This is a genomic window from Luteitalea sp. (assembly GCA_009377605.1).
GTDB lineage: Bacteria > Acidobacteriota > Vicinamibacteria > Vicinamibacterales > Vicinamibacteraceae > WHTT01.
Map to the genome: position 1 here is coordinate 57,672 of WHTT01000003.1, position 57,671 is coordinate 115,342.

Genomic DNA, 57,671 nt, shown 5'->3' on the forward strand with positions numbered 1-57,671 from the left:
GGTCAAGTTTCGGTGCGATGGTAGGGCGCGTCAGCCTCCCGCGCCGTCACGGCCGCCTCGGCGAGGCGGCCCTACCGACAACCGGTCGCACGCGTGTTTCAAGCCACCTGGTTGATCAACGTACCGATGGGCTCAATCGTGATCCGGATCTCGTCGCCGCGCTGCAGCGTGAAGTCACTCGGCGGGACGATGCCCGTGCCTGTCATCAGCAGACAGCCGGTGGGAAAGCTCAGTTCTCGGTAGAGATACTCCACCAACTCATCGAGCGGCCGGCGGATCTGGTTGACCGTCGTTGCCGCGCGGAAAGTCTCGACGCCGTCACGTTCGATTTCCAGGACGATACTCGTGTCGCCCGGAAGTGGCTTGGAGGCGACGAGTACGCACGGCCCGATCGCGCAGCTTCCGTTGTACACCTTGGCTTGCGGCAGGTAGAGCGGATTTTCACCCTCGATGTCGCGCGAGCTCATATCGTTGCCGATCGTGTAGCCGACGATCTTGCCGCGTGAGCTCAGGACGAGTGTCAGCTCTGGCTCTGGCACGCTCCAAGCGGCATCGCGCCGAATCCGGACGGCACCACCCGGCCCGATGACATGGTGTGCGTTGGCTTTGAAGAAGAGCTCGGGCCGCGCTGCGTCGTAGACACGCGCGTAGAAGTCGCCGCCACCAGCGTCGTGCGCCTCCTCCATGCGCGCGTCGCGGCTGCGATAGTACGTAACCCCGGCAGCCCAGACTTCCTGCGTGCCAATGGGCGCGATCAGCTCATCGGCGGCATGCGGGGGGCAGGGTGTTGCCGAGCTCACGAACGCAGCCACATCGTCGGCGTTGACGAGGGCATCCCAGTCACCGCCTGGTACGGATCTGAAGGCACCATCAGATTCAACGATGAGTCCCTGGAGGGTTCGATAGACGCGCATGGTTGCGCGGCCATGATAGCGGAAAAAGGAACCGGGTACATTTTCGCTCCCGAAAAGGTACCCGGTTCCTTTTCCATTTTCATTCCGCTTCCCAGAAGCGTTCGCTCAGGTACTTGTCGCCGCTGTCCGGAAAAATGGTGACGATGACGCCCTGGTCGAGGGAGCTCGCGAGGCGCAGGGCACACGCCAGTGCAGCACCAGACGAGATGCCGACGAGCAAGCCCTCCTCGCGAGCCAGCCGGCGCACCATCGCGTACGTCTCCTCCGTCGAGACGGCAAGATCGTTGTCTGCGATGGTCGGGTCGTAGATGCCCGGCACGATGGCGCTGGCCATGTGCTTGAGGCCCTCGAGGCCATGAAAGGGGTCGTCTGGCTGGAACGAGATCGCGCGGATGGCGGGGTTGAGCTCCTTGAGGCGGCGAGTGACGCCCGTGAACGTTCCGCTGGTGCCCAGGCCCGCCACGAAGTGCGTAACTCGACCCTCAGTCTGCTCCCAGATCTCCTCTGCCGTGGTTTCGTAGTGCGCGCGCCAGTTCGCCGGATTGTTGTACTGGTCCAAGTAGACGTAGCGTTCTGGATCGTCGGCGTACAGCCGGCGCGCCTCGCGAATGGCGCCGTCGGATGACTGCAGCGGGTCGGTCAAGACGAGGTCGACACCGTAAGCCGCTAGAATGCGCTTGCGCTCGTGGGTGACATTGGCGGGCACGCATAACTTCACGCGGTAGCCCAAGATGGCGCCAATCATCGCGTAGGCGATGCCCGTGTTCCCTGAGGTGGCGTCGAGAATCGTCCGGCCTGGACGCAGCATGCCGTGTCGCTCGGCGTCGCGAATCATGGCAAGGGCGGCGCGGTCCTTCACGGAGCCGCCTGGGTTCCACCACTCGGCTTTGGCGTGGATTGCCACATGAGCATTCGCCGGCCGCAGGCGCTGCAAGGCAAGGAGCGGCGTGTTACCGATGAGGTCTAGCGGCGAGGAGCTGGTGGGCGCCGCTCGAGGAGCGGCGCTCACGTCCTCTCTGCTGGCCAAGGTCGTATGCATGTCGAGCATCCTGCCGTCGGACGCGCACGGCTCACGCTGGACACCGCGCCGTCAACGCTGCCCCTTCGCCGCGCTGAGGCGTCCAGCCCGTCGAGAGGCGTTATCAGCTGAAGAATGAATAACTTGGAGGCGCCGCGGAAGGGCGCGGCCGTTACGACCGCGTTACCGCGGCAAGCGACACGCGCATCGACAGCGACACGCAGAGTCGCGGTGGGAGGCAAGCACGAACGGCTGACGTGACATCTTTCGCATAGCCGGAGCGTACGAACCTTATTCTACCCGGACTTGGCTGCTCCTGCCAAACGACGGGAAAAGGGGCCTGTGTCTCCCCCTTCCTCCATACGGAGCGCCTCCTCGGGCGTCTGACAGCTCACCACCGCGGCGCCGCGCGTCCGCTGCTCGTCATCGCGCGACACCAGCGTGGTGCCGTATCTGCGGGCGACCGCGACATACGTGGCGTCAGCGGCTCGCAGTCGATGGGTTGCGGCCAGCTCGGCCGCCTGTTTTGCCAGTAGCGTTGTGAGGGGCACGACCGTCACATGGGGGAGCGCAGCGCTCGCGTTTGCGTACTCTAGAGCACCAGTGCGGTCATCACTGGCCCGCGCTACCGCCGCGGCGATCTCCGGAACGAGCAACGTCGGCACGATGACCGGGTCTCCACGGTCCTGGATCTCGGAGAGGAGGAGAAGGCTTTCTGTGTGGCCCTCCTCATGCGGATTGAACGCGTTCACGAAGACGCTCGCGTCAACCGTGTACCTAGGATTCTTAGACCTGCTCGCCCGCCTCGACGAACGGCCAACGGGTTTGGCAGGGGCCATTGCTAGTGAGACACCACACTAGCGTCGCATCGACGAGAGGAGCTGAACCCCGCTCACGCCCGGGCGGAAGCGGCGCTCGAGGCGGCGGCCAGCCCGCAGGAATGCGTTCCACGCCGCCGTGGCGTCTGGATCCTCCGCGGTCTGCGCGGCCTCCTCCGCTGAGTCGACGGGCAGAATGACACCAACAGCGCGGCCCCGATGCGTCACGACGTACGACGCCTGCGCCTCTCGCACTTGGCGCACGATGTGCGCGGCGTGCGTCTTCAGCTCGCGAACGCCAACCGTCCTCCCCGATCGTTTCGGGTGAGCCGGGCGCTTAATGTAGTCGCTCATGTGGTCACATTATCACTCAGCGCGGCCGAGGGTCAACATCTATCCTGCTAACGAGATTACGGGAGCGCTTTGATCTGCACATTGCGGTATTCGACGGGATCGTTGTGGCCGGCGAAGCCGAAGTACCCCGATCGGCGATCCTTGCCGGGGTGCGGCTTGCCGCCCGCGAAATCGGTCACCGTCGCAAGGTCGGCGTCGAGGATGCGTGTCCCATTGAGCTCCACTTGAATGTGCGAGCCCTGCACGGTCACCTGCTGGAAGTTCCACGTGCCGACCGGACGCTGATAGCCACGGTGGGCAGCAACCATGCCGTATGCGGACCCATGGAACTGGCGCGGGTCGAGCTCGGCGTACTTCTCCGCGGTGTCATCGAGCACTTGCAGCTCGCACATCCCCTCGTAGGCCGTGTCCCCCTGGCCCGGGTATCGGATGGCGAGGCCGTTGTTGCCGCCTGCCGGCAGCGTGAGCTCGAGGCGTGCCGTGAAGTCGCCGTACTCGCGCTTCGTGTGAATCGTCCCCCCTTCGCCGGGCTTGCAGCGGATCGTTCCGTCGGGCGTGATTTCATAGCTATCCAGCGGACCGGTCCATCCCGCCCACGTCTTGCCGTCGAAGATCGATTCGAACGCCTTCGCGTCCCGCTCGGCGAGATACCGGTTGGCTTCGTCGACGGGAATCGTGCGAACGAAGATGTGACGCCACCGAATCTCGCCCCCATGGGTTTGGAGTTGAATCGGTCCCTTGGGCCAGAGGGGTGCCTCACGATCCCAGAAGTTCTCCATGCGTGCGTGATCGACCACGAGCTCGTCGTTCAGCCACACGGTCGTGATCTCGCCAACCTGTATGATGCGGAGCAGGTTCCACTCACCAAATGGCTTGTCGGCGGCGACGAGCGGATCCTTGCCCGCGGCCCCTGGGCTGTTGTTCCACAGCCCGCCTGAGCCCTTCTCGGCGCCGAGGTTCGATTTGCCGCCCTGTTGGGTGTAATCCCAGATCTGCACCTGAGGGTTTCCACGTAGATAGATCCCGCTGTCGGCCTTGGGAACGGTCTTGTATTCGATCCGCAGCTCGATGTCGCCATACTCCTCGTCGGTCGTGGCGTACGGACCCTCGCCGTCGTTCACGAGCTCACCGTTCTCCACACGCCAGTGCCGTTCGAACTCCGCCCGTTGCAACTCGAGGTACGCCGCCCGCTCGTCGGGCGACATCGCCCACAGCTTCCGCGGGTCCAGGTGCGGCATGCCGTGCCAGCCTGCCATGTCCTTGCCGTTGAACAGTGCCGTGAAGCCTGGCGGCGGCGCCGACTGCGCGAGAGCCGGTACGGCGCAACCGAGCAGTACGCCCAGTGCCACGAGCGGGAAAATGGCGAGCGATCGATGACGAAGCGACATCCGGCGCACGATTACCTCCGAGGAAATGAAATGAAACCGGGTACCTTTTTTCATCCCGAAAGGGTACCCGGTCTACTTGTGACGGCGTGGGTGATCTCGTCCAGCGCCTCAGGGTTGGCCATCGCCTCCAGGTTTGGCACTTGTCCGCCATTGATCAGGCGTGCGACGGCGATTTCCATGGCCTTGCCGCTGCGCGTCCGCGGGAGCTGGCTCACCTGGAAGACGTGCTTGGGCACGTGACGCGGGCTGGCCTTCGTTCGAATGGCAGCACGGATCCGCTCCGTCAGCTGCGAATCGAGCGTCGCGGCAGGCTGCAACACGACAAAGAGCCAGACGACCTCATCATCGGCTTCCTTCTTCCCGACGGCGAGCGCCTCCACGACTTGCGAGATGCCCTCGAGCGGGCGATAGATCTCGGCAGTGCCCATCCTCACACCACCTGGGTTCAACGTCGCGTCGCTCCGGCCGTAGACGATGATGCCGTTCTCGCCGGTCATCTCGATGAGATCGCCGTGCCGCCAGACACCCGGGAACCGCTCGAAGTACGCGGCTCTGTATCGCGCGAAGCTGGGGTCGTTCCAGAACATCAGCGGCATGGATGGAGACGGTTGCCGACACACGAGCTCTCCCGGCTGTCCCACCACCGGCCGGCCGGCTTCGTCATAGCACGCGAGATCAATCGCGAGAGCTGGCCCCTGAATCTGACCGGCGTAGACCGGCTCGGTGGGGACGCCCAGCATGAAGCACCCGACGATGTCGGTGCCGCCGGAGACACTTGCGAGATGGACGTCTCGCTTGACCGCCTCGTAGACCCACTCGAAGCCTGATGTGGACAGCGGTGAGCCGGTAGACAGAACCGTGCGCACGGTGTCGAGCCGCGCGACGCCGGCCGGACGCAGCTCGGCCGCCTTACAGGCGTGAATGTACCGCGCGCTCGTGCCGAAGTGCGTGATGCCTATCCGATCGGCCAGCCGCCAGAGCGGCTCGAGGGAGGGGTAGGACGGCGATCCTTCGAACAGCACAATCGTCGCCCCCTGCGCAAGCGCCGAGACGAGCCAATTCCACATCATCCAGCCGCACGTCGTGAAATAAAAGAGCACGTCGCCTGGCTTGATGTCGCTATGTAGGCGGAGCTCCTTGTCGTGCGTCAGGAGCACACCTCCCGTGCGGTGGACGAGGGCCTTGGGGAGGCCCGTCGTGCCGGAGGAGTACAGCACGCAGAGGGGATGATCGAAGGGAAGCGGCTCGAAGGCTGGTACGCGGGAATCCCGCGGCAGCCAATCCTCCCAAGAGTGCCAGCCTGGGCGCGGCCGTTCAGTCGGTCGCGGGACGAGCACGATGCCCCGCGACGGGCGAACACGCGCGCCCAGCTCTCGCACGACCGGCAAGGTCTCGTGAGACGTGCCGCCGTACACGTACCCGTCGGAGGCGACGATCAGCTTTGGCTCGATCTGATGGAATCGCGTGAAGGCGGCGTCGATGCCAAAGTCCGGTGAGCAGGAGCTGAAGACGGCGCCAATCGAGGCGCACGCCAACAGAAGGATGACGGCTTCAGGGACGTTCGAGATGTAGGCCGCGACGCGATCGCCGCGACCGATGCCTTCGCGACGGAGCGCGGCCGCCGAGCGTGCCACCTCCTGCCGCAAGTCGGCCCACGCAAGCCGCCGCTCGTAGCCCGTCTCGTCGGCCGCCACGATCGCGGTGGCGGAGGCGGATGGCTGGCTTGCGGGCTCGAGCAGCGCCTGCGCGTAGTTGAGCGTCGCCCCTTCGAACCACCGCGTGTGCGGCATTGGGTCGTCGCTCGTGATCCGCTGCGGGGGGGTTGCGAAGCGGATCGCGGCAAAGGCGGCGTACTCGTGCCAGAAGCGCGCGATATCCTGAATGGACCAAGCGTGCAGCGCCGCGTAGGTTGGGAGCGATCTGCCATGGCGTTGCTCCACGAACCGGCGGAAGCGGGTCATCTCTGCTTGCTCGATCCGTTCGGGCGACGGCGTCCAGAGCGGTGCAGTCATACGGGCTGTCGCGTGCTATCTTTGCTGAGCCAATTGTACTCGTGCGGTCCGCACCTGACAGCCCGATGACAACGATGAGCCAAGCGCGGGCACTGCCCTTCGAAGATTCTGCCAGCGGGGCGCTCGGCGAGGCCTTGCGACGTTTCGACTGGCGCGGCGCACCAACCGTGGTCGAGGCGGTCTCGATTGCCGCCAGCGGTCGTGCCATTCAGATTGACGCGTTCCTCAACGAGTTCTGGACGGCGCGGCAGCGAGCAGCGCACAGCTTGCACGAGGTGTCGTATCGCGCCTGCTTCAAGCCGCAGCTGCCGCGGTTCTTCATCGAGCGCCTGACCCAGCAGGGCGATGCGGTGTATGACCCCTTCATGGGGCGAGGGACGACGCTCGTGGAAGCTGCGCTCCTGGGACGCCGCGCCTATGGATGCGACATCAATCCTCTGAGCCGTGTGCTCTGCGAGCCCAGATTGACTCCGCCCACACTCGCTGAAGTCGAGCGTGCGCTCGCGGACGTAGATTTGGAGCCCGCTGACCTCGGTGCGATACACGCAGGCGGCGCCGTCGAGCCGCTGGCGAGCGACGTCGAAGCACCTGTGCTGAGCGACGTCGAAGCATGCCCGGAACGGCTGTTGGTCTTCTACCACCCACATACCCTCCGCCAGATCTGCGCGCTGCGCCAACATCTACTTGCAAAGGAGCGCGCCGGAACGCTCACTCGCGCGGATCGCTGGATCCGCATGGTGGCGGTGAATCGGCTCACCGGACACTCTCCAGGATTCTTCTCAGTCTACACGCTGCCTCCGAACCAGGCGGTCTCACCGAAATCGCAGGCGAAGATCAACGCTCGTCGTGGCCAGGTGCCTCCCGAGCGCGACGTCCGCAAGATTATCCTTCGCAAGAGTCGGGCGCTGCTTCGCGACTGCAGCGCCGAAGTGGGGGCGCTCGTCGACCGAGCGACGCCGCACCATCGCCTCATCGTGGGCAGGGCGTCCGACACCCCGCAGCTCGACGCAAATTCCGTTGCGCTCGTCGTGACGTCACCACCGTTTCTCGACGTTGTCGACTACAAGACCGACAACTGGCTGCGCTGTTGGTTCTGCGGTATCGACGCCTCGGCTGTTCCAGTCACCCTCTCGAGGCAGGTGGCTGCGTGGCAGCAGTTCGTGACCGAGGTGCTGCGGGAGGTGAGGCGCGTGCTGCGTCCCGGAGGCCATGTCGCCTTCGAGGTTGGCGAAGTCAGAGGGGGAGCCGTGCGATTGGAGGATGCGGTCGTTCCTGCCGGAATCGCTGCCGGCCTCGAGCCGGTGCTCCTGCTCATCAACACGCAGCGATTCACGAAGACTGCTAATTGTTGGGGGGTCACGAACAACAGCAAAGGCACCAACACCAACAGGGTCGTCGTCTTCAGGAAGCACTGATGAGCGTCACGGTGAGTCGAAGAGCGCACTGACCGATTCGCCGAGATGAATGCGGCGCATGGCTTCGGCGAGGGCGGAGGCAATCGACAGCACCTCGAGCTTCGGCCGCCGTTTCGCCGCCGGAATCGGCACCGTGTTCGTACAGACAATCTCGAGCACGTCGGGCTGATCGTGGATCCGATCGAGGGCGTCCGCGGCGAAGAGGCCATGCGTGCACGCGACGCGGATGGAGGCGGCCTTCTCCTCCCTCAAGCGGTTCAGCAGCTCGATAACGGTCGTCCCTTTCGCGATCTCATCGTCCAGGACGATCACATCGCGACCGGCGACATCTCCGATGATGGAGGTGATGCTGACGCGTTCGTCAGTGAATCGCTGCTTGGCGCCGGCGGCGACCGAGACATTCAGCAGCCGAGCAAAAGCCGCCGCCTGCTTGGCGTTGCCGAGGTCAGGGGAAACGGCCACGGTGTTTGCGAGGTCGTATCGGCGGAAGTGATCCGCGAGCTCGCGGAGCGCGTGGAGGTGATCGACCGGGATGCTGAAGAAGCCGTGCACCTGCGGCGCGTGCAGGGTCATCGTGAGGACACGATTGGCCCCGGCCGTGACCAGGAGGTCGGCGACGAGCCGCCCGCCGATCGAGACGCGCGGCGCATCTTTCTTGTCGGAGCGCGCATACGCGTAGTGTGGCATCACGGCCGTCGTGCGGCCGGCGGATGCGCCACGCGCGGCGTCGAGCATCAACAGCAGCTCCACCAGGTGCTCCTGGACCGGCGGGACCAGCGGTTGGATCAGGAAGACGTCGCGATCCCGGCAATTGGCCTGGAGCTGGACCTCGAGGCAATCGTTGGCGAACCGCTGGACGCGCACGGGCAGCAGCGGGGTGTCGAGATGAGCACAGATCTCACGCGCCAGCTCCGGATGCGCGCTCCCACTGAAGACCGCCAGCTCTCGCACAATGCCTCCTTCGGTGTGAACGGGTGCCGTTGACATACGCGATTGGCCTGTAGCTTCGCGCCCATTATTTGCTACCCTATGCAGCCATGCCAACGCGCCGACGTGGAAGAGGTTTCGCATGACGACCCTCGACTGGTTGATTATCCTCGCGTACTTTGGCGGACTGATGGCGCTCGCGTGGTGGGTCATCGGGAAGGCCAGGGACACCGCGGACGACTACTTCCTCGCGGGCCGCAACCTGGGCTGGTTCGTCATTGGCGCCTCGATCTTCGCGTCGAACATCGGCTCGGAGCATGTGGTTGGCCTTGCCGGGTCGGGTGCCACCAGCGGCGTGGCGCTCGCACATTATGAGCTGCACGCCTGGTGTCTGCTCGTCCTCGGATGGGTCTTCGTGCCTTTTTACATGCGCTCGAAGGTCTACACCATGCCGGAGTTCCTCGAGCGCCGATTTTCGCCCGCCTCGCGCTGGGTATTGTCACTGATCTCGCTCGTCGCGTACGTGATCACGAAGATCGCGGTCGGCATCTTTGCTGGCGGTGTCGTGTTTGGCACGCTCCTACCCGGCCTGCAAATCTCGATCGGCGGCATGGTCTTGAACAGCTTTTGGATTGGCTCCGTGCTGGTGGTGGTGCTCACGGGCACCTACACGGTGCTCGGTGGCCTGCGCGCGGTGGCGTACACCGAGGCGGTCCAGACGGTCGTCCTCGTGGTGGGCTCGGGGCTGCTCACTATTTATGGTCTCGCGGCGCTCGGAGGGTGGGGCGAGTTCCGGGCGGCGCTCGAGCCAGACCTGTTCAACCTGTGGAAGCCCCTGATCCCGGCCGGCATGGAGGGCACCTGGTTGCCCGTGAAGGAGCCGGGTCGCATCGCCTGGTATTTCAATACCGACTATCCATGGGTGGGCATGCTCTTTTGCGCGCCCATCATCGGCTTGTGGTATTGGTGCACCGACCAGTACATCGTCCAACGCGCGCTTGGCGCGCCGGACCAAACCGCCGCGCGTCGCGGCACGATCTTCGCGGCGTGTCTCAAGCTGCTGCCGGTCTTCATCTTCATCATTCCAGGGATGATCGCGCTGGCGCTTGCAAAGACGGGCCGCGCCGACCTGCTCGGAACGATCGTGGACGCCGAGGGCCGCGCAATTCCGGAAGCCGCCCAAGGTGCATTTCCGCTCATGGTGCAGGCGGTGCTGCCGGCTGGCGTCCGCGGCTTGGTCGTCGCAGGTTTGCTGGCGGCGCTCATGAGCTCGCTCGCTGGTGTCTTCAATGCCTGCTCGACCCTCTTCACGATGGACTTCTACCGCAAGCTGCATCCAAGCGCGTCGCAGCATCAGCTCGTGTGGATTGGCCGCGTGGCGACAACGGTGATGGTGCTCGTGGGCTTGTTGTGGATTCCAGTGATTCAGGGCGCGAGGGGGCTCTACGAGTATCTACAAGGTGTGCAGGGCTATCTGGGGCCGCCCATCTTTGCGGTGTTCTTTCTCGGCGTGTTCATGAAGCGGCTCAATGGACAGGGATGCCTTGCCGCGCTCGTTCTCGGGTTCCTCCTAGGAGTGTTCCGGCTGGCCGTCGATACACCGGTCAGCCTGGGGCTTGCAGGCTTCGAGAGCGGCTATCCGGAAGGGTCGCTGCTCTGGATTGTGAACAACACGTACTTCCAATATTACAGCCTGTTCATCTTCCTCGTGTCGGCAGCAACGATGATCATCGTGAGCTACGCGACGGCGGCGCCCGCCGAGGCGCAGATTCGCGAGCTCACGTACGCCACCGTGACCGAGGCGCAGCGGCAGGAGACGCGGAGCAGCTGGGATCGGCAGGACGTGCTCGGCTCGGTGACTGTGGTCCTGCTCATCCTGGCGGCGTATCTGTACTTCAACGGCTAGCTGGCCTCTAAACCACGAAGAACACGAAGGTCACGAAGAAAGAAGGACACGAAGAAGAAGATCAATTGTTTCTTCGTGTTCTTCGTGACCTTCGTGGTTGAATTCTTCATGTCCTTCGTGGTTTGGCGAAAGGGCGCGAAAAGGTACCCAGTTCCTTTTAGCGCGCGAACAGCGACCGCGCGACGAACCACACGTTGGCGGGTCGTTCGGCGAGCCGGCGCATGTACCAGGGAAACCAATACTCTCCGTAGCTGATGAGCACGCGGACACGATATCCCTGGGCGGCAAGCTGCATCTGCTCCGTGCGCTGAACGCCGAAGAGCAGGGCGAACTCGAAGGCGTCCCGCGCGACATCGGCTGTGGAAGCATGCGCTTGGATGGCCTGAATGATCCGCTCGTCATGCGTGCCGAAAACGGCACACAGTCCTGCTGCTCGCGCCTCCGGCGCGATCATCTGTTTGGCCAGGGTCAGGTAGTTCTGGTCCACGTCAGCCTTGTGCGGGTACGCGATCGACGGCGACTCACGATAGGCACCCTTGACCAACCGAATGCCGCCACCGAGCGGGATGAGACTGGCCAGGTCGCTGGCGGTCCGATAGAGATAGGCTTGCAGGCACACGCCGACGTTGGGGAGCTTGGCGAGTGCTTGCCGGTACAGCTCCAGTGTGACATCGACGTACGTGTGCTGCTCCATGTCGATCCAGACGCGCCTGCGCTGCAGGCTGGCCGATTCGACGAGGGTCAGGAGATTCGCCAGGCAGGTGTCCTTGTCGACGTCGAGGCCGAGCTGCGTCAGCTTGACGGAGATCTGTGAGTCCAAGTCGGTTGCCCTGATCCGTCTCAGCACGTCCGCGTAGTGCTGCGTCACACGCGCAGCTTCCTCGATGTCGGCAATGTTCTCTCCGAGGTAGGTGAGCAGGGTGGCGATATCGTGCTGTCGGAGCGCTGCGGCGGCGTTCAGCGCATCGGTGGCCTGCTCGCCCGGCATGAAGCGCGAAACGGCCTTCTTGACGAAGCCGAGGCGCGGCGCTTGGTGACGGAGCCAACGACTCTCGGAGCCGGCCAGCAACACACTTCGCATCATTCCCATAGAGTGGTCCTCGTCACCGTGCCGCGCTCGGTTCATTGCTGCGGCGACTCAGCTCCACGCCCTCCGTCGTGACGTAGTACTTCGCCAGCATGTTGGCCTTCTCCCACGCCGGGACTGTCTCTGGAGCGCGGACGTACTCCAGGAATTGACGCGTCACCTCGGCGAAGTGAGACTCGTGTCCCGTCCGATATTTGTCCGGCACGGAGATGTGAATGCGGTCGTCCATCTCTTCGACGGCCACACCGGGATAGCGTGACTGAAGCTGGGCGATTCGGTTTTTCACGGCAGAGACGATGGCACCGCGCTCGGCATCGTTGACCGGCAGGACGTAGAGCTCCGGACGGTACTTTTCCTCGGCGCCTTGCCGGACCTCGATGTGTGCTTTGCTGCCGCGCACACCCGCCAGGTGCGTGTCCCCCGCGCCGGGTGGCGCTTCGAAGTTCCACGCCACCTTCACCCCAACGTGAATGCCGCGCAACACATAGGAAACCTCTGTGTTCGAGAAGTACTGCAGCTCGCCCTCGCTGATGTCCTGCGCAAGAAACGACGGGAAGTCGTCTTCACCTGTCACGCGGCGAAAGTCGGCCAGGGAGATCGTCGTCGGCCAACGCTTTGCGGAATCCAGTTGGATGTCCTTGCGATACTCGATCCCCTGTTCGGGAAAGAGCATCCAGGGCACGAGGTCCACGAGGTGGGTGCCCACGTCGGAAAGACCTTCCCCTTGCTGCTTCGTATCGAAGAACCACGCAGGGCGAAGGTTGGGCACGCCGGCCACCGTTTTCATCAAGTGGTGCACGCTCTCGAGATGGACCGCCGGTTCCGCCACGGTTCCCGCAACGACCTCACCGATGACCGCCTCGTCTTGCACGAGCTCCCGCTGCACAATCGTCGTGATCTCGTATCGCTCGGTCATCACGTCGTACGCAACGACATCGTTCTCCTCGGCGGCATCGAGGCTCGCTTCGAGCTTCGAGAAGTCGCTCGCCGAGATGATCCACGGCTTGTCCGCGAGCACGTGGAGCCCTGCCTTCGCCGAGGCCAGGATGCGATCGATCTTGCCCCGATTGCGGCCAGAGAGCACGACGACGTTCCCCGGACGCTCGTCGAGCATGCGCTCCAACGGCTCTGGCGTCGTGTGGATCTCGAGCTGCCAGCGAGTCGGGTTCTCCTCGCGACTGTTGAACTGTGCAATGCGATTCAGGTGTCCGACGAGATCGGGGCCGAGCGGCGCGTAGACGTGCACGACATCTGCGACACCAGGATACATCTCTTGCTGGATCAATGCGGCGTGGAAGTGACCGGGATCCAGCGTCATGAGCTCGACCGATGCGTCGGTTGATCTGAGAGACACGCCTTCTTGCTGTGTCATGGCCTCACCCTTCGGCCGGGACTGGGCAAGGCCGACCAATGCGAGCGTTCCAACCAATGCCGGAAGCAGCCAGAGCCGTCTCATCATTTGCCTCGGTTCCAAGAGCGGGGAAGAAGGGCCTGTCCCGTTTCCCTCGGCGTGAGGCATCCTAACAAACCCTCTCACTCTTGCCCAGTCCGATTACAATCGATTGGCATGGAAACGCGACGGCTTGGACGAAGTGATCTTCGCATTACACCGATTGGATTCGGCGCCTGGGCCGTCGGTGGGGGAGGCTGGCAGTTCGCTTGGGGACCCCAAGACGATGAGGCGTCGGTTCGAGCAATTCATCGGGCCATCGGTCTCGGCGTCAACTGGATCGACACGGCAGCCGCCTATGGGCTCGGACACTCCGAAGAGGTCGTCGGCCAGGCGGTGGCTCAGCTCCAAGCGGGAAGCAGGCCGTACATCTTCACGAAATGCAGCTTAGTGTGGGATAACAACAGGAATCTCTCGCACAGCCTGCATGCCGAGTCGATCCGCCGCGAAGCGGAGAGCAGCCTCCGGCGTCTCGGCGTCGATTGCATCGATCTGCTGCAGATTCACTGGCCGCGCTGGCACGGAGCGCCACCCGGTGCCAATGTTGACGCTCTCGACGAGGCCTGGACGACGCTCGCTGCGCTCGTGCAGGAAGGGAAGGTTCGCTACATCGGCAGCTCGAACTTCACCGTGGCAGATCTCGAGCGTGTGGAGGCGATTGCACCGGTGACGAGCAACCAACCACCGTATTCCATCGTGCGTCGCTCCATCGAGGAAGAGCTGCTACCCTGGTGTCAGGCACACCAGGTCGGCGTCATCGTCTATTCGCCGATGCAGTCCGGCTTGCTCTCTGGTCGCATGACGAAAGAGCGCGTGGCGAGCTTGGCGCCGGATGACTGGCGTCGCGGAAGCGTCGAGTTCCAGGAGCCGAAGCTGACACAGAATCTTCGGATCGCCGGCAAGCTCGGGGAGATCGGCCAGAGGCACGGCCGAAGCGCTGGCGAGACGGCCATCGCCTGGACGCTCCGTCACCCCGCCGTGACCGCGGCAATCGTGGGCGCGCGCAGCCCGGAGCAAGTGGACGGCGTCATCGGCGCGGCGACGTTCAGGCTGAGCGCCGCCGAAATCGATGAGATCGAGCAGCTCTAGGTAGGGCCGCCTCGCCGAGGCGGCCGTCATCTCGCCGAGGCGTCCGCGACACCCGCCCGTGCGGTAAACGTCACAAAAGTTGAATAGTATTGGAAGACATGGAGGACTCGATGTCCGGCCGCCTGCCTCGCCGCGCCTTTTTGACGCGGGCCCTTGCGGCGCCGAGTGCGCTCGTCGTGGGCTTCGATCCGGACAGGCGCTCATGGGTTATGAATGGATCCGCCGCGCGCCCGCTCGAGCGGTTGCCACGGCTCGCGGGCAAGCTGTCGTTCGACGAGGCAGCGCTCGATGCCGTGACGCTCGACAACGGCAACATCGTTCATCGCAAACCTCGCGCTGTCCTGCAGCCTACCTCGGTCGAGGATGTCGTCGCGATGGTTCGTTACGCGAACCAGCACGGTCTTCATATCGCCATGCGCGGTCAGGGCCACTCGGTGTATGGCCAGTCGCAAGCCGAAGCCGGGATCGTCGTCGATTCGAGCACGCTCGGTGGTGTTGTGAAGATTGGTGAGGATTTCGTCGATGCGCAAGCCGGTGCAACCTGGGAGGCGGTGACTCGCGCGACGCTCGAGAAAGGTCTCACACCCGGTGTGATGCCAGACACGATGTCGCTCTCGGTCGGCGGTGGTGTCAGCGTGGGCACGTGGGGACACACCAGCCATCGTTTCGGCGGCCTCGTGGATATGGTGACCGAGCTCGACGTGGTGAGCGGAGAGGGACGGCTCACGACCTGTTCTGCCGACCGTGAGCCTGAGCTCTTCGAGATGGTGCTCGCCGGTCTGGGCCAATGCGGCCTGATCGTCAGAGCGCGGATTGGGCTCATCCCAGCCCCTGACCAAGTGGTGCGCCAGAACCTCCTCTACGACGATCTCGATCGCTTTTATGCCGATCAGCAGCGCCTGGTCGAAGACGGCCGTTTCGAGCACCTCGAAGGGAGGTTCATCAAGGATTCGGCGGGCCGCTGGAGGCCGCGGATCGAAGTGGGAAGCTTCTCGGCCTCCAGCGATGCCGAGCTGACGAAGCGACAAGATGGCCTCCGCTTCACGAGTCGCGAGGCCACCGTGCACCTGCCTTACTGGAAGTATCTGACGACGAAGTCGTTCGTCCCGATACCAACCGAGCAGCCGGAGCGAGACGAGATGCGGGTGTCCCGGCGTAACCCGTCGGTTGTTACCTGGTTGCCCTGGTCCCGCGGCCAATCGTTCATCCAAGAGCACGTACTGAACGGTGCAGCGACTGTTGGCGACACCTGGGTGTTCGCATCATCTGTCATGGACACGGCGCGCTTCACGCGACCGCTGTTCAAGATGCCGAGCGAGCGTCTGGCGGTCTCCGCTTGGTTGTTTCGCAGCGCGCCGGTCGACGAGCCGCGCCTGTTCGAGGAGTTGCTGACCTCAGGCGCAGAGCTAATCGACGAGATGCGAGCTGCTGGCGGAAAGCGATACGCGCCGTACGGCCTCGTGCGGGAGCAATCCGAGTGGCAAGAGCACTACGGTCCAGAGGTCTGGTCGCGATTCGTGAAAGCGAAGCGGCAGTTCGATCCCAACAACGTGCTCACCCCCGGTCCAGGAATCTTCACCTCACCGCCGGACCTGAGCGAGTAACCACGTAAGGTAGGGCCGCCTCGCCGAGGCGGCCGTTATCTCACCGAGGCGTCCTGACGGCGCGTTCACGCCTTCGCGCTCCGCGCTACGGCGGACGAGTCGGCGAACGCGCCCTACTGGTCTTGATCAGTGCGTCGCTGCTTCGCCCCACAACGCCTTCAATCGCCTGTCGCGGCCGCAACTGAACCGATAGTATTTGTAACGTAGGGGATTCGTCTGGTAGTAGTCCTGGTGATAGTCCTCTGCGCGATAGAACGCCCCTTGGTCGACGATCTCGGTCACGATCTTGCCTTGGAGACGGCCCGAGGATTGTAGCGCCGCCTTGGATTTCTCTGCCGCTGCCCGCTGCTCGGCATTGTGCACGAAGATCGCGGTACGGTACTCAGAGCCGCGATCGCAAAACTGTCCGCCATTGTCGAGGGGGTCGACATTGCGCCAGAAGACGTCGAGCAGCTGCTCGTAGCTGATCTTCGCCGGGTCGTAGACGATTTCCACGGCCTCCGCGTGCCCCGTTCCGCCTGCCGAGACATCCTCGTAGGTAGGGTTCCGGGTGCGGCCGCCGGTGTAGCCAGAAGTCGTCGACACGACGCCGTCGATCTCGTCGTAGGGCTGCTCCATGCACCAGAAGCACCCTCCGGCGAAGATCGCCTTCGCCAGCCCTTTCTCAGCGGGGGGCGCCTTGTCTGGCTGGCCGATCGCCGACCTCTCGACCATCGAAGGGCTCGAGGCGCCGGACGCCACAACCGAAGCGAGCAGGAGGACACCGGCAACTGACAGTAGCGCGCGTGCCATCAGGGGACTCCTTGAGTTGGTCCAGGCGAAGTCCGAGGCGCTGGGCTCGAAACGATGAGTCTACATCTTAAGACGCGGTCCCGGCCAAAAGGTGTCACAGAATCAGGAATCCGGAACCTGCGAGAATTTTCGCCTACTCCTCTTGGGCAGCCTGACACCCATCCCCGGCCTTCGGCGTCATATCATGGTAAGACTATAGATGTCCCAGCCTTGCTAGAGAGGTGAGTTATGCGGCGCCGCCATTTCCTTACGGTATCGGCTGGAACCCTGGGCGCCGCCCTCGCGGGCGGAGGCTGGTCCCGCTTGAGCGGCTCGTCCGGAGGCACGCAGGAGACGAAGGCCATGTTGACCAAGTCGAAGGCGGAGTGGCGAAAGCTCCTTCCCGAAGGCGCGTACCGGGTGCTGTTCGAGGAAGGGACCGAGCGCTCGTTCTCGAGCCCGCTGGACAACGAGAAGCGTGAAGGGACCTTCGTCTGTGCCGCCTGCTTTCTCCCCCTCTTCGAATCTGACACCAAGTTCGATAGTCGCACGGGTTGGCCCAGCTTCGTCAGGCCGATAGACGGCAGCGTCGAGACCAAGAGCGACTACAAGCTGATCTTCAGACGTACCGAATATCACTGCACGCGCTGCGGTGGTCACCAGGGACACGTGTTCGACGATGGCCCGCCGCCGACAGGACAGCGGTGGTGCAACAACGGCGTCGCGCTGAAATTCGTGCCGAAGGGAGAGCCGTTACCAGCACTGCGCAAGTAAGGACCTGTCAGGGAATAAGTGCACCATTCTGGCTGCCGATGCATCCCGTCTGGCAGCGTTGCTCGTCGCTTACATACTCCCGGTATGCGTACTCCTCGCGCCTTGCCAGACGGGCGCCTCGACACCCAGAACGGCACACTTATTCCCTGACAGGCCCTAAGCGGGGCGTTCGGTTCCACTGGCGAACAAGTGACGGGTGGTCACGGCACCGTAGCGTGTGCCGCCACCGAATCTGCCTGGCGTTCCGCCGTTCGTTGCTGCAACCGGCTGGCTTTGACTTCTGCGCTCACGCGGCGTCCCACGTCGAAGGCGCGGTCCGTTTCGTAGTTGTCTCGACCCACCCGCAGCACCCCACTTCCGCGGACTTCGGCCAAGTGGCGTAGCTCGAGCCCCTCCACCTGCTCCAGCACGTGTTCCAGCTCGTGAGCCACGACCTCGACCACGTTCCCAGGAAGGTAGAAGACGACGTTGGCGATCATCGCGCCAGCCTCGTACTTCCGAATCTCCGCGCGAGCGGCGTATAGCCGATCGCCACGCAAGCCACCAGCGAGAAAACGAACGAAGACCGACGGCGTACGGGCCAGATTGTGGCACTGCGCGCGAAGGGTGGGCGAGCTGCGCAACGCCTCTTCGACGTGCGGCTGCAAGAATGGAGGCACCACGACATTGGGCGGCAACTGTGTCGTGCAGGAATCGGCGACTTCACGGGACACCGGCCGCAACGGTACCATGGGAGGTTCGCTCTTGCGGCGAACGGGCATCGCACAGTTGACAGCCAGTAACAGTGGAAGCAAAAGGAGAACGGGGCGGCCGCGACGCGCATGCGACGTGCGGGTCGACCTTGCTGTCCATCTGCCAGAAGCACAGAGTGAAAAAGCACGATGAATCATGCCCCATCCAACAGCAAGGGGCGATCCAGAGCGCGGCCGTTAGTGCGCTGATTACCGAAAGTCCTTGAGAATGCGGCAAATCGCCGAACATCTGCTGACGCTCCCTTTGAGATGATCACGACACGGAGGTCGGACCGATACCACACCGGCCACGACGGTGTCGGCTGCCGGGCGAACGAACCGCGCGTGACCCGTTGGAGCTGCGTGGCGGGTTATCAGCGCGGTGGGCGACAACGCAACGGGAGCGACGCGACGGTTGGAGACACGTTGCAATAACGACGATGTATCATCGTCTCGGAGCCCCGAAACTTGACTCAAACGCGTCAAGCTTCGCGCTCACAAGGGTTCAAAGGGTTGGGCAACAAATGAATGACGTTTCCCAAGATGCGCGCGCTTGACACGTCAAGATTAATGGTGAGAGCACGCTTCGTTTCGATCGCGCTGCCCACGCTGCTGGGGGCCTGGCTGCTCGGCACTGGCCTCCACTCGACCGCGTTGCTTGAGGACGCCGGTGCCGCCGGAGCGTGGCAGCAGCTCCTGAAGCTCACGACGACGGCGAGCGTCCTGCACACCACGGCGCATCCGGACGATGAGCATGGCGGTCTCTTGGCCATGCTGGGCCGGAAGCAAGGCGTGCGTGTGGGCCTGCTGACGCTGAACCGCGGCGAGGGGGGCGACAACGCAATCGGTCCAGAATTGTTCGATGCCTTGGGCTTGATTCGCACCGAGGAGCTGCTCGTTGCAGGCCGGTACTACGGCGTTGACGATCAGTACTTCACGACCGTCGTCGACTATGGGTTCTCGAAGCGTCTAGACGAGGCGCTCGAGAAGTGGGGCCGCGAGCACGTCCTTCGCGATATGGTGCGCGTCATCCGCATGAATCGGCCGCTCGTCATCGTCTCTCGCTTCCAGGGCAACGACCGTGACGGCCACGGAAACCACCAGGCCGCCGGCTTGCTCACGCGGGAAGCCTACGAAGCCGCAGCGGATCCGACGGCGTTTCCCGAACAGGTAGCGGAGGGGCTACGTCCATGGCCAGCGCTGAAGCTGTATGTAGGCGGCGTGCAGGAGGGCGAGAACTGGAGCGTTCGCCTGAATACGGGCGAGTACAGCCCCTGGCTGGGAGATTCGTACGCCAATTTCGGCCGTCTTGGACTGAGCTTCCAACGGTCACAGGTCAGCGGTCGATTCCGCCGCGTGGTGGGTGCCTCCTATAGCTACTACCGAAGAATTGACAGCAAGGTACCAGCTTCGGACCAAGAAGGAGATCTCTTCGATGGCATCGACACGACTCTGGCTGGGCTCTTCGGCCTGTTTCGGAAAACCGCGCCGGAGGGAGTGGAGACGGCCCTCGCGACAATCGACGCGGCGGTCGAGAAGGCCATGAAGACGTTTTCTCCGACCGATCCGTCGGCGAGTGTTCCAGCGCTGGTCGAAGGTCTACAGGCTACTCGCGCAGCGCTGCGAGCCGCGGCGGCCGAGCCAGACGCGCGGTTCATCCTGGAGATCAAGGAAGCGCAATTCATGCAGGCCATCAACGCCGCGCTCGGTCTCGACTTCACGGCGATGGCGCAGCCGGCTGGCATCCCCGAGTCGACCGCTTCGTCGGCTCCATTCACACCGCAGCCCACGATGCCTCCTGTCGTTCCAGGGCAGCGCTTCGACGTGCTTACGACGCTCACCAACCGCGGACGTCTATCGATTTCACCGACCGAGATCACGTTGACCACTGCGCCGGGCTGGAACGTGACGAACGGACCGGCGAAGCTTGGCTCGCTGGGAATGAACGAGACGGCATCACAGGGCCTCTCCGTGAGGCTGTCAGATGATGCGGCTATCACGAGCCGGCCATACTTCAGCCGCGAATCTATTGCAGAATCGCGTTACACCATTTCGGAGCGGGAGCAGTTCGGTCGGCCGGCCGGAGCGCCTGCGGCCATCGCCCTTGCGCGCTACACGGTGAACGGCGTCGCCGTTGAGGCACACGACGTCGTTCGTCGGCGAGAAGCGAACCTCCCGTACGGTGACGAGCTGCGCGAGCTGCAGGTCGTTCCGCCTCTGGCCCTCACGGTATCACCTACAAATGCCATCATCCCGGTCGCCGCTCCGAAGAAGGAGATCCCGCTGCAGGTGGAGCTGCTCAACAACGTCGAAGGCCGGTCCGCTGGGGAGCTCTCGCTCATCCTGCCCGCGGGCTGGTCGTCCAGACCCTCGGCGATGCCTTTTGCTTTCTCGAGCGCCGGAGAGCGTGCTGTCTACCGCTTCACGGTATTCGCCGATTCGATCGACGACCGGGAGTACGAGGTGCAGGCCGTTGCGCGCACCAACGGTGGAGAGTATCGCGACGGCTACGAGACCGTCGCACAGCGAGACCTCGAGACGCGCTATCTCTATCGTCCCGCCACGAGCCATGTGCGCGGCGTAGATGTCGACGTCGCGCCTGGCTTGAGCGTGGGCTATGTGATGGGGGTCGGTGATCAGGTGCCCGCCGCCATCGCCCAGCTGGGCGCTCGCGTGACGCTCCTCGACGCCGAGGAGCTCTCCACCGGCGACTTGAGCCGCTTTGACGCCATCATGACCGGCACGCGTGCCTACGCGGTGCGCGAAGACCTCCGCACGCACAACCAGCGTCTGCTCGACTATGTCCGCGAAGGTGGCAACCTCATCGTGCTCTACAACACGCAGGAATTCGTGCCGGAGAAATGGGCGCCGTTTCCAGCCGCGCTCCCACGCGAAGCCGAAGAGGTGTCAGAAGAGGATTCGCCGGTCGAGATCCTTGCGGCGGATCATCAGGTGTTCACCTGGCCCAATCGGATCACGAACGATGACTTCGACGGCTGGGTCGAGCAGCGTGGGTCGAAGTTCTTCACGACGTGGGATCCGGCGTACACGCCGATGATTGCCGCACACGACCAAGGCCAGGACCCACAGCGCGGCGGCTGGGTCTGGGCCAGGCACGGTCGCGGTCACTACACTTACTTCGCCTACGCGTTTCATCGCCAGCTGCCTTACGGTGTTCCTGGTGCGTACCGCCTGCTCGCCAATCTGCTCGCGCTGAGCCAGCCTTCGCCGCCCTTTCGGGCGGCTTCGGCTAGGCAAGCCCGCGAAGGCTGTCTCGCCGAAGCACGCGAAGCGTGCGGAGGCGGAGACCATAGAGAAGGGATTCTTATTACTCGGAGCGCAGAGCGACGAGCGGATCGACAGTGGCAGCACGCCGTGCCGGAACGTAGCTTGCGGCCAACGCGACCAGCAGCAGCACGGCCGGGGCGACGAGAAACGCGGTTGGATCGAGCGCACGAACACCGAAGAGCAGACTCGAGACGGTGGTGGCGGCGAGCGTCCCGGCCAACAGACCGACGAGCGCTCCCGCTGCCGCGAGCCGCATCCCCTGGCTGACCACGTGGCAGACGATCCGCCGGGGCGACGCACCTAGTGCCAGGCGGACGCCGAGCTCTGATGTGCGCTGAGCGACCAGGTACGACAGCACGGCGTACAACCCAATCACGGCAAGCGTGAGCGCCAGGGCGGCAAACGATGCCAGCAGCAGCATGGTGAAGCGTCGCGCTGCAAGCGAAGCCGCGACGATCTCGTCGAGGCGCCGTACGTCGAACACCGGCAGCCCAGGATCCACCGAGGAAATGATCTTTCGCACGTCGGGTCCCAGCCTGGTCACATCAGTCGCTGCCCGAACCACGAAGACAGCATTCCTCGTCGCGCCACTTTCGATCTGGTACACGGAGTTGTAGACAGTCGGTGTGACGGCTCCATCCAGGCCTTGCAGCCGCACGTCGCCGGCGATGCCGACAATCGTCAGCGTGCGGCCAGCCCACAGAATGCGCTTGCCAATCGGGTCGTCTCCCGGCCAGAAGGTGTGCGCCATCGTTTGGTTCACGACGGCGACCATAGGAGCTTCGGGGGAATCGGCGTCCGTGAAGGTTCGCCCGCGGACGAGCCGGATCCCCATCGCGCTGAAGTAATTGCCGCTCACAAGGGTGTTGTTGGCCCAGTAGAAATCGTGTGGATCGCTGCCTTCGAGCGCAAAGCCAATGGAGCGGTCATCGGCGAGCGGCAAGTGCGTCGTGATGGCCACCTCCGTCACACCTGGGAGGGAGCGTAGGCGCTCTGCGATTGCTCGCTCGACCAGCCTTCGCCTCGGGGAGTCGGGATAGCGCTCGCGATTGAACGACGTCCGCGCTACCAGGACGCCCTCAGGATTGAAGCCCGGCGACACCTGAAGGACCTCGACAAAACTGCGGATCAGCAAAGCAGCGCATACCAGCAGCACCACGGCACTCGCGGTCTCGAAGATCACGAGGGCGGCACGGGCGCGCTGAGCGCTCCGGCCGAGATCGCCGCCTTGGCGGCTGGCACTCTTGAGAGTCTCGCCGATGTTCGGCCGCGACGAGTGAATGGCCGGCGCGAGCCCGCAGACGAGGCCGGTCATCAAAGAGACGGCTACGGTGAAGCCCAGCACCCGGAGGTCGATAGCGGCGCTTTGGAGTCCCGGCGCCTGCTCCGGTCCGACACGCGTGGCCACGCTCGTGATGAGGTGCGCGAGCAGGCACCCGAGGACGCCGCCGGTACCGGCCAGTAGGAGGCTCTCGGTCAGGAGCTGGCGAATCAACCGTCCGGCGCTCGCTCCCAGGGCGCTGCGCAGCGCGATCTCGCGCCGGCGGGCAGCCGCCCGTCCCAACAACAAGTTGGCGACGTTGCTACACGCAATCAACAGCACGAACGCGACAGCGGCCGCGAAGGTCAGCAACACCGGTCGCGCGCGAGCAGCTCCTTCGGCGGCGAGCGGTTCCAGAATCGTCTCCGGCCTGATCCTGACGCCTTTGATTCGCTGCGCTTCGCGCCCATCGGTGGCATCGAGCGCCACTGTTTCGTAGGCTGCTGTCGAGGCGAACGCCCGGTTGCGATCGCGGTAGTCGCGGTACTCGGCTGGGGAAACGCCGAGACGCACCATCCCAGCTTCCGGCAGGTTCTGCCACAGATCCACCAGCCGAGACGGCTCGTGATATGGCGGCTGGTAAAGCAGCGTCGCGTTGATGAGGCTGAAGACCGCCGTATTCGCGCCGATGCCCAGCGCTATCGTCAACACCGCGACGGCAGTGAAGCCGGGATGCTGGCGAAGCTGGCGGCCGGCGTGCCTGACATCGCTCACCAGGCGCTCGAGCAACATCCAGCTCCAAGTCGCGCGCGTATCCTCCTTGATCAGGGGCACGTTGCCGAGCGCTCGCCGAGCGGCATAGGCGGCGTCCAGCTCGGTAAGACCGGACTCGCGTTGTTCTTCCGCTTCCAGGTCCAGGTGAGCGCGGAGCTCGCGATTCAGATCTTCCTCGCGAGCGTGTTGCCGGACGCCTGCTCCCCATTTCACGATCGAGTGCCACCAGCTCATGTCGCGTTGTCCGAGGGTAGAGATTCTACCATCACTCTGAACGGACGCGCCGACGACAGAGATGGTTAGGAAGAGAGAACCAGATCGGTCTGCGTCAAGTTTCGGGTTCTCAAGTGTTCTGGGTACGGCCGCCTCGCCGAGGCGGCCGTTACCTGGCCGAGGCGGGTCGCAGTCCTAGGCTTTCGCTAATGTTTCGCCTATACTAGGCATTATGCCTGACGAGCGGCGGGCGATTCGCGGGCGGGGCACGGCCGTCAACCCGCCGAACAGGTACGAGCGCCTGGCCTACGTGGAGGATCTGGAGCCGTCCGACGAACAAGACGAGGAGCGCCTCCCTCGAACAGAGCTCCTCCGCGACTCTTCCAGGACGATCATTGCGAGAAACGACAGTCCGGATGTTGGCTTCGAGGCCAGCATCAACCCATATCGCGGTTGCGAGCACGGTTGCGCCTACTGTTATGCTCGTCCCTCTCACGAGCAGCTAGGCTTTTCATCCGGCTTGGATTTCGAGACGAAGATCCTCGTCAAGGAGAACGCGCCGGAGCTCCTGCGCCATGAGCTCGCATCGCCGCGCTGGAAGCCGCAACCGATTGCGCTGTCGGGCGTCACAGATCCTTACCAGCCGATCGAGCGACGACTCCAGATCACACGCCGCTGTGTCGAGGTGCTCGCCGACTTTCGAAATCCGGTGGCCGTGGTGACCAAGAACTACCTGGTTACTCGAGACGTGGACTATCTCGCCGAGCTCGCACGGTACGACGCCGCGCTCGTCTTTGTCTCGGTCACCACGCTCGATGCGGCGCTCCAAGGCAAGCTGGAGCCTCGCGCCTCCACGCCTGCGCGACGGCTCGCGGCAATCGAGGCGCTCGCCCGTGCCGGCGTGCCGGTGGGCGTCATGGTGGCCCCAATCATTCCCGCGGTCAACGACCACGAGATTCCCGCCATCCTCACCGCGGCGGCACGCGCAGGTGCGACGGCGGCTGGCCACGTCATGCTGCGCCTCCCGTATGCCGTCAAGGAGCTGTTCGAGCGCTGGTTGGAGGCCCATCTCCCCGATCGCAAAGACAAGGTCCTCAGCCGGGTGCGTGAGCTGCGCGGCGGTCAACTGAACGATCCGCAGTTCGGCTCGCGCATGCGCGGCACCGGGCCATACGCCTCCAGCGTCAACGCGCTGTTCGCCGCGGCCTGCCGTCGTGTTGGGCTCAACCAGCGGCGCCGACTGCTTTCCACGGCCGCCTTCCGCCGCCCGGAAGGATCTCAGCTCAGCCTCTTTCGCTAATTGTCTGGTTGGTCGTTGGGGGAGGGCGGGCTTCTGCCTTCGCGCTACGGCAGACCGCCGTAGCCTTGGCGAAGGCGGCTGCCCCCCACTGGAGGGTCGTCGTTTGTAGCCGATCCAGCCGTGATCCTGTGCCTTGTGACACCAGGAGCGCTTGACACTAAGTCGTCTTACGACGTATCGTGATACGATAGAGTGTGAAAGAAGAGTGCACACTAATGGCTCACAAGCAAGATCCGGAAGCATTCCTACCGCTCACGCCGGCGCTCTTCCACGTCCTGGTGGCGCTCGCGGCTGGCGACAAGCACGGCTACGCCATCCTCCGAGACGTCGAGCAGCGTACTGAGGGCCGGGTGCTGCTCAGCACTGGAACCCTCTACGGAATCATCAAGCGACTGCTGGCGGACGACTTGATTGCCGAGGCGCGCACGCGACCCGCGGCCAGCATGGACGACCAGCGTCGCAGGTACTACCGCCTGACCGCGTTTGGCCGCGACGTGGCACTGGCCGAAACGGCGCGCCTGGAGCAGGCGAGTGCCATGGCTCGAGCGACGAGAGGGCTACGGCTCGCGCGGGGTAAGGCCTGAGCTGCGCTGGATCCGATCATGCGCTTGTTTCGGTGGCTCCTGCGGCTGCTTCCCACCGACTTCCGGTCCGACTTTGCCACGGAGATGGAAGAGGTGTTCGACGAGCAGCGTACGGATGCGCGACGTCGCGGGGGCCGGACCGCTCTCGTGCGGCTGTGGGCGAGAACCTTGCTGGACATCGGACGCGCCGTGCGACGTGAGCACCTGGACGACCTGCGGCGAGATGCGTCGTACGCGTTGCGCATGATGCGCCGGAGCCCAGGCTTCGTCGTCACCGCTGTGCTGTCGCTTGGCCTTGGCATTGGCGCCAATAGTGCGGTCTTCAGCCTGATCGACGCTGTGTGGCTCCGCACGTTGCCCGTGGGATCTCCCGAAGAGCTGGTCTTGGTTCGCCGAAGCGGCGGCCAGACGATCAAGCCGAACAGCAATATCACACGTCCGCAGTACGACCACCTGCGCGACAACAGCGCCTTGCTTCAGGACATCTGCTTCTTTTCGAACAGCGTGCCGGTCAGCGTCACGGTTCACGGGGTGTCCGAGCGCGTCGAGGCGCAGCAGGTATCCGGCACGTTCTTCGAAACACTCGCGGTCGGCGCGTGGCTCGGCAGAACACTGACTCGAGACGATGACCTCGTTACCGGTGCGAGCCCGGTGGCTGTGATCAGCGAGGCCTACTGGCGCCGACGATTCGCACGGGATCCGGCGGTCGTTGGGCGAGCGGTCGTGATCAATGCCACAACCTTCACGATCGTAGGTGTGATGCCGCCCGGATTCTCCGGCGTGATCCTGGGTGCCCGCCCTGACCTCTTCGTGCCCTGGGCCACGCGTGGAGCGATGCCGTTCGGTCGCGAGGGTAATTCGGGAGACGGCCCGTTGCCGTCCATTCTCGCCCGCCTTCAATCAGGCGTGAGCACGCAGCGTGCGGCCGCGGAGCTCACCAACCTGTTGCAGCGGGCAGTTGCTACCGAGAACACGTCACCGGTCGCGCCGGAGCAGCGCGCCAGACTGATGGATCGACGCGTCGAGCTATCCTCGGCCAGCCACGGGATCACCAGGCTCAGGTCGGAGCTGTCGACGCCGCTTGGCATGCTGATGGCCGTCGTGGCGCTCGTGCTCTTGGTCGCCTGTGGGAACGTCGCCGGCCTGTTGCTCGCTCGCGCTTCAGCGCGTGCACCAGAGCTCGCGCTCCGGCTCGCGCAGGGTGCGACGCGTCAGCGTGTTGTACGGCAACTGCTGACCGAGAGTCTCTTTCTGGCGCTCGCCGGCGGACTATTCGGTGTGTGCCTGGCGAGCTGGAGCTTGACGTTTCTCGAAGCGCTGACGGCAAGCGGGAATAGGCCCCTCCAGCTCGATGTTCGTCTCGACGCTCACCTCATCATGTTCGCCGGTGCTGTGTCGGTTGCGTCGGCGCTCCTCTTTGGCCTGGTCCCAGCGCTGCAGGCCTCGTCTAGCGATCTTACAGCGTTGATGAAACGCCACCCGGGCCGGGGTGGAGGAACAGGGCTCCTTCGATGGGGCAACACACTTGTCGTGGCACAAGTAGCCTTGTCGATGACGCTGCTCGTCGTCGCCGGCCTGTTCCTCCGCACCTTTCAGGAGCTCGGCCGTGTGGACACTGGGTTTGCGCGCGACCGTATCGTGCTCGTTTCAACCGATCCTCGACTCGTGGGCTACGACAGAGAGCGCATTCCAGCGATCTATGAGGAGCTCCTTCGTCGACTGCGGCAACTGCCCGGCATCGCTTCCGTCAGTCTGGGCCGCCAGGGCCTGGTGAGCGGGGGTGGTACATCGGGCAGCGTGTACATCGAGGGTCGCGCACCGCTCCAAGGCGAGCATGACCTCGTCAACGGCAGCAAGGGTCTCGAGCTGAATGCGCCGGTTTTCAGCGAGGTGAGTGCTGACTATTTCAAGACGTTGGAGATACCGATTCTGCGTGGGCGCGGGTTCCAGCCCACAGATGACGCCCGCGCGCCCCGCGTTGCCGTGGTCAACGAGACGTTCGCTCGGTACTACTTCGGCGATCAGAATCCAATCGGGCACCGCTTCGGTGGCAGCGTCGAGGGGAGCAACACGATTGAGATCGTCGGCGTTGCCAGAGACATCAAGTATCACAGCATGCGCGAGCCAGTGCCGCGCGCGTATTATCGACCGTACCTCCAGGATCCTGGGGCCTGGCGGGAGACGACCTTCCAAATACGAACCGCGGCCGAGGCAACTGAGCTAGTCGCCAGCGTGCGACGTGCGATCGCTTCCGTCGACCCGAGGTTGCCCGTCTATAACGTGACGTCGCTCTCCGACCAGATCGAGGCTTCGCTGCACCAGGAACAAACGACCGCCACGTTGACCAGCTTATTTGGCATACTCGCCCTGGTCCTGGCCAGTGTCGGACTCTATGGCTTGCTGTCGTACGCGGTCTCCCAGCGGACCGGTGAGATCGGCGTACGAATGGCGCTCGGCGCCGCGGCAGCAGACGTCCTGCGTCTGGTGATCGGACGCGGGATGTGGCTCGTCGCGCTCGGCATCTCCGCTGGCGTCTTGCTCGCCTTGCTGGCGACTCGCCTCCTGGTTAGCCAGCTCTACGGAGTGACACCCACGGATCCGGCCACCTTCATGATCGTCGCGCTCATCCTGCTCTCCGTGGCGCTTACTGCTTGCGTCCTCCCCGCGCGCCGCGCGGCGCGGATCGACCCCGTGCGAGCACTTCGCGCCGAGTGACGCACAGGTCGGAAACGGGATACGCTACCGACGATGGCCGCACGGAGAACGACATCCCACCGAAAGGCACGCGTCCGACCCCGGTCGGCCAATGATCAGGCCCGCCGGCCCCGGCGACGCCTCCTCTGGAGTGTCGCCATCCTGGCGCCGTTCCTCGCTCTGGCCGCGCTTCTGCTGCGACCCGCCTGGTCCGACAGCCCCTCCTCTGCCTCCGAGCCCCCTCGGGCGACGACCTCGACCGGAGCTCGGTCGGCGGCACGCCTTCGCGTCGACGTGGTCGAGAGTTATCCGCACGACCCGGCGGCCTTCACGCAAGGCCTTCTGTTGGAAGACGGCGTCCTGTACGAGAGCACCGGCCTTTCCGGGCAGTCGAGTCTCCGAGAGGTCGAGCTCGAAACCGGTCGCGTGCTCCGGCGTCTCGATATCCCGGCACCGGAGTTCGCTGAGGGGCTGGCGCTCGTCGGCCAGCGTCTCGTTCAGCTCACCTACACGAGCGGGCGAGCCTTCGAGTATGAGCTGGACACCTTCGAGCGCCAGGGTGAGCTGACTTACTCGGGAGAAGGGTGGGGGCTCTGCTACGACGGCAGCTCTCTCGTGATGAGCAACGGCAGCGATCGGCTCACCTATCGCGATCCAGAATCGTTTGCCGTGCAACGCGAGCTCAGCGTGACACGGGACGAGTCGCCGCTGGTCAACATCAACGAGCTCGAGTGTGTAGGAGACAGCGTGTACGCCAACGTGTGGAACAGCGAGACGATCGTGAGGATCGAAGGATCTACGGGCCGCGTAACGGAGCAGATCGATGCTTCCGGACTGCTTTCCCCCGACGCGCGGCGCAGCACGGATGTCTTGAACGGCATCGCGTACGACGGCTCCACCAAGACGTTCTTGATTACCGGCAAGCTCTGGCCGCGCCTCTTCCGCGTGCGCTTCGTTCCTACTCGTCAGAGCTGAGACCATTGTGATTTACACTCCGGACAGCTCGTCGAGAACCGGCGAACGAATCGGGACTCATCTTGCTGGAGGAGCAGGTGCAACTCAAGTGGCGAAGCATATTGATACTCGCGATCGCGGGCGTCGCGCTGCCATCGCTGGGCAGCGGACGAGCGATCGCGCCACCCCGAGCTGAGAGCGGAGGAGCGTCACGAGTACGTGCGCACATGGAGTTCCTCGCAAACGATCTGCTCGAAGGTCGCGAGGCCGGAACACGCGGTTACGATGTAGCTGCCAAGTACGTGGCGTCCGTGCTGCAAACCTACGGCTATGAGCCAGCCGGGGCCTCCGGGACGTTCTTCCAATCCGTTCCGCTGCTCGAGAGTCGCCTCACGAAGGGCGAGCTGACCTTCGCACCCAAGAGCGGTCAAGCTGTCGGGCTCGATCTGCCGATTGATGCCGTTGTCGCACCCAGTCACGTGCGTCCCTCGTTCGACGTCACCGGGCCGCTCGTGTACGTCGGGTTCGGCGTCACGGCTCCAGAGCTGAAGTACGACGACTACGCCGGGATCGACGTGCGGGGCAAGATTGTGCTGCTGCTGAGGAATGCGCCGGCACAGTTTCCCAGCGAGCCGCGAGCGCACTACTCGGCCTTGGACCAAAAGCTCAAGAACGCGGCGGATCGTGGTGCGGTAGGCGTACTCATTGCGGCGCTTCCGTCCGACCTGAAGCGATTCTCGTGGGAACGCACCGCACAGATTGCGAGCGGACCACTGATGACCTGGATCGATGCGCAGGGCCAGCCGGCCAACCAGCATCCGGAGTTGCAGGGCGGCGCCCTACTCGGTCCAACCGGTGCGACGAAGCTGTTCGCACACTCGCCCACGCCGCTCGACGACGTGTACGCCGCCGGCGAGTCCGGCAAGCCCGAGAGCTTCGAGCTTCCTGTCACCGTGACCATCAAAGGCACCACCGCGCACGAGAAGAAGTCGAGCCCGAACGTCGTCGGCGTCCTGACCGGACGCGACCCTGCGCTGGCGAAATCGTACGTCGTCCTCACGGCGCACCTCGATCACGCGGGCATTGGCCCGGCCGTGAGCGGTGACACCATCTACAACGGTGCCTACGACAACGCTGCAGGATCTGCCATTCTGCTGGAGGTCGCGCGCGCGATCGCGGAGGCGCCAGAGCGGCCCCGACGATCGGTGCTCATCACATTCGTCACCGCGGAGGAGAAAGGACTGCTCGGCTCCGACTACTTCGCGCGCAACCCGACGGTTCCGCCCGACGCGCTCGTTGCCAACGTCAATCTCGACATGCCCGTGCTGCAGTGGCCGCTGGCAGATGTCGTGGCCTTCGGGGCCGAGAACTCATCGCTTGGCACGGTGGTCGCGCAGGCGGTGAAGAGCGCCGGCTTGAAGCTCTCGCCGGATCCGCTGCCCGACGAGAACCTGTTCGTCCGCAGCGACCAATACTCTCTCGTCAAGCAGGGTGTGCCTGCCGTCTATCTGATGCCGGGGTTCACGTCGAGCGATCCCGAGAAGGATGGCGGGAAGATACTCGGGGCCTTCTTGGCCAGCCACTATCATCAGCCGAGCGACGACCTGTCGTTACCGATGGACCTCTCGGCCGTCCAGACCTTCACACACGCAAACTATCTCATCGCGGTTGCCATCGCGAACGATCCCCAAGCGCCGACGTGGAAGCCAGGAAACTTCTTCGGGGAACGGTTCGGCCGTCGGTAATTGGCCCGTAATCAGACGAGCAACAGTCTTCAATGTGATCGACGTCACCCAGCCGTGCTCATCTCAGAGCTTGAGTGTCCTGCCGGCAGTTGGCCTCGCCCCGATGCTGCCACGGAGGCATCGGATGCAGTGTGCGCCAGAGCCCCTTCTTCTTCACGCGCGCCATCGTCTCGGCGCGTTGTAGGTCGCGATTCCCGCTGTGCCGGCGGCAGTACCAAGCCAGACCTTCCTCGAGCAACGCCAGGCTGAGACTCGACCCCTTCAGCTCGACCCATGCAATGCTTTCAGCGCCGGCAGGCGCGCGGCTCTTCACACGGACGGTCACGACCCTGCTCACCGCCAATGCGTCGAGGAACGTCCTGGCTTCGCGGCCGAGCTCCTGATCGAGCTCCGGGGCGTCGATGCCATCGAGGTGCAGGGTCAGCGGCCCTCGCGCGTCGTTGACGATGATGGTGTCGCCGTCGACGACCTCAATCACCCTCGCCTCGAACACCTCTTCTACGACGGTCAGAGGCTGGTCCTGTGCGCTTCGCCCCGGCTGTGCAGCTGCCATTGCGAGAACCACGGTGAACCTGCCGACCGTGGCCAGCCGTCCGCTGCCTCCGTTGATCACCGCTCCGTCTCCGCGGTTACAACGTGGCGCGATACCTCGATGACCGGCGGCTGGCGAAGCGTTTGATAGACCACGCAGTACCGCTCGGTCAGGCGAACGAGCGTTGTCAATTGCTCATCCGAGGCATCGGTCGTGAGGTGGAAGTGAAGGCGCACGCGTTGGAATCCGACGGGCACCTCCTTGGAGACGCCCAAGGTACCACGGAAGTCGAGGTCGCCCTCGGCACGGACGATACCGGAACGTATCTCTACGCCAATGGCAGTTGCGACCGCGCTCATGGTGACGCCCGCGCACGCTGCCAAGGCCTCGAGCAGTATGTCCCCAGAGCAGACCATCGCGCCCGTGCCGCCGGTGGCTGGGTGCAGGCCAGCTTCGACCAGCGCTTTGCCTGTCTCGACACGACAGGTAACGCCTTCACCGATCCGACCTTGTGCCCTCAAGGTGACCAACGCGGCATCAGGGTCCTCCCGATATCGTTCCTTCAATGGAGCCTGTAACGATCGCAGCTCATCGGCCTTCATTACTCGGTTCTCCTGATAGGCGTCGCCCATTCCGGGGCGGCCTGCTGTTCCGGCAGCTGACGCCACTATACCTCGCCCTCGCCGCTGTGCTCCTTGCATTCACGCCGGCCCTGGCTGGACAAGAATGCGAACAGGGCAGCAGCGCCGGTGCAGTGCGTCACCGACAGAGTACCGGGCTGGATCGGCCTGATCCCCGATTCCAAATTCCTGATCAAGGCTTCGCGGTGGTCACGCTTTCAACAGCTTCTGGCAGGGCTCGAACATCCTCGAGTCGCAGCGTCGCCGCCGTGGGATCGTCACCCGTTCGGTCACGATCCACCCAGATCCGCCGGACGTCCATTTCGCGTGATGGCTGGATATCGTGATACCAACTGCACGCCACGTGTACCCAGTCGCGCCGCTTGACGCCGGATGCGCGCCAGAAATAGAGGAAGTGCGCCAGCGACGGCTTGTAGTCTTTCACCTGCTCGGCCGTGACGACCAGATCGAATGGTTGCTGAAAGCTGCCCTGTGTGAGGTCGAACAGGTCGACGTCGCAGTTCGTCAGCACCGCAAGCTTCCAGCCTGCTGCACGCAAATTCGACAGTGCTGGCTCGACATCAGCAAACACCGGTTGCCTGTCCCAGCCAGCCGACAGCGCTTCCGCTTGCGCACCTGTCAGCCTCAATCCAATCCTCGCCGCCGCACGAGCCAGCCCTGTCTCGAGCACATCACGATAGAGTCGGTGGGGCCGCTCCTGCTCCAACTGACGCTCGAGCTCGTGGTAGGCAGTGATCAGCGCGTCCGTGCGCTCGCCTGCCAGTGGACGCAGGATGGTGGCAAAGCCCGTCCGCCAGTCCACGAGCGTCCCAAAGCAGTCGAATGTAATCCATTTGTTCGCCATCATTTCACGGCTATCGCCCAATCGCGAAAAGGCTCTCCGACGAGCGGACGTACATCACTCCATCCGAGAGCGCCGCTGTTGCCATCAGCAGCTCACCCATCGAGTTCGTCGCGATGTGTCTGAACGTTTGGCCGGCGGCAACGACGAGTATCTCTCCGTCCTCGTTCGACAGGAACGACGACCACGCACCGGACCCGGTGTTGCCATCTGGAGCGCTGCTGTCGTTCGCTGGCCGCGGGCAGACGAGCCTCCTGCGGAACCTGCAGCATAGGCGCACAACGCAAGCACCGCTGCCAGGCCGACCCGCCGACCTTCCAGCATCCTCGTTCGCATAACAGCCTCACTTTGCCCGCCACGGGTCTTGCGCCAGGGGCCTTTGACCCGCATGCTATTATCTGCGGCCGTCGATTTGCCAATGTCTACACGCCAGGCTCGCCAGCCTACACTCCTCGAGTCGTTCGTTCCAGTTCTCCTATTGATAGCCATGCTCGCCAGCGCCGTGGCGCTCTTCGGCGACGAGGCGTCGAGTGGAGCCAACCAGATTGCGCTGATGCTGGCGGCTGGCATCGCCGCGCTGTTCGGAATCCGCTTCGGACATCCATGGACCGCGATCGAACGCGGTATCGTGCATGGCATCTCGCTCGCCCTCGGCGCGGTGCTCATCCTGCTCGTGGTCGGGGCGCTGATTGGCACCTGGATCCTCGCTGGCATCGTGCCAACGATGATCTACTATGGCCTCCAATTGCTGACGCCGGCCGTCTTCCTGCCAAGCGCCTGCGTGATTTGCGCGGTTGTGTCAGTAGTGACGGGCAGCTCCTGGACGACTGCGGGCACCGTCGGTGTGGCGCTCATTGGCGTCGCGACGGCGCAGGGGCTGAACCCAGGCTTGGCGGCCGGCGCCGTCATCTCCGGCGCCTACTTCGGCGACAAGATGTCGCCGCTGTCTGACACGACGAACCTCGCCCCGGCCATGGCCGGCACGGAGCTCTTCACCCATATTCGCTACATGCTCTGGACGACCACGCCGAGCATCCTGATCGCGCTCGTGCTGTTTACGTTCGTTGGGCTCACGGTCGTGGCCCCCAGCGACACGACCTCTGTCGCGGCGATTCAGAATGCGCTCCTCCAGCAATTCAACATCGGCGTCCATCTGCTGCTGCCTGCCGTGCTCGTGGTCGGTCTCATCATCCGCCGGATACCAGCCTATCCGGCCATCCTCATCGGCGCTCTCGTCGGCTGCGTCTTTGCGGCGCTCTTCCAGCGAGAGGCCGTGTTGACCTTCGCCGCTGCCCCGGGGCTGCCGCCGTGGGCCGGCCTCATCAAGGGAAGCTGGGTGGCGCTCTTCGATGGCTATCGGCTGGACTCGGGCAACGCCGTGCTCGACGAGCTGTTGTCACGGGGCGGCATGTCGAGCATGCTGGGCACGGTGTGGCTGATCGTCTCCGCGATGATGTTCGGCGCGGTGATGGAGGTCACGGGCATGCTCGAGCGCATTGCGCGTGCAATTCTCGGCCTGGTCACCGGCACCGGCAGCCTGATCAGCGCAACCATCATCACCTCTATCGGCATGAACGTGATCGCCTCCGATCAGTACATCGCGATCGTCTTGCCGGGACGGATGTTTCGCGCCGAGTTCGCACGGCGCGGCCTCGACCCGAAGAACCTGTCGCGCTCGCTCGAGGACTCCGGCACGCTTACTTCAGCGCTCGTCCCCTGGAACACGTGCGGTGCCTTCATGGCCCAGACACTCGGTGTTGCCACGCTCGCATACGCGCCGTACGCGTTCTTCAATCTGATCAGCCCGTTGATCGGGGCGGCGTATGGTTTCTCGGGCTTCAAGATCGCCCGCATCGACGAGGCGGCGAGCCCTGTCGCCGTGGCCCCAGGACAGGTGCCCGTAGAACGTTGATCTCGGTGGCTCACCAAGGCAGCGACCAGGTCTTCACATACGTCATGTAACGCAGCGCTTCCATGACCCCTTCCTTGACGCCGAGGCCCGAATCCTTCACGCCGCCGAACGGCGTGCTCTCGATGCGATAGCCGGGAACCTGGTTGACGTTGACGGTGCCGGTGCGGAGTCCGCGGATCACCTGGAGCGCGTGGCTCAGATGCGTGGTGACAACGCCGGCTGCCAGCCCGTATGCGGTGCCATTGGCCAATCGAATCGCATCGTCGACATCCTCCACGGCGAGGATCGGCGCCAACGGCCCGAAAGACTCCTGCACGACCATGGTTGCGTCGCGCGGCACGTCCGCGATGACCGTCGGCTCCAACAGGGCGCCGTCGCGCCGGCCCCCTTGCAACACACGCGCACCCTGGCGCACCGCCTGGTGAACGACCGATTCGAGGTGGGCGGCAGCGGCCTCGTCTATCACGGTTCCCACGCGCGTCTCGCCAAGCGCTGGATTCCCGCACACGTACTCCCGCGTCTTCTCGACGAGCCGCTCCGTGAAGTGGTCCAGGATCGGCCGTTGTATCAAGAGCCGCTTGACTGCTGTGCAACGCTGTCCAGAGTTCCGGTACGCGCCTTCCGCCGCGAGTCGGACGGCGAGATCGAGGTCGGCATCCTCCAGCACGATGAGCGGCGAGTTGCCGCCCAATTCCAGGCACAGCTTCTTGTAGCCAGCGATGGACGCGATCCGCTTGCCAATCGCGACGCTGCCTGTAAAAGTGAGCGCCTCGATCCTCTCATCGCCGATGAGCGGCTCGAGCACCTCTTTCACCGGGCAGAGGAATGCGCTCAGCATCCAGCCGGGCAGTCCGGCTTCGTACAGGAGCTCGGCGAACCGCAGCGCCGTGAGTGGCGTCTTCTCGGACGGCTTGAGAATCAACGGCGTTCCAGCGGCAATCGCTGGAGCGACCTTGTGGACGACTTGGTTGAGTGGGTGGTTGAACGGCGTGATGGCCAGCGCCAGCCGGAGCGGCTCGCGGGTGGTGAAGATCTTCCGGCTCTGCCCATGCGGCGAAACGTCGCCAGAGAAGATTTGGCCGTCATCCTTCATGCATTCGATGGCAGCGAACCGAAGCACGTCGAGCGCCCGGCCCACCTCATACCGCGTCTCCCGCACGCAGAGCCCCGATTCGGCACAGATCAAGGACGCGAATTGCTCCGCCCGCGTCTCGAGCGCGATGCGCGCCTTGTCGAGAATCTCGAAGCGCTGATGGCGGCCGAGCGGATGGCCGCCGGCGAGTGCTTGCCGCACCGCGCGCTCGACTCCGGCCGCGTCGACCATGGCGGCGCTCCCCACCAGGGTGCCGTCGTAGGGATGGCGCACCTCCATCCGCTCGCTCGAGGATACGGCTTCGCCGGCGATCCAGGCAGGATACTCGACCCCCGTCGGCAACGATACCGCTGCGCTCACACCGTTCCCCCGTTGCAGGTGAGATCGAAGATGTCGAAGTTCCGCGGGTCGCCAGCCACGAGCGCCTCATAGCGCGGGGTGAGTGGTCGCGAGACGATCATCGGCACCATCTCCTCGTATCGCCCTCCGTGCGAACGCAGCCCGCCACGAAGCAGGCTCAGGTCATGATCTGCCGCAGTTCGGCCCAGCACGACATCGCGACCGGACAACACACAGAGATCACCGATCCGATCCGGCGGCAGCTCGAGCTTTCGCACCGCCAGGTCGCGCTCGTAGACCTCGGTGATGCCGTCGCAATCGAGGAGGAATCGGCTGACAACGGCAGCCGGAAGATGATCGGGCAGGTGCACGGTCACAAACGAGCCCAGTGCGCCGTGGTGCGCCACGTACGGATCGGTGATTGGGCAGATCACCCGTGCACCAGGCCCGAATCGCTCACGCAACAGACTCTCCACGTAGAGCACACGCGGACTTCTGTCGGCCGTCTGCTTGGCGTTCATGCCGTGATCGGCTGTCAGACCCAACACGGCTTTCAGCGCGAGCAGGCGGCCGAGGCGCTCGTCCATGGCGCTGTAGAAGTCCAGCGACTCCTCGTCTTCTGGTGCAAACGTGTGCTGCATGTAATCCGTGAGTGACAGATACAGGAAATCTGCCAATCCTCGCTCGACGAGGGCCACGCCGGCGTCGAGCACGTAGAGGCTCGCATCGGCACTGTAGATCGAGGGTGTCGGACGTCCAACCAGCGCTTCGACGTTCCCAACGCCATTGCTCTCGGCTGTTGCCTCATGGGCCCGCTCGGCCGAGAACGCGATGCCCCGGAGTCCGTCGGAAAGGATCTCACGGAGCTTCTCCTTGGCGGTGACCATTGCCACCTTGCGTCCGGCACGCGCCGCGGCAGCGAGGATCGTCTCACACCGCAGGAACCGCGAGGCATTCATCATGACTTCCTCGCCCGTTTCCGGATCGAGGAAGAAATTGCCCGAGATGCCAGTCACCGCCGGTGGACACCCGCTGACGATGGCGGCGTTGTTGACGTTGGTGAAGGTCGGCAGGGCCGCCCGCGCCAACCCACGGTATCCACACCGCGCCACTCGCTCCAAGTGAGGCATTCGCTGGTGTGCCAATGACGAATCGAGGTATTCGTCCGCACATCCGTCGATGCAGACCACGACGATCGGCCGCGCCGCAGGGCGATACGCGCGGCCGTTGGCCGTGAAGCCAACGTCTTGTATCCGTGAGTCGTTGACGATCGGGGCGTTCATTGGACCGCACCGTCGATGGCCACACGGAGAAATCTGTGACTTGCCGCCATCTGCAACGCGTTTCCGAGATCCGCCAGCTCGAATGCTGGACTCACGAGGCTCTCGTATGGGTACTTATCAATCGTTTGCGCGAGGAATGCCAGCGCCTGGTCCAAATGGACGGGAGAATAGTTGTGAATGCCACGGATCGTGAGGCACTTGCGGATGATCTCTTCACCAGTGATCTGCAGCGCGCTGTCCGGGTGGACCATCCCCGCGAGCGCGTAGAAGCCGCCCGGGCGCAGCAGGCGGACGCCCTCGGCTACCACGGAGGGAACGCCGGCAACTTCGATCACGGCATCCACGCCATCGGGAGCGCCCGCGAGAATCTGCTGCCGCGCTGTGGTGTACTGCGCGACGTCTCCCGCAATAGGAGTGCCTCCGAAGAGCGGCACGTGCTCGAGGCGACGCTCGGAGGGATCGACGCAGAACACCTGTGCAACGCCACGCTCTCGAAGCAGCGCGCAGCCGTAGAGGCCCAGCAGGCCGGCGCCCTGAACGACGACGGTCTCGCACGGAGCCGGCACCTGGGAGACCACGTTCACCATCGTCGCCAGCGCACAGTTGGCCGGCGCGGCCACCACATCTGGAATCGTGTCTGCGACCCGGGCGATGTGCGTGCCAGGCCGAAGCAGCACATGTGTGGCATAGCAGCCGTTCAGCCCAGACCCATCGCTCAGGGCGGCGTGGCCGTACTTGAACAGGGCGTGACACTTCGCTGGCAAGTGATGTTGGCGGCAGGCAACGCACGTCCCACAGCTATCCACGACGCTCCAGCTGACTCGTGTCTGGAGCGGTAGACCAGAGCGCGCACTGCCGACGTGGACCACCCGGCCCACCGCTTCGTGACCCAAGACGCACGGCACGGGTGTATCGCGTTGGCCCGACGTCGTGTGGAGGTCCGATCCACAAACCGTCGCCAGCCCCATCTTCACCAGCACCTCGCCAGGTCGCAGGGTTTCTGGAAGGGGGCGCGTCTCCAAACGGAATGGCAGCCCGGGACCGTCGAAGATCTGCACGACCGCGTGACCATTGTTTGTCATCATCGCTCCAACCACGAAGGTCGCAAAGATCACACCACGAAGAACACGAAGATCACGAAGAAGAAATTCAAATGGCTTTCTTCGTGTTCTTCGTGTCCTTCGTGGTTGATCCTTTGTGTTCTTCGTGGTGTGCATCTTCGTCCCTTCGTGGTTGACGGCCTTCACCTTCGGACTGGCACGATGCAGACCGCAGCGAGCAGGCAGACCAACGCGGTGACGCCAAAGACCGACGCTGTGTTCTCCGTGTGCTGGATCGTCAGGCCAATCAGCGGCTCGCCGGCCGCCGCGAAGGCGTAGGCGAACGCGTTCATCAGACCAACGCCGGTGCCGGCGTGCTGCCGGCCCAACAGATCCGGGCACAGTGCCCAGTACGCAGATTGTGGTCCGTAGACGAGAAAGCCTGCGACAAAGAGCAGGATCAACCCGAGAAGCGTATGCTCCCGCGGCACGAGAGACATCGCCAGCGTGACGCCGGCTGCGAGCAGCAGGAGCAATGCGATCGGGCGGCTGCGATTCGCGCGAAACAACCGATCGGAGATGTATCCACTGGAGAGCGCCCCGACCGCCATGCCCAACGGCAGCGCCAGCGTGATCCAGACGCTCCCTGATTGTCCCTTCCAATCGTCGCCCAGGTAGTGGTAGGGCACCCAGATCAGCAAGCCGTAGCGTGCAAGACTCTCGAAGCCGATCGAGACGCTCGCGACGAGGAACCGCCAGTTCTTCAAGGCATGCGTATACCGCTGAACGACGCCCTGGCGCTCCATCGCCTGCTCGTCGCTGGCCTCGTCTGACAGAGGCTCGAAGCCGAGATCCTCCGGCCGATCGCGCGCGAGGTAGAAGAACGTGATTCCTGCGCAGAGGAGCAGGATCACCGGCAGCCGGAATACCCACTGCCAGGAGAATCGATCCAGAACGAGGATGGCCGCGACGAATGTCAGGACCGAGGAGGAGCCGGCAGCAAAGACGTAGAATCCAAAGGCGCGCCCTCGCTCGGCCCGCTCGAACCAGTTCGAGAGGAGGCGGCTTCCCGGCGCCCAAGCGAGCGATTGGAAATAGCCGTTGGCGGCCCATGGTAAGAGCAGAGTCCAGAACGAGTGACCGAAGCTGGTCGCCCAATTCAAGGCAAATGAGCCGACGGCTCCCAGTGTCATCATCCGGCGCGCGCCGAATCGGTCGCCCAGGTTCCCATTGATTGCCTGACCAATGCCGTAGCAGGCGAGCATCGCGCCGCTGATCAGTCCCAGATGCGCCGGCGAGATGCTCAACTGCTCGTTGAGCGATTTCATCACCCAGCCAAAGTTCTGCCGGCCCGTGTAGAAGAACAGGTAGCAGAGCATCAGGGCGACGAGCATGCGCAGCTGTGCGCGCCTGAACTCGGGCGTGCCGCTAGAGCGGAACGTACCATGGAATTGATTTCTAATCAACAAAGTGTCTCCGCCCTTGTGGCGGCGTCGGCCCGTCGGCGAGCCCAACGCGCCTTACCACTGTGGTTGGCGACCGCGCTCTCACCTGGCCGTGGTCGGACAGGCCGCCCCAGCGCCTCGCCGAGGCGTCCGTGAGACTCGTGCGTTAGGCGGAGCTCGGCTCCGAGAAGACGCACAGCACCTTCGCGGGGACGTGGTTCGGGTTGATGAGGCGATGCTTCACGTTCGCATCGAAATAGATCGAGTCGCCCGCGGCGAGATGGTACGTGTGCTCACCAAACTCGAAGTCCACGTTTCCCTCCAGCACCATCAGGAATTCCTCGCCTTCGTGGCCTAGAGCTTCCTGGCGGGCGACGCCAGATGGGACCGTGAGAAAGAACGGATCCATCATGCGACCCGATCGCTTGTGCGCCAACGCCTCGTAAACGATGCGCGATCCGGGCCGATCGCGCTCGACGACTTTCCGCTCGTTGCTGCGCACCAGCACGAGCTGAGGCTTCTGGTCGAGGCCTTCCATGAGCTTCGCCAACGAGATCCCAAGGACCTCGGCGATGCGTCCCAAGGCGGGGAGGGAGGGCGTGACGCGAAAGTTCTCCACCTTGGAGAGCCAGCTCCGCGTGAGCCCAGTTGCCGACGCCACCTGCTCCAGCGTCATCCTCCGTTCGATTCGCAATGCCTTGATGCGCTGGGCCAGCTCGACCAGGTTCATCAAGGATGAATCGTAGCCGCTCACGGGCAACTGCCACAAGGGCACAAGGGATCAAGGGGTCAAGGGGTCAAGGGATCGAGGGCCCTAGGGATCAAGATCACGGTTGCTCGCAGCGTCCGATGCTTCTCCATTTTCCCTAGACCCCCATAGACCCTCAGACCCTTCGACCTTTCGACCCCTTGACCCCTTGACCCCTTGACCCCTTGACCCCTTGACCCCTTGACCCCTTGATCCCTAGAAATTGACCTTCAACCCGAGCTGAACGATGCGGGCGTCGCCCGCGCTGTTGACCACGCCGAAGTTGGACGTTCCAAGCGCGGCGCCCGGGTCGCCGAAGGGTGGCGTGTTGGTGGCGTTGAACAACTCGGCGCGGAACTGGAGGCTGGCGCCTTCTGTTGGACGGAACGTCTTGAAGATCGCCAGATCCAAGCTCCGGTACCCGGGACCGAGCAACGGATTGCGCGACGTGTCGCCAAAGGTGAACGGCTCGTTGGGCACGAAGCAATCGGTATCGAACCAACGGTCGAGGCTTCGTTCAGACCGACTCAAGGTGCCGTCGCAGACACGGTTGGGTCGATCGGTGCCGCCGGTATTGGACGGGTTGCCAGACATGCTGATGTAGATCGGACGTCCGGATTGCAACGTGAGGATGCCTCCGACCGACCAGCCTCCGAGCACCGCGTTGACCACGCCCGGACTCTTGGACAGGAATCGTTGCCCGTGACCGACGGGCAGCTCATAGTTCACGCTCGAGACGAAGCGGTGCGGCCGATGCTCATCGGCCAGGGACCACTCGGCCGCGAGGTTGCGTGGGTCCTGCGGCCGCGTGGGTGCCTGCCGCCCTGCCAGCTCTCCGCCCACGGCATCAGCCATGGCTTTGGACCACGTGTAGGCGGCGACCAAGTGCAGGCCCTGCGAGAAGCGCTTTTCGACCCGCGTTTCCAGCGCGTGGTAGCTCGATCGCGCTGTCCATTCACGACGATAGACGTCGGCAAGCGAGACGGGCTGATCGATGCCCGGCACCTCCACCTCGGTGTACGGCCGGCGAGGGTTGACCTCACCCGGACCAGGGACTGGCGCGTTGGGGTCCAGCGTGGTCAGCAGATTGCTTCCCTTCGTGCCGACATAGCCGATCTCCACGCTGACATCCACGGCAATCTCGCGTTGGATCGTGAGATTCCAGTGCTGGGCGTACGATGAGGGATTGTCCTGCTGGACGGAGATCATCTGTAGGTCCGACAAGCCCGTAGTGAGCGCGTCTGGGGGGAACCCGTCGCGCAGCGACATGACCGGATCGATGGTGCCGGCGAGCAGAGTCGAGGTGAGATGGAAAGGCGGCCCGGAGCCCATGTAGCGGTCGCCGGTATGGTCATTGACACCGTAGAAGATGCCGTATCCGGCACGCACGACCGTTCGATCGCTTGGCTTGTAGGCGACGCCGAGCCGTGGCGCGAAGTTGTTGTGGCGCGGATCCACGAGCGCTCGCTCGCGGAGGCTGTCGCCCTGAACGGTCTGGAGCGTGGGGTTGGCCGGGTCCGTGTCGATGTCGTAGTTCGACCAACGATCCTCGGCCTCCCACCATGGCGTGAGGTAGTCGTACCGCAGACCCAGGTTGAGCGTGAGCCGGCTGGTGGCGCGGAAATCGTGCTGCAGGTACAAGCCATAGAACCCTCGTCTTTGGTCGAAGGTATTCAACGTGGTGACATCCGCCCGCCGGGCGGCACCGAGGAGCAAGTCGGCAATGGCGTGTCCGCCAACGCGGGGTGTGAGCTGACGCGTGAACCGACCATCGAAGAAGAGGCGTCCATTGGCGTACCGATAGTGTGTCTGTTCCACACGCACCAATCGGACCTCGCCACCCATCTTTAGCGCGTGGCGGCCGCGGGTATAGGTGAAATCGCTCGCGATGTGCAGCACGTCGGACGTGGGCAGCGACGCCCCTGTGTGTCCGAGGTTCTGATAACCGGTGAGCTGCGCGTCCACCATGCCGGGAAGTGGGATCAAGCCCTGTAGCCCGATCTGCGCGTTGATGTCCTCGTCTGTCGGGGCGCTGCGCTCGGTTGGCAAGTGGTTGTAGCCCACGCGGGTCGAGCTGAAGAGCGATCCGCTGAAGATGCGGCTGTAGCTCACGACGCCAGAGCGGGGACGGTTCGAGAAGCCCATCGGCCCGGTGCCTCCGCCCCAGGCCGGTGCCGGCAGGGCGCCGTCGATCCCACCGTCCTTCTTCCAGTTGCTGTAGCTGAAGCGTCCGAACAGGCTGTCGCGCGGGCTGAGGACGTGATCCACGCGCAAGTGGAATTGCGCCGCGTCCTCGTGCGCGAGCGGGTTCCACAAGTAGTTGTTCGAGAACCCTGGCCGGTTCGGCAGTGGGTAGAGCGACACCAGCTCGACGCCGACAGGATCGAGCCGATCAGCGGGGATGCGGTTGCTTGGAAACGGCTGCCGCTGGTCGGTGGCGGCGTCGTAGGTGAGCGGATCGAAAACCTGCACCGGCTCATCGGCGAGCAGCGACTGCGAGAAGTCGCCGTTCCGCTCGAGCTCGGTCGGGACCGTCGCCAGAACCGTCCGCGACGTTCTGAGCCGGCTCCCTTCGTAATTGAAGAAGAAGAACGTGCGGTTCGCGAAGACCGGTCCGCCGAGCTGGCCGCCGAACTGGTCACGACGATATGGCGGGATGGGCTCATCGGGATCCGCGAAGAAGTTGCGTGCTGCGAGGCGATGGTGGCGGTTGAACTCGAACAGCCCACCCTGGTACGTATTGGAGCCCGCCTTCAGCGAAACGTTGACGGCCGCGCCAAGGCCGCCGCCGAATTCTGCCGAATAGGCGTTCGTCTGTACCTTGAACTCCTGAATCGCGTCCACCGAAGGCCGAACGCCTTCCAGCGTGTTCGACGTTCCAGCATGCTGGTAGTTCTGGTTGTCGATCCCGTCCAACAGGTATGTGTTGTGGCTCGCGCGCAAGCCGCCCGACGAGAAGCCTCCTCCTCGCGCACCGGATGCCGGCGGGTTGGTGCCTGCGGTCAGCCGGGCGAGTTGGAGGTAGTTGCGACCGTCCAACGGCAGGTCGACAATGCGGTTTCCGCTGATGACCTCCCCGCGAGAGGCTTCGGTCGCCTGCAGGAGCGGTCCGTCGGCGGTCACCGTCACTTCATCGGTGATGTCGCCGACCTCGAGCGACAGATCGACAGTGGCCTCCTGTTGGATGGCCAGCGTGACGCCAGCGCGGGTCGTGCGCTCGAAGCCGGGCGCCTCGGCGGTGATCGTATACGTCCCAATCGGCAGCGGCGCCGAGCGGTAGAAGCCATGCGTATCAGTCGTGGCTTCGTAGCTCCGATTGGTGTCCACGTGTGTCATCACCACTCGCGCGCCCGGAATGACAGCGTCGCTGCTGTCCCGGACGCTGCCCAGAATCAGACCCTGCGCTACCTGCGCCATAGCGGGCGGAGCGAGCAGCGCCCCAACGCACATCGTCAAGAAAGCTGGAGGACCCAGTCCAGATAGCCGCATCGGTCACCTCCCTCGCCGCAGCATTTTCGTCATACTGGCGTTACGCTACCGACAACAAACGTGATTAAGAATCAACGCAAGGATCGCACAAGTTCGCGATTACGCAAGTGTTATTTTGTTGTTACATCAGCGGTTACGAGGAAAGCCGGAGCGTGGGTCTCCCGGTACCACGATGGTAGGTGCTTCTATAGTACGATTGCGCTACAGGATGTCGAAAAGGTGAGCGTGTTGAGGCGAACCGATGGGCACCGAGCAGCTTGAGTGGTGGGAGCCGGCCGAGCCTGCGGAACGAGAGATTCAGTCCCGCACGGAGCTCATGCGGCTCGGGGTGGGCTTGGTCGAAGACGTCCGTTCTGGCGCCCCGGCTCGTTCGCGTGGACCTGAAGGGTTCTCCCCAGACTTCCAGGTTTGCTTTCCGTATCGCGGCATGTTCGTGTGGCACGTCCGTGGCGCCGAGGTCGTCGGCGATGCAAACCAAGTGCTGTTCGTGACGGGCGGAGAAGACTGTCGCATCAGCCATCCCGTCTCCGGTGGCTACCGTGAGCTCATCATCACACCGGAGCCCTGCGTTCTTCCGGATGTCGTGGGTGAGAGCGGAATCCCTCTACCGGGGCATCCGCTGTTCCGCAGCCGCGCGCGCCGGGTACAGCCGTACCTGCAGAGCCTTCGCGCGCGCTTCCTTGCCTGGGCAAACAGCGAGTCGAGCGACGGGGAGCTCGCAGCCGAGGAGCTGGTGCTGGCGCTGCTCCGTGCAGCGCTCGACGCGAACGCTCCAAATGGCGAGGTGAGCAGCTCGACGCGGCGCTTGATCCGACAGACGAAGGAGTATCTCGAGGCGGAGCTGGCCAGCCCGATACGGCTCGCCGACATCGGACGCGTGGTTGGCGCATCCCCGGCGTATCTCACGCACGTGTTTCGATCGGTCGAAGGGATCTCGCTGCACCAATACCTGATGCAGTTGCGTCTTGCGCGTGCGCTCGTCGAGCTACCGCACGCAAATAGCCTGACGGCGCTGGCCCTCGAGGTCGGCTTTTCGAGCCACAGTCATTTCACGGCGGCGTTTCGGCGCGCGTTTGGTGCGACCCCGTCGGAGTTCCGGCAGACCTCGCGTACTCGCTTGCCTCCATCGGCTTTGGAGCACACGACGCCTGAAGCTACTTCTGTGTGGAACCGGACGCGTCGAGCGCTTTGATCACGTCTTGCGTGACGTCGATTCCGCGATCCACCCAGACCACCGTCTGGCGATTGAGGACGGCATGCAGCCCTTTATCGGTCGCGACTTTTTCGATGACGGGCAGCAGCTTCTGCTGCAGCTCCTCATGGACCCGCGTGGCGAAACGACTGACCTCGTTGTTGGCAACCTGCGCTTGGTACTGAAGGTCGAGCTGCAGCTTCTCCGCCTCCTCGCGTAGCTTCTCGAGCGCCTCCGGATTCATTACCGAGGCCCCCTCCTGAATCTTCTTCTGAGCCTCTTCGAGCGCCTTCTGATTCGGTGCAAGCTCGGCGCGCTTCTTGGCCTGCAGGTCCTGGATCTGCTTGGTGGCCGCTTTTCCAGGCGCGGACTCCTGCGCAATGACGTCCAGGTCGATGTATCCCACCCTGGCACCCTCCGGAAAGGGCCGCGGTGGCCGCGCTTTCGATTGCGCCCCGGCCTGACTGGCCGGCGGCGCCGTCGCTTGCTGCGCGTGCAATCGTTCCTGGTACCCGGGCAGCAGGCCGACACTGACCGCGAGGCTCAGCGCTGAAACCGTGAGATTCCGTTTCATCTGGTGTTTTCTCATAACTCCTGATCGTGACATGGTTTCTAGGTAGGGCCGCCTCGGCGGGAAAGACCGACCATTTCTGCAGTGAGACGTGCAAGAAGCGGTTCACGGCGGATCCGCAGACGTATTCCAACCACAAATAGAGACCGACTGCATGGCCAGTCCGACATCCCGTCCTGGATGCAAGAGCTCACATGATGGAGCGGCTACTGCACAGGCGAGGTCGGCTGTTCCGGCGTGAACGGTGTACCCGCTTCCGAGGCCTTGGGGAGCCGCTCGACGGGACTGGTCTTGCCGCTGTGGATCTCGAGCAAGCGATGATGCGTGGCCTTTGCCGCGGCAACCATTTCGGCGTAAGCCTGATCGGTCACATCGACGAATCCGATGTTGTAGTTCTCGCCGTCTCGACGTCCTGTAGCTGGTTGGTCGAGCCATTGGAACCGCCGTAAGGACAACGGTCGTTTGAAGCGTCGTCTTGCAGGGCTGCATCCTCCGCAGCCCAGGCTCCCTTCAGGTCGTCGAGCGACTGCACCTTACCGGGCCACTCAGCGTGCGCATACTGCCCGAGCTCGTCCACGAGCGGATTACCCTCGAGCACGGCGTCGCCGGGATCCACCTTGGCCAGGGACACGGATCGGATCTCGAGCGTTGGTGAGGCGACCGGATAGTGCATGATCACGGTCAACGCGCGAACCTCTGTGGTCGGGCCATGCCGGCTGCTTCCGAGGTTGATCCAATACGAGCCGCGCGGCTGGTGGAAGGTGGCGGCGAGGTCGATGCCATCGCCGGCCGGCGACCGATAGAAGCGCAGCGGAATGGAGGCGCGCACCCACACGCCAGCCAAAGGATGGATCCGCTTCGTGACGCGTCCGCTCGTCGTCTCGAGCCCAAGCTCGAATCGCTGCGAGGAGGAGGCCTTGAGCTCGAGCACCAGAAACTCGTATGGTGTCCAATCGCTGGGCAGCTCTCGGTCCAGCTCCTCGAGCAGCCACGTGTGCTCGGACGTTGTGCCGGTGAACGTCGTCTGCACGGAGGGCGCGGCACGCACCGTGACTACGACAAGGGCAGCGACGAGGGTAAGACCGATGCGAAGCATGGGGATATTTTGGGACGAGTGACAGAAGGGTCGGCGTTGGTCGCTATTCACTCGTACTGCGTGCAGCCGCATAGACCTTGTTGGCGATCTTCCATTCATCGCCGACTTTCAGCAGCACGAAATAGTCGGTGAACGTCGTCGCGCCATGAACGAGTGTGGCACGGGCCATTGCCGCGTTGCCGGAAACGTCCACGCTATCGATGGTCCGGCGACGTGACGCCTCGTCTTGAGCTGGCTTGCCCGTGAAGAGCGCACAGTATTCTTCGAGGGTCCACGAAACGAACTTACCGTCACGCATGCCCTCGATGTGGGCCGTCGGCAGGAACGCCTTGCGCATGTAAGACGGGTCGCCCGTCGCGTGCCCCATCAGATAGTGTTTCAAGGGCATGCGCATAGCTTTGTCTGTTTCAGTTGCCCCGACGATGGAAGCGAGCAGCAGAACGGCGCAGAGCGCCAAGGATCGGCGAGCCATTCTCGAATACTATCAGCACCGCGTGACTTCAGGCGCGGTGAACCCGAGGCCCGGCCGTCCCGTCTAAAGAAGGCAAGTTTTGGGCCCCCGAGCGTCAGCGCGCTTTTTTCGTGTCGCGTAGAGCGGCGGCAGAACGGCACCACCGGCAGGGACGCCGCTCCGAACACACGGGACCGCTCGAAGGCAGAGATTCTAGGTAGGGCCGCCTCGCCGAGGCGGCCGTGACGGCGCGGGAGGCTGACGCGCTCTACCACGTGGTAGGGACGCCTCGCCGAGGCGGCCGTTTCGGGTTCTCAAGGGTTCACACGATGGCGCTTTCCACTGCATCATTTGGCCAGTTGTGGCGCAGGCTGCTGCGCGCGCCGCTCTTCACTGTCGTCTCGGTGCTGACGCTCGGCGTTGGCATCGGCGCGAACACCGCCATTTTCAGCGTTGTCTACGCCGTTTTGCTCAAGCCGTTGCCTTTCACCGAGCCGGGGCGTCTCGTCGGCGTGTGGCACACGGCGCCCGGGTTCGGCGTCGACCTCGCCAACGTGAGTCCTGCGACCTACCTCACGTACCGTGACGAGAGCCGCGTGTTCGAGGACATCGGCATGTGGGACACGGGGCAGGTCTCTTTGACGGGTCGCGGCGAGCCTGAACGTGTCGAAGCCCTCTACGTGACCGATGGCACGCTGCCGATCCTCGAGGTGCAGCCGGTGCTCGGTCGGGTCTTCACTAGGGCCGACGACGCGCCTGGCAGTCCGCAGCGGACGGTCTTGACGTACGGTTATTGGCAGCGTCGATTCGGCGGCGCTCGAGACATCGTCGGTCAGACCGTGAGCATCGATGGCGAGCCGGTCGAGATCATCGGCATCCTTCCGTCATCCTTCAACTTTCTCCGCACGAGCCCAGCTCTGGTCTTGCCGTTCCAGATCAATCGTGCCGAAACACACCTGGGCAATTTCAGCTTCCAAGCCATCGCACGGCTCAGGCCAGATGTGACAATCGCGCAGGCCAATCGTGATGTGGCGCGCATGATCCCGCTGATGCTCGAGCGCTTCGCGCCGCCGCGCGGGTTCACGCGGCAGGCCTTCGAGGAGATACGGCTCGGGCCAAACGTGCGCCCGCTGTCGAAAGACGTGATTGGCGACGTCGGACGTGTGCTGTGGATTCTCCTGGGCACCGTCGGCATCGTGTTGTTGATCGCTTGCGCCAACGTCGCCAACCTGTTTCTCGTGCGGGCCGAGGGACGACAGCAGGAGTTTGCGGTCCGCGCCGCGCTGGGCGCGAGCCGCGGTCGTCTGGCCCGGGAGCTGCTCGGCGAGAGTATGACGCTCGGACTGGCGGGCGGCCTGGTTGGGCTGGTGCTCGCCCGGGCGGCCATTGGCCTGCTCGTCTGGCTTGCGCCGTCCGGACTGCCGCGCCTCGACGAGATCGGCCTGGATCCCATTGTGCTGCTGTTCACGCTCGCGATCTCCATCATCGCGGGGCTGTTGTTCGGCGTGATTCCTGTGTTCAAGTTCGGGGCGCCGAGCGCGACCGCTCTGAAGGAGGGCGGCCGATCGACGAGTGACGGTCCCGAACGGCACCGCGCACGCAATACGCTCGTCGTGGGGGAGGTCGCGCTGGCGCTCGTGCTGCTGGTCGTGTCGGGTCTCATGATTCGCACATTCCTCGCGTTGCGCCAGGTCGATCCCGGCTTCACGCGTCCTGAGGAGGTGCAGACCTTCCGCCTCGCGATCCCCGAGGCCCTCGTCAGCGATCGACACCAAACCGTGCGGACACACGAACAGATTGTCCAGCGCTTGCAGCAGCTTCCTGGCGTGACGTCAGTCGGCTTGTCATCGTCCATCACGATGGATGGCAATGACAGCAGCGATCCAATCCTCGTCGAGGAGCGCCCCGACGTTGGGAGACAGATGCCCCCGCTTCGCCGATTCAAATTCATCGCGCCTGGCTACTTCGAGACGATGGGGAACCCGGTGCGAATGGGGCGTGCCATCACGTGGAGGGACATCTATCAAGATGCGCTCGTCGCCGTCGTGTCTGAGAATTTGGCGCGTGAGTACTGGAAGGACCCGGCGGAGGCGATTGGCAAGCGCATCCGATTCAACCCGACGAATCCCTGGCGCGAGATCATCGGGATCGTCGGCAACGAGCGCGATGATGGGCTGAATCGAGCGGCACCCACCATCGTGTATTGGCCGATGGCGATGGAGCAGTTCTATTCCGAGGAGCCGTTCATCTCTCGCACGATGGCGTACGCCGTGCGGTCGACCCGGATGAGCTCGCCTGGCTTCCTGCGCGAGATTCAGCAGGCGGTCTGGTCGGTGAATCCGAATCTGCCGCTCGCGAGCGTGCAGACGCTCGATGAGATCCGGGCAGACTCGATGGCCCAGACCTCCTTTGCGCTCACGATGCTGGTCATCGCTGCAGCGGTGGCGCTGCTTCTCGGTGTCGTCGGCCTCTACGGCGTGATCGCCTACATCGCCGCGCAGCGGACGCGTGAGATCGGCATCCGCATGGCGTTGGGCGCGCAGGCGGGAGACGTCTGCCGGTTGTTCGTCCGCCAGGGCCTCTGGCTCACTGGGATTGGCGTGGCGCTCGGCGTTGCCGCAACGCTGGGGCTCACGCGACTAATGTCCTCATTGCTCTTCGGTGTCAGCGCGATGGACCCGATCACCTATCTGACCGTGTCCGCCAGCCTGGGAGGCGTGGCGTTGTTGGCCACGTATCTGCCGGCCCGCCGCGCGTCGCGTATCGACCCGATCAGCGCCCTGCGCTCGGACAGGTGACAGAACGCTCGAGTGCGTGACGACCGTTTACCCAGGTCGGTCCTGAATACGCCGTACCGACCGAACAGCTTGAGCCGATCGCTGATGTTCCAGTCGATGCGCTGCGAGAGGTTCCAGTAGTCGACCTCTTCGGCGACGTTGTACTGGAGGTTATCAACGTTGCCGGCCACGTTCGGCATCGGGATCTGCTCCAACATTGTGAGCGCGACAGGATCCCAGAGATCCCGCGGGATGGCGTTGCCGGCAAACGGCTGTCGTACTACGCTCCCCGTCGTCGGATCGACGGTCGACGTGAAGGGGTTGTAGATCGTGCGCACGGCGCCGTCGAGGACCGACTGGCTGAAGTCACCCTGCCGTTCCCGCTCCGTGGGCACGGTCCGGACGACCGACAGTGGGCGGCTGTCGTTCCACTGCTCGAACGACGTGAAGGTGAAGAGGGTGTTCCGCTTGATCGGACCGCCCACGGTGGCGCCGTACATCTGGAGCTCGGTGCCGCGCAGCGGGCTCGTATCGGGCACGATCTCCAGGCTTGGGTCCGTGCGGGCGTTCATGTTCGGGTCGCGGAAATTCGTGTAGGCCGACCCGTGGAACGTGTTGGTGCCCGACTTCATGTTCAGGCTGATGATGCCGCCAAGGCTGTGGCCGTTTTCAGCATCCACGCTGTTCTTCGAGATCGTGATCTCTTCGACCGCGTCTACGGCTGGCGTGTACGCTGTCTTGTAGCTCGCGCCGAGCGGCACGCCGTCGAGCAGCACGTCGTTGGCGCGGCGCGTGCCGCCGCCGCCGTCGTAGTCGTTGGCGAAGGCATGGTGATATGGCCGGTTCTCGTTCGTGTTCGGTGAGACGAGCACGGTCGGATCCAGCGCCGCGACGTTGTACGGATTGCGGCCGCCGATCGGCAGCTGGTCGACGAGCTGCCGCTCCACCGTCAACTGGGCGCTGCTCGAGTTGAACGCGACGGCGGCTGGCGCAACCCTGACCGTGACGACCTCTTCGCGCCCGCCGACATCGAGCGTCAGGTTAGCGGTGACATCGCCCCGCTGCTGCACGCGGACGTTCTGCTGCTCTGCCTGCTTGAAGCCCTCGAGCTCCGCGGTCACGGTGTACATGCCCGGCTCGACGAAGTCGAAGAGGTAACGGCCTTCCTCGTTGGTCACGCGTGCGACCGCGACGCCTGTCGCGGTGTTGACCAGTGTGACGGTCGCGCCAGGCAGCGCCCCTTGGCTCGAATCCTCGACCGCCCCTTGCACGCGCGCGCGATAGTCCTGGGCGTTGGCGAGCGGGGCCAACAGCATCAACGAGCCGACCGCCACGATTCCCGCGATGGACTGTTTCATGGTTCGCTCTTCATTCCGCTGATCGAAACAGCGTTCTCGGTGGTTCCACCACAGCGCGCGTCAGGAGGCGCACAAAAGCAGACAACGCCTCGCAAAAGACGCAAACAACCCGCGAGTGGACGTACCACTTCAGAGTTGTATCGAATATATGTAATTACCAGTTTCCGGGACTGCTTATAGCAGCATCAAGGAACTTGAGTCAAGCGACAGGCGGAGAGGTGTCGGCGGAGACTGGTAGAATCCCGGAGAGGAGCCAACATGTCCCGTCTTGCTGCTGTGCTTGTTCTGCTCATGGCCGGCGTGTCACGGGTGTCCACGCAAGCCACCTCTGGCACGATCACAGGACTGGTGAGTGATCCTGACGGTGGTGCCGTCCCCGCCGCGATCGTCGCCATTACCGAAGTCAACAAGGGCGTCAGTTTCAGCACCAAAACGAACGACCGCGGTTACTACACCCACGCACGTGTTCCGGCCGGCGAGTACATCCTGACCGTCGAGAAAGAGGGGTTCAGGAGCTTCGTTCGGGAGAACGTTCTACTCTCGGTGGATTCCACGCTCCGAGTGGACGTGGGCTTGACGCTCGGACAGGTCAGTGAGGAAGTGGTTGTGACGGGGGCTGCTCCTCTTCTACGAAGCGAGCGCGCCGACGTCAGTACGACGCTGGAGAACCGGGTGATCACTCAGGTACCGACCGTTGGACGCAACGTGTCGAATCTGCAGTTGCTTGCGCCAGGCGCCGTGAGAGAGCCTGGTCAGGTGGGCCTGGCAGAGAACCCGCAAGGCTCGGTCTCGATCAGCTCGAACGGCCAGCCCAACGGCGCGCGCAACATGCAGCTCGACGGGGTGGACAACAACGAGAACGTGCTGGGCGGTAACGTTGTCATTCCCACGCAAGAGTCGGTCCGGGAGTTCAGAATTACCACCTCGAGCTGGGATGCCGAGTTCGGCCGGGCAGGTGGCGCGCTGACGCAGGTCGAGACGAAGTCCGGCACCAACAGCCTGCACGGCTCTGTCTTCGAGTTTCTGCGGAATGATGCCACCAACGCACGCAATCCGTTCACGGAGCCGGACGAAGCGTCGCCGTTGAAATGGAATCAGTTTGGCGGCTCGGTGGGTGGCCCTCTCAAGAAGAACAAGACCTTCTTCTTCGGCGACTATCAGGGTCAGCGCCAGCGGTTGGGCGGTACCACGGTCGCAACGGTCCCGACCATGCCTATGCGCGAGGGCGATTTCTCCGAGCTCCGAGATAGCAACGGCAATCTCATCCCAATCTTCGACCCGCTCACTGGAGATCAGAATGGCCTCGGGCGCCAGCAGCTTCCGGGGAACCAGATCCCCTCGGACCGCATCAACCCGGTTGCAGCCAACCTCCTGGATCTCTTGCCAGCGCCGACCAACCCTGAGCGCATCGAAGACAACTTTATTGCGTCCGGCTCGACCACGTTCGACACGAATCAGTACTCCGGCCGGGTGGACCACTATGTCGGCCAGAACACTCGGCTGTTCGGACGCTATATCTATTTCGATTCGGACCTGTTCTCTCCGCCAATCTACGGCGTGCAAGCTGGCGGTCCATCTCTCCACGGCGGTGTCGGTGGAGTCTCGACGGGGAACAACCACAACCTGAGCCTCAACCTGAATCATGTCTTGAGTCCCACCCTCTTGATAGAGGCGCGATACGGCTACTCGCGCTACGACGTGCAGGTGCTGCACGCCGATGCTGGGACGAACTTCTCGACCGAGGTGGGTCTCCCCGGCATCAATACGGGTGACGTGAATACGAGCGGCCTTTCCCGCATCGACGTCACGGGCGTGGGTGAGTTCAGCATGGGCGGGTCGGCAGCGTGCAACTGCCCGCTGGATCAGGTCCTGAACCATCACCAGTGGGCTGCGACCCTGACGTGGATCAAGGGGAGCCACACCGCGAAGTTCGGCGCCGACATCCGCCGCTATTCAAACCTTCGGATCAGCAATGCCGCGCGCCGCGGCACGTTCGGGTTCACCCCTGGTGTGACCGCGGCGGCTGGCGTGCCAAATTCCGGCTTCGCCACCGCCAGTCTGCTGCTGGGCGAGACCACCTCCTTCAATCGCCAGTTCAACTTGCAAGACAATGTTGGTCACGAGTCCGAGACTCACCTGTTCGGCTATGCCCAGGACACATGGAAGATCACGCCCAAGCTGACGCTCAGCTACGGATTGCGGTATGAAATCTACACGCCGCCCTCCACACCCACCGGTGCAGGATCGAACCTCGATCTGTCCACCGGCATGGTGCTGATCGCGGGAGTTGGGGATGTCTCGAACCGCGTCAACGTGCGGACCGACATGAACAACGTCGCCCCGCGTCTAGGATTGAGCTATCTGCTGAATGAGAAGACGGTCATCCGTGCTGGCGCGGGCCGCAGCTACTTTCCAAACGTCTTCAATGTGCTGGTTTCGGGTAACTACCCGCTGTTCGGCAACCAACAGATTCTCAACGAGACGACATTCAGCCGGGCGCTGACCCTCGGTAGCGAGTTGCCTGGATTCACGTTCCCGACCATCCCAGAGAGCGGGATGTTCCCGCTGCCCGTCGGGCAGAACATGACCTTCAACCCATTTGACCGAGACACCGGCTATGTGGACGCCTGGAACGTCACGCTCCAGCGTGAGCTCGCGCCGACGCTCTCGCTCGAAGTCGGGTACGTCGGCAATGTCGGGCGAGACCTCTACTTCAACATCCCGCTGAATCTGCCCGTTCCAGGACCGGGTCCGCTGGATCCGCGGCGCCCACTGTTCGACCAGTTCGGCTACACGCAGAACATCGTCTGGCGCGGTAACAGCGGAAGGTCCAACTACCACAGCCTTCAGGTCAAGGTGGAAAAGCGCGCCACCGAAGACCTGGCACTGGTAGCGAGCTATGCCTGGTCCAAGACGATCGATTCCGGCACCTACGACGTGGTGACCGACCCGCAGAATATCCGGAACGACCGCGGCGTTGCCGACCGCGATCGGGCGAGCGTCCTGACCGTTGGCCACGTCTACGAGCTGCCGTTCGGGCCGGGCAAGCGTTTCCTGCCGAATGCGACCGGGGTCGTGCGGCACATGGTGGAGGGCTGGAGCTTCAGTGGCCTTGCCGTATTCGCGAGCGGGTTGCCTGTCATGCCCCTGATGGCCAACAACTCGACGCTCAACTCGGAGTTCCGCCTGCGACCGGATCTCGTCGGCGATCCGTCAGTGTCCGATCCGACGAGAGACCTATGGTTTGATCCTGCCGCCTTTGTGGTGCCGGATCCGTACCGGCAGGGCACCGCAGGACGCAATATCCTGCGTGGGCCTTCTTACTACAATGCGGACTGGTCGCTCGCCAAGACGTTCCGCCTGTTCGACGACACGCAGCTCGAATTCCGCGTCGACGCGTTCAATGTGTTCAACCACACCAACCTCGGCCAGCCGAACAACACCGTGGACGGTCCTGGTGCGGGCCAGATCGTCGATGTGGCCGGCGACTCGACCATGCGGCAGATGCAGTTCGGCCTGCGGCTGATCTGGTGACGAACCACAGATCGATGCGACGGCTGATCATCACGCAAGTCCGTATTGCCCAGCGCAATCGAGCGGCTGCTGATCCGCAACACGACTGAGAGGCGCGAATTGCGCACGGACGGTCAAGACGGCCGCAGCGGCTCACGCGATACTGCCGACATCACGCCGGTATGGGCCGGCACCATTCGAGGTCAATCCCGTTGCGAGCGACGACCAGGACCGACTATCTCGATCGCATTCGGCGCGTGCTCCGTTTCGTCCAGGAGCATCTGGACAACGAGCTGACGCCAGACGAATGCGCACGCGTGGCGCACTTCTCGCGGTACCACTTCCATCGCATCTTCAGCGGCCTTGTCGGCGAGTCACTTCGCGAGCATGTCCGCCGGATACGACTGGAACGTGCCGCCGGCGAGCTGCGCCGCACAGACCGTAGCGTCATCGAGATTGCGCTGGCGGCCGGCTATGGAGCGCACGAGCCGTTCACGCGCGCGTTCCGCGCCCACTTCGGCGCGCCGCCTGCGGAGCTCCGAAAGCAGTCGGAACCGCTCATGTTTCGTCGCGCGTTGTGCGGCGTGCACTATGGGATTGACGATGTGGTGTCCCGGTTCGTGCCACTTCAGGAGGATTCCAACATGATCGAGGTAAGCATCGAGACCCAGCCTGCACGTCGCCTGCTCGCCACCGCATACAAGGGCGACTACTTGCGCATCGGCCAGGCGTTCGACCGCGTGTGTGCCTTCGCCGGCCAACGAGGTCTACTCGGGCCGGATACCGCATCCATTGGTATCTACTACGACGACTGGGACGTCACACCGGTCGCCGACCTGCGTGCTCATGCGGGCATCACCGTCGCGGAGAGCTTTGGTCCCGCGCCGGAAGGATTCGAGCTGATCGATCTGCCCACGGGTGAATATGCCATAGGTATTCACCGTGGTCCGTACGAGAAGCTGCACGAGAGCTATCGTTGGCTCTTTGGGCAGTGGCTGCCCTCGAGCGAGCGGGACGCTGCCAACCAGCCGTGCCATGAGATCTACATGAACGATCCGGCAAAAACGGCCCCGGAGGATCTCGTCACGCACATCTGCATTCCGCTCGTTGGGGCACGACAGGAGCTGCGAGGCATTCCTGCCGAAGCCGTTGAACAGTGAGCCAGCCACAATCCGGAAAAGCTGGACAGCACAGAGTGGCACCTGGGGCTGCCCAAGGAAATCATCGCGGATACGCGGACATCATCGCGGTCAAGGGGGACGTCCTCCGCTATATCGACAAGCTCGATGACGTGGACATCGTCATCAAGCACGGGGTGCGCTACAAGTAGTCGCCTTCGACGAGGATTGTGGCCGCCCTCTCCGCGCGGTCATTCCCTCGCGTTGAACAGGATGCGAGCACCGAGCGAGGGCTCGCCGTTTTCGCTCGAGTAGAAGGACGCGGTGATGGACCCGAGCGGCTTGATGGCTAACCCCAGCGTCTGCCCATCGATCATTCGCTGGAGGACAGGTCGCGAGATCGTGAAGTAGGTCTTGCCGCCGTCGCCCTCGGTCACGGGCCAATCGATGATCATCTGTGAGTTCAACACGCGGGACAGCGGTGTCCCGCGCCTCAGGCTGTCGGCGGTCACCGTCCGCTCATCCCAGGCCGGGTCACCACCCAGAATTTCGACCACGCGCACCAGGCCGAAGTCTTTCAACGGATCGGAGGTGCGCTGGACCGAGTGGGTCGTCAGCTCGAGGAGCCCGTGGTCTGCGATCTGGCGTCCGTCGAACGCTCCGAGATCGAAGCGCAGGATCACGTACATCGTGCCGTTGACCGTGAGCAGGTGTTTCTTCGAGGCGCCATCCTGGACGTACCAGTTGTTCAGATTCACATCAGGATTATCGAGGTCGATGATGGCATCCTCGCCGGCGCGAACCTCCTGCCGGAAACTGGCGAGATCAGGTATCGGCGGATGATATGGGACCTGTGCACCCCGATCGGGCCCCGCACGCGCGACCTCGATGATGTCCACCTTGAAGTAATCGACGTCGACGCGGTACTTCTCGAGGCCCCAGTCGATGAGCGCAAGTTGAGCGAACACCGAGTCGCCGGTCTGTGCAGGGAAATCGCGGGTCGTCAGGCTGATCGTGTGCCAGCCGTCCGTGTCCGGGATATCGAACTCCATCAAGTGACTGTGGAAGTCGGTCGTTCGCTGCGTGTTCGCATGGAGGTTGACGCGACGCGGGGCGTGGCTGACACGAATCCGCGTTTCAATCCGCAGCTCGTACCCGGGC

The 57,671-nt window shown here is 63.7% G+C and carries 44 protein-coding genes (2 of these 44 cut by a window edge); 17 read left to right on the forward strand and 27 right to left on the reverse strand.

The window, feature by feature from the left end; translation table 11 throughout:
• Positions 1-98: 98 nt before the first annotated feature.
• The 6 genes from GEV06_01730 to GEV06_01755 all read right to left on the reverse strand — a co-directional run bounded on the left by GEV06_01730 (position 99) and on the right by GEV06_01755 (position 6,504).
• On the reverse strand, positions 99-914 hold the full coding sequence (locus tag GEV06_01730) for a 2-hydroxyhepta-2,4-diene-1,7-dioate isomerase (protein ID MPZ16624.1): 816 nt from the start codon (positions 912-914) through the stop codon (positions 99-101).
• Between the two features lie 79 nt (positions 915-993).
• The gene (locus tag GEV06_01735; protein MPZ16625.1) at positions 994-1,953 is read right to left on the reverse strand and encodes a cysteine synthase; all 960 of its coding nucleotides are present in this window, start codon (positions 1,951-1,953) and stop codon (positions 994-996) included.
• 275 nt (positions 1,954-2,228) lie between these two features.
• Entirely contained in the window at positions 2,229-2,771 is a 543-nt protein-coding gene (locus tag GEV06_01740) for a PIN domain-containing protein (GenBank protein ID MPZ16626.1), read from the reverse strand.
• An 18-nt stretch (positions 2,772-2,789) separates the two neighbouring features.
• Complete coding sequence (locus GEV06_01745; protein MPZ16627.1) at positions 2,790-3,104, reverse strand: type II toxin-antitoxin system prevent-host-death family antitoxin; 315 nt, start codon at positions 3,102-3,104, stop codon at positions 2,790-2,792.
• Between the two features lie 56 nt (positions 3,105-3,160).
• Complete coding sequence (locus GEV06_01750; GenBank protein ID MPZ16628.1) at positions 3,161-4,492, reverse strand: DUF1080 domain-containing protein; 1,332 nt, start codon at positions 4,490-4,492, stop codon at positions 3,161-3,163.
• Positions 4,493-4,542: 50 nt separating this feature from the next.
• A complete protein-coding gene (locus GEV06_01755) occupies positions 4,543-6,504 on the reverse strand; it encodes an acetoacetate--CoA ligase (protein ID MPZ16629.1) in 1,962 nt (653 codons plus the stop codon).
• A 74-nt stretch (positions 6,505-6,578) separates the two neighbouring features.
• Here GEV06_01755 and GEV06_01760 point away from each other — a divergent pair, with 74 nt between their 5' ends.
• Positions 6,579-7,919 (forward strand): site-specific DNA-methyltransferase, encoded by a 1,341-nt coding sequence (locus tag GEV06_01760; GenBank protein ID MPZ16630.1) that lies wholly within the window; start codon positions 6,579-6,581, stop codon positions 7,917-7,919.
• 6 nt (positions 7,920-7,925) lie between these two features.
• Here GEV06_01760 and prs read toward each other — a convergent pair whose 3' ends face one another.
• On the reverse strand, positions 7,926-8,870 hold the full coding sequence (gene prs / locus GEV06_01765) for a ribose-phosphate diphosphokinase (protein ID MPZ16631.1): 945 nt from the start codon (positions 8,868-8,870) through the stop codon (positions 7,926-7,928).
• Between the two features lie 118 nt (positions 8,871-8,988).
• Here prs and GEV06_01770 point away from each other — a divergent pair, with 118 nt between their 5' ends.
• Positions 8,989-10,752 carry a sodium/solute symporter gene (locus tag GEV06_01770; protein MPZ16632.1) on the forward strand — a complete coding sequence of 588 codons (1,764 nt, stop codon included), beginning with the start codon at positions 8,989-8,991 and terminating at the stop codon, positions 10,750-10,752.
• Positions 10,753-10,909: 157 nt separating this feature from the next.
• On the opposite strand, the gene GEV06_01775 is transcribed toward GEV06_01770, so the two are convergent.
• Together GEV06_01775 and GEV06_01780 are read right to left on the reverse strand one after the other, a co-directional pair.
• Entirely contained in the window at positions 10,910-11,878 is a 969-nt protein-coding gene (locus tag GEV06_01775) for a proline dehydrogenase (GenBank protein MPZ16633.1), read from the reverse strand.
• A complete protein-coding gene (locus GEV06_01780) occupies positions 11,856-13,358 on the reverse strand; it encodes an oxidoreductase (protein MPZ16634.1) in 1,503 nt (500 codons plus the stop codon). Before GEV06_01780 ends, GEV06_01775 begins: the two co-directional genes overlap by 23 nt.
• Positions 13,359-13,406: 48 nt before the next feature.
• Here GEV06_01780 and GEV06_01785 point away from each other — a divergent pair, with 48 nt between their 5' ends.
• On the forward strand, positions 13,407-14,378 hold the full coding sequence (locus tag GEV06_01785; GenBank protein ID MPZ16635.1) for an aldo/keto reductase: 972 nt from the start codon (positions 13,407-13,409) through the stop codon (positions 14,376-14,378).
• Between the two features lie 98 nt (positions 14,379-14,476).
• On the forward strand, positions 14,477-15,982 hold the full coding sequence (locus GEV06_01790) for an FAD-binding protein (GenBank protein ID MPZ16636.1): 1,506 nt from the start codon (positions 14,477-14,479) through the stop codon (positions 15,980-15,982).
• Positions 15,983-16,108: 126 nt separating this feature from the next.
• Here GEV06_01790 and msrA read toward each other — a convergent pair whose 3' ends face one another.
• On the reverse strand, positions 16,109-16,774 hold the full coding sequence (gene msrA, locus GEV06_01795) for a peptide-methionine (S)-S-oxide reductase MsrA (GenBank protein ID MPZ16637.1): 666 nt from the start codon (positions 16,772-16,774) through the stop codon (positions 16,109-16,111).
• Positions 16,775-17,002: 228 nt separating this feature from the next.
• On the opposite strand from msrA, the gene msrB reads away from it, so the two are divergent.
• On the forward strand, positions 17,003-17,527 hold the full coding sequence (gene msrB / locus GEV06_01800) for a peptide-methionine (R)-S-oxide reductase MsrB (protein ID MPZ16638.1): 525 nt from the start codon (positions 17,003-17,005) through the stop codon (positions 17,525-17,527).
• A gap of 200 nt (positions 17,528-17,727) precedes the next feature.
• Here the strand turns inward: msrB and GEV06_01805 are convergent, their stop codons facing one another.
• Complete coding sequence (locus tag GEV06_01805; GenBank protein ID MPZ16639.1) at positions 17,728-18,258, reverse strand: hypothetical protein; 531 nt, start codon at positions 18,256-18,258, stop codon at positions 17,728-17,730.
• A 528-nt stretch (positions 18,259-18,786) separates the two neighbouring features.
• On the opposite strand from GEV06_01805, the gene GEV06_01810 reads away from it, so the two are divergent.
• The gene (locus GEV06_01810; protein MPZ16640.1) at positions 18,787-21,813 is read left to right on the forward strand and encodes a PIG-L family deacetylase; all 3,027 of its coding nucleotides are present in this window, start codon (positions 18,787-18,789) and stop codon (positions 21,811-21,813) included.
• Here GEV06_01810 and GEV06_01815 read toward each other — a convergent pair.
• Positions 21,587-23,815 (reverse strand): FtsX-like permease family protein, encoded by a 2,229-nt coding sequence (locus tag GEV06_01815; protein ID MPZ16641.1) that lies wholly within the window; start codon positions 23,813-23,815, stop codon positions 21,587-21,589. The genes GEV06_01810 and GEV06_01815 overlap by 227 nt on opposite strands.
• A 211-nt stretch (positions 23,816-24,026) precedes the next feature.
• Here GEV06_01815 and GEV06_01820 point away from each other — a divergent pair, with 211 nt between their 5' ends.
• The 5 genes from GEV06_01820 to GEV06_01840 all read left to right on the forward strand — a co-directional run bounded on the left by GEV06_01820 (position 24,027) and on the right by GEV06_01840 (position 31,071).
• Positions 24,027-25,094: a PA0069 family radical SAM protein gene (locus tag GEV06_01820; GenBank protein ID MPZ16642.1), complete on the forward strand. Its 1,068-nt coding sequence runs from the start codon at positions 24,027-24,029 to the stop codon at positions 25,092-25,094.
• A 215-nt stretch (positions 25,095-25,309) separates the two neighbouring features.
• The gene (locus GEV06_01825) at positions 25,310-25,678 is read left to right on the forward strand and encodes a PadR family transcriptional regulator (GenBank protein MPZ16643.1); all 369 of its coding nucleotides are present in this window, start codon (positions 25,310-25,312) and stop codon (positions 25,676-25,678) included.
• Between the two features lie 18 nt (positions 25,679-25,696).
• On the forward strand, positions 25,697-28,393 hold the full coding sequence (locus tag GEV06_01830) for an FtsX-like permease family protein (GenBank protein ID MPZ16644.1): 2,697 nt from the start codon (positions 25,697-25,699) through the stop codon (positions 28,391-28,393).
• 33 nt (positions 28,394-28,426) lie between these two features.
• Positions 28,427-29,347, forward strand: coding sequence for a glutaminyl-peptide cyclotransferase (locus GEV06_01835; protein ID MPZ16645.1), 921 nt, complete (start codon positions 28,427-28,429; stop codon positions 29,345-29,347).
• Between the two features lie 206 nt (positions 29,348-29,553).
• On the forward strand, positions 29,554-31,071 hold the full coding sequence (locus GEV06_01840) for a M28 family peptidase (protein MPZ16646.1): 1,518 nt from the start codon (positions 29,554-29,556) through the stop codon (positions 31,069-31,071).
• 58 nt (positions 31,072-31,129) lie between these two features.
• Here GEV06_01840 and GEV06_01845 read toward each other — a convergent pair whose 3' ends face one another.
• The 3 genes from GEV06_01845 to GEV06_01855 form a co-directional block, all read right to left on the reverse strand.
• Complete coding sequence (locus GEV06_01845; GenBank protein MPZ16647.1) at positions 31,130-31,684, reverse strand: hypothetical protein; 555 nt, start codon at positions 31,682-31,684, stop codon at positions 31,130-31,132.
• Entirely contained in the window at positions 31,681-32,205 is a 525-nt protein-coding gene (locus GEV06_01850) for an OsmC family peroxiredoxin (GenBank protein ID MPZ16648.1), read from the reverse strand. Before GEV06_01850 ends, GEV06_01845 begins: the two co-directional genes overlap by 4 nt.
• Positions 32,206-32,416: 211 nt before the next feature.
• The gene (locus GEV06_01855) at positions 32,417-33,091 is read right to left on the reverse strand and encodes an HAD hydrolase-like protein (protein ID MPZ16649.1); all 675 of its coding nucleotides are present in this window, start codon (positions 33,089-33,091) and stop codon (positions 32,417-32,419) included.
• A gap of 412 nt (positions 33,092-33,503) precedes the next feature.
• On the opposite strand from GEV06_01855, the gene nhaC reads away from it, so the two are divergent.
• The gene (gene nhaC, locus GEV06_01860; protein MPZ16650.1) at positions 33,504-34,997 is read left to right on the forward strand and encodes a Na+/H+ antiporter NhaC; all 1,494 of its coding nucleotides are present in this window, start codon (positions 33,504-33,506) and stop codon (positions 34,995-34,997) included.
• Between the two features lie 10 nt (positions 34,998-35,007).
• Here the strand turns inward: nhaC and GEV06_01865 are convergent, their stop codons facing one another.
• The 6 genes from GEV06_01865 to GEV06_01890 all read right to left on the reverse strand — a co-directional run bounded on the left by GEV06_01865 (position 35,008) and on the right by GEV06_01890 (position 44,434).
• Positions 35,008-36,369, reverse strand: coding sequence for an aldehyde dehydrogenase family protein (locus GEV06_01865; protein MPZ16651.1), 1,362 nt, complete (start codon positions 36,367-36,369; stop codon positions 35,008-35,010).
• Positions 36,370-36,446: 77 nt separating this feature from the next.
• On the reverse strand, positions 36,447-37,712 hold the full coding sequence (gene phnA / locus GEV06_01870) for a phosphonoacetate hydrolase (protein ID MPZ16652.1): 1,266 nt from the start codon (positions 37,710-37,712) through the stop codon (positions 36,447-36,449).
• On the reverse strand, positions 37,709-38,929 hold the full coding sequence (locus GEV06_01875) for an alcohol dehydrogenase catalytic domain-containing protein (protein ID MPZ16653.1): 1,221 nt from the start codon (positions 38,927-38,929) through the stop codon (positions 37,709-37,711). The genes phnA and GEV06_01875 overlap by 4 nt, the downstream gene beginning before the upstream one ends.
• A gap of 26 nt (positions 38,930-38,955) precedes the next feature.
• The gene (locus tag GEV06_01880) at positions 38,956-40,146 is read right to left on the reverse strand and encodes an MFS transporter (GenBank protein ID MPZ16654.1); all 1,191 of its coding nucleotides are present in this window, start codon (positions 40,144-40,146) and stop codon (positions 38,956-38,958) included.
• A 217-nt stretch (positions 40,147-40,363) separates the two neighbouring features.
• Positions 40,364-40,927: a cupin domain-containing protein gene (locus tag GEV06_01885; GenBank protein MPZ16655.1), complete on the reverse strand. Its 564-nt coding sequence runs from the start codon at positions 40,925-40,927 to the stop codon at positions 40,364-40,366.
• A 234-nt stretch (positions 40,928-41,161) separates the two neighbouring features.
• On the reverse strand, positions 41,162-44,434 hold the full coding sequence (locus GEV06_01890) for a hypothetical protein (GenBank protein ID MPZ16656.1): 3,273 nt from the start codon (positions 44,432-44,434) through the stop codon (positions 41,162-41,164).
• A 241-nt stretch (positions 44,435-44,675) separates the two neighbouring features.
• Between GEV06_01890 and GEV06_01895 the strand changes: the two genes are divergently transcribed.
• Positions 44,676-45,626 carry a helix-turn-helix domain-containing protein gene (locus GEV06_01895; GenBank protein MPZ16657.1) on the forward strand — a complete coding sequence of 317 codons (951 nt, stop codon included), beginning with the start codon at positions 44,676-44,678 and terminating at the stop codon, positions 45,624-45,626.
• On the opposite strand, the gene GEV06_01900 is transcribed toward GEV06_01895, so the two are convergent.
• Positions 45,589-46,233, reverse strand: coding sequence for a hypothetical protein (locus tag GEV06_01900; GenBank protein MPZ16658.1), 645 nt, complete (start codon positions 46,231-46,233; stop codon positions 45,589-45,591). The two genes, GEV06_01895 and GEV06_01900, sit on opposite strands and share 38 nt — an antisense overlap.
• Between GEV06_01900 and GEV06_01905 the strand changes: the two genes are divergently transcribed.
• Positions 46,221-46,340, forward strand: a complete 120-nt coding sequence (locus GEV06_01905; protein MPZ16659.1) for a YHS domain-containing protein — start codon at positions 46,221-46,223, stop codon at positions 46,338-46,340. The genes GEV06_01900 and GEV06_01905 overlap by 13 nt on opposite strands.
• A 224-nt stretch (positions 46,341-46,564) precedes the next feature.
• Here GEV06_01905 and GEV06_01910 read toward each other — a convergent pair whose 3' ends face one another.
• Both GEV06_01910 and GEV06_01915 read right to left on the reverse strand, forming a co-directional pair.
• Complete coding sequence (locus tag GEV06_01910) at positions 46,565-47,293, reverse strand: hypothetical protein (protein MPZ16660.1); 729 nt, start codon at positions 47,291-47,293, stop codon at positions 46,565-46,567.
• A gap of 43 nt (positions 47,294-47,336) precedes the next feature.
• Positions 47,337-47,765, reverse strand: coding sequence for a nuclear transport factor 2 family protein (locus GEV06_01915; GenBank protein MPZ16661.1), 429 nt, complete (start codon positions 47,763-47,765; stop codon positions 47,337-47,339).
• Between the two features lie 308 nt (positions 47,766-48,073).
• Here GEV06_01915 and GEV06_01920 point away from each other — a divergent pair, with 308 nt between their 5' ends.
• Positions 48,074-50,542 carry an FtsX-like permease family protein gene (locus tag GEV06_01920; GenBank protein ID MPZ16662.1) on the forward strand — a complete coding sequence of 823 codons (2,469 nt, stop codon included), beginning with the start codon at positions 48,074-48,076 and terminating at the stop codon, positions 50,540-50,542.
• On the opposite strand, the gene GEV06_01925 is transcribed toward GEV06_01920, so the two are convergent.
• Positions 50,431-51,879, reverse strand: coding sequence for a hypothetical protein (locus GEV06_01925; protein ID MPZ16663.1), 1,449 nt, complete (start codon positions 51,877-51,879; stop codon positions 50,431-50,433). The genes GEV06_01920 and GEV06_01925 overlap by 112 nt on opposite strands.
• Before the next feature lie 258 nt (positions 51,880-52,137).
• On the opposite strand from GEV06_01925, the gene GEV06_01930 reads away from it, so the two are divergent.
• Entirely contained in the window at positions 52,138-55,413 is a 3,276-nt protein-coding gene (locus GEV06_01930) for a hypothetical protein (protein MPZ16664.1), read from the forward strand.
• Between the two features lie 161 nt (positions 55,414-55,574).
• Positions 55,575-56,552, forward strand: a complete 978-nt coding sequence (locus GEV06_01935) for a helix-turn-helix domain-containing protein (protein ID MPZ16665.1) — start codon at positions 55,575-55,577, stop codon at positions 56,550-56,552.
• A gap of 209 nt (positions 56,553-56,761) precedes the next feature.
• Here the strand turns inward: GEV06_01935 and GEV06_01940 are convergent, their stop codons facing one another.
• A protein-coding gene (locus GEV06_01940; GenBank protein ID MPZ16666.1) for a hypothetical protein crosses the window boundary here: on the reverse strand, positions 56,762-57,671 show its 3' portion. It continues 23 nt past the right edge of the window; the window shows 910 of its 933 coding nt (coding positions 24-933); its start codon lies beyond the right edge, outside the window — the gene reads right to left on this strand; the stop codon is at positions 56,762-56,764.
• Positions 57,648-57,671: the 3' end of a hypothetical protein gene (locus GEV06_01945; protein ID MPZ16667.1), read on the reverse strand. The gene runs 615 nt beyond the window's last position; only the last 24 of its 639 coding nucleotides appear in the window; the start codon falls outside the window, past its right edge — the gene reads right to left on this strand; it ends in the stop codon at positions 57,648-57,650. The genes GEV06_01940 and GEV06_01945 overlap by 47 nt, the downstream gene beginning before the upstream one ends.

Excerpts from the sequence above, each read along its gene's own strand:
- GEV06_01855 (MPZ16649.1), bottom strand. The coding sequence starts at position 33,091 with ATGATGGCGAACAAATGGATTACATTCGACTGCTTTGGGACGCTCGTG.
- GEV06_01920 (MPZ16662.1), top strand. The coding sequence starts at position 48,074 with ATGGCGCTTTCCACTGCATCATTTGGCCAGTTGTGGCGCAGGCTGCTG.
- GEV06_01850 (MPZ16648.1), bottom strand. The coding sequence starts at position 32,205 with ATGAAGGCCGATGAGCTGCGATCGTTACAGGCTCCATTGAAGGAACGA.
- GEV06_01745 (MPZ16627.1), bottom strand. The coding sequence starts at position 3,104 with ATGAGCGACTACATTAAGCGCCCGGCTCACCCGAAACGATCGGGGAGG.
- GEV06_01825 (MPZ16643.1), top strand. The coding sequence starts at position 25,310 with ATGGCTCACAAGCAAGATCCGGAAGCATTCCTACCGCTCACGCCGGCG.
- GEV06_01840 (MPZ16646.1), top strand. The coding sequence starts at position 29,554 with ATGGAGTTCCTCGCAAACGATCTGCTCGAAGGTCGCGAGGCCGGAACA.
- msrB (MPZ16638.1), top strand. The coding sequence starts at position 17,003 with ATGCGGCGCCGCCATTTCCTTACGGTATCGGCTGGAACCCTGGGCGCC.
- GEV06_01730 (MPZ16624.1), bottom strand. The coding sequence starts at position 914 with ATGCGCGTCTATCGAACCCTCCAGGGACTCATCGTTGAATCTGATGGT.
- GEV06_01735 (MPZ16625.1), bottom strand. The coding sequence starts at position 1,953 with ATGCATACGACCTTGGCCAGCAGAGAGGACGTGAGCGCCGCTCCTCGA.
- GEV06_01770 (MPZ16632.1), top strand. The coding sequence starts at position 8,989 with ATGACGACCCTCGACTGGTTGATTATCCTCGCGTACTTTGGCGGACTG.
- GEV06_01815 (MPZ16641.1), bottom strand. The coding sequence starts at position 23,815 with ATGAGCTGGTGGCACTCGATCGTGAAATGGGGAGCAGGCGTCCGGCAA.
- GEV06_01935 (MPZ16665.1), top strand. The coding sequence starts at position 55,575 with ATGGGCCGGCACCATTCGAGGTCAATCCCGTTGCGAGCGACGACCAGG.
- GEV06_01755 (MPZ16629.1), bottom strand. The coding sequence starts at position 6,504 with ATGACTGCACCGCTCTGGACGCCGTCGCCCGAACGGATCGAGCAAGCA.
- GEV06_01890 (MPZ16656.1), bottom strand. The coding sequence starts at position 44,434 with ATGCGGCTATCTGGACTGGGTCCTCCAGCTTTCTTGACGATGTGCGTT.
- GEV06_01915 (MPZ16661.1), bottom strand. The coding sequence starts at position 47,765 with ATGGCTCGCCGATCCTTGGCGCTCTGCGCCGTTCTGCTGCTCGCTTCC.
- GEV06_01775 (MPZ16633.1), bottom strand. The coding sequence starts at position 11,878 with ATGAACCGAGCGCGGCACGGTGACGAGGACCACTCTATGGGAATGATG.
- GEV06_01740 (MPZ16626.1), bottom strand. The coding sequence starts at position 2,771 with ATGGCCCCTGCCAAACCCGTTGGCCGTTCGTCGAGGCGGGCGAGCAGG.
- GEV06_01785 (MPZ16635.1), top strand. The coding sequence starts at position 13,407 with ATGGAAACGCGACGGCTTGGACGAAGTGATCTTCGCATTACACCGATT.
- GEV06_01925 (MPZ16663.1), bottom strand. The coding sequence starts at position 51,879 with ATGAAACAGTCCATCGCGGGAATCGTGGCGGTCGGCTCGTTGATGCTG.
- GEV06_01865 (MPZ16651.1), bottom strand. The coding sequence starts at position 36,369 with ATGGAGGTGCGCCATCCCTACGACGGCACCCTGGTGGGGAGCGCCGCC.
- GEV06_01885 (MPZ16655.1), bottom strand. The coding sequence starts at position 40,927 with ATGAACCTGGTCGAGCTGGCCCAGCGCATCAAGGCATTGCGAATCGAA.
- GEV06_01810 (MPZ16640.1), top strand. The coding sequence starts at position 18,787 with ATGACGTTTCCCAAGATGCGCGCGCTTGACACGTCAAGATTAATGGTG.
- GEV06_01875 (MPZ16653.1), bottom strand. The coding sequence starts at position 38,929 with ATGCACACCACGAAGAACACAAAGGATCAACCACGAAGGACACGAAGA.
- GEV06_01805 (MPZ16639.1), bottom strand. The coding sequence starts at position 18,258 with ATGGTACCGTTGCGGCCGGTGTCCCGTGAAGTCGCCGATTCCTGCACG.
- GEV06_01835 (MPZ16645.1), top strand. The coding sequence starts at position 28,427 with ATGGCCGCACGGAGAACGACATCCCACCGAAAGGCACGCGTCCGACCC.
- phnA (MPZ16652.1), bottom strand. The coding sequence starts at position 37,712 with ATGAACGCCCCGATCGTCAACGACTCACGGATACAAGACGTTGGCTTC.
- GEV06_01790 (MPZ16636.1), top strand. The coding sequence starts at position 14,477 with ATGGAGGACTCGATGTCCGGCCGCCTGCCTCGCCGCGCCTTTTTGACG.
- GEV06_01895 (MPZ16657.1), top strand. The coding sequence starts at position 44,676 with ATGGGCACCGAGCAGCTTGAGTGGTGGGAGCCGGCCGAGCCTGCGGAA.
- GEV06_01750 (MPZ16628.1), bottom strand. The coding sequence starts at position 4,492 with ATGTCGCTTCGTCATCGATCGCTCGCCATTTTCCCGCTCGTGGCACTG.
- GEV06_01910 (MPZ16660.1), bottom strand. The coding sequence starts at position 47,293 with ATGCTTCGCATCGGTCTTACCCTCGTCGCTGCCCTTGTCGTAGTCACG.
- GEV06_01930 (MPZ16664.1), top strand. The coding sequence starts at position 52,138 with ATGTCCCGTCTTGCTGCTGTGCTTGTTCTGCTCATGGCCGGCGTGTCA.
- GEV06_01880 (MPZ16654.1), bottom strand. The coding sequence starts at position 40,146 with ATGCTCGTCGCCCTGATGCTCTGCTACCTGTTCTTCTACACGGGCCGG.
- GEV06_01780 (MPZ16634.1), bottom strand. The coding sequence starts at position 13,358 with ATGCCTCACGCCGAGGGAAACGGGACAGGCCCTTCTTCCCCGCTCTTG.
- GEV06_01820 (MPZ16642.1), top strand. The coding sequence starts at position 24,027 with ATGCCTGACGAGCGGCGGGCGATTCGCGGGCGGGGCACGGCCGTCAAC.
- GEV06_01760 (MPZ16630.1), top strand. The coding sequence starts at position 6,579 with ATGAGCCAAGCGCGGGCACTGCCCTTCGAAGATTCTGCCAGCGGGGCG.
- nhaC (MPZ16650.1), top strand. The coding sequence starts at position 33,504 with ATGTCTACACGCCAGGCTCGCCAGCCTACACTCCTCGAGTCGTTCGTT.
- GEV06_01900 (MPZ16658.1), bottom strand. The coding sequence starts at position 46,233 with ATGTCACGATCAGGAGTTATGAGAAAACACCAGATGAAACGGAATCTC.
- GEV06_01830 (MPZ16644.1), top strand. The coding sequence starts at position 25,697 with ATGCGCTTGTTTCGGTGGCTCCTGCGGCTGCTTCCCACCGACTTCCGG.
- msrA (MPZ16637.1), bottom strand. The coding sequence starts at position 16,774 with ATGGCACGCGCGCTACTGTCAGTTGCCGGTGTCCTCCTGCTCGCTTCG.